A 42,995-nucleotide genomic window follows, 5' to 3' on the forward strand; every position below is an offset into this window, starting at 1 on the left:
CGGGCCCCCGACCCCCCCCCGGTGTACCCGTGGGGGGGGGGCGGCGCCCCCCCCGCCCCCCCCCCCCCCCCGGGGGGGGGGGGGGGGGCCCCCCCCCCCCCCCGCCTCGAGGTCGCTGAAGCCGTGGCAGGTGCTGCGTAGCAGGCGGACCGCGTCGGTGGCGTCCTGCCCGGTCAGCTCGTAGCCGCGCAGCAGGGCGAAGCAGGTGTCGATGATGCGTGTCACCCCGGTGGACGCGTCGAGCCGTTCGGGTGGGACGGGGTGGCGGGTGGCGGCGTAGCGGCCCGGATGGCCGGTCGCGAACGCCCGGTAGGCGTCCGCGAAGGCTCGCAGCGCCGTGTGCCCGGAGCGGCCGGCCACCGCACGCCCGAGGGTGTCGGCCCACTCGTCGTGGGCCAGGAGCGCGACGCTCTCCTTGAGGTCGGCCAGGCTCTTCACGTGCGTGTAGAGACTGGCGTCACGCACGCCGAACCGCTCGGCGAGGACCGCCAGAGACAGGCGGTCGAACCCGATCTCGTCGGCGACGTCGGCGGCGGCGGACACCAGGGTGTCCCGGGTGAGTCCCACACGCGGCATGATGATCCTAACCTTCCTAGGTTTTTTCCTACTCTGCCTTGGATCGGAGGCGGGGGCAACCGCCGGATGGCCGTCCCGGTCGGGCCGCGGGGTTACCATCGGGCCCGGGTCCGGGCGACGACAAGCCCGTGACCTGGGCTCTCATCGCTCTCTCATCCCCTTCGGCTGTGATGGACCGATCATGCAAGCCAAGATCCTCGTCGTCGACGACGAACCCAACATCCTCGACATGGTCGCGACCGTGCTGGAGTTCCACGGATTCGAGGTGCGGACCGCCGCCACGGCGGCCGAGGCGCACACCGCCGCCCACCTCTTCGGGCCGGACCTGGTCGTACTGGACGTCATGCTCCCCGACGGGGACGGGTTCGACGTGTGTCGCGCGCTGCGGCGCTCCCGGCCCGGCCTGGGCATCGTCTTCCTCACCGCGAAGGACGCCCACAGCGAGCGCGTCGCGGGTCTGACCTACGGCGGCGACGACTACGTCACCAAACCGTTCAACACCGACGAACTGGTGGCGCGGGTGCGGGCGGTCCTGCGTCGCACGCGCCCGGGGAACGCCCCCGACCCCGGCGACGGCGTCCTGCGCTTCGCGGACGTCGAACTGGACGAGCGCGCCTGCGTGGTGCGCAGGGCCGGTCACCCCGTGCCGCTCTCGCGCACCGAGTTCGACCTGCTCCGCTACCTGATGCTCAACAGCGGACGGGTGCTCTCGCGCCCGCAGATCATCGACGAGGTGTGGAGCGAGGGCTACACGGGCGGCTCCAACATCGTCGACACCTACGTCGGGTACCTGCGGCGCAAGCTCGGCGCCCACGGCCCGAACCTCATCCGCACCCAGCGGGGCTTCGGCTACGCGCTGCGCGAGGGCGATCCCGAGTGAGGGCCCCGTGGCGGACCCTGCGCGGCCGGATGGTGGTGGTCAACGCCGTCCTGATGCTGCTCGCGCTGAGCGTGGTGGCGGTGGCGAGCTCGACCTTCCTCGGCTCCTACCTGGTCGACCGGCTGGACGAGCGGATCGAGACCAGCGCGTCGTTCGTCCGCGCCAACCAGGACGAGATCTTCACCAAGAGCCCCGACCAGCTCGTCGAACAGATCCGCGCTCCCGGCGACTTCATCGCCGAGTTCGTCACCCGGGTGCCGGGCGACAGCCACCCCAAGGTGCACCGCCTCCAGGGTTCGGGGCCCACACTGGTCCGCGACATCGACACCGACAGCGCCCCCGAGGGCGTGTTCACGGTCGAACGGGAGGGGGACGAGTACCGGGTCAAGGTGCTGCGACTGCCCGAGCAGGACGCCGTCGTCCTGCTGGGCGAACCCCTGCGCCCGGTCATCGCCACCGTGCACCGGCTCGTCGCGATCCAGGTGGTGGTCGGTCTGGTCATGCTCGGGTTCGCGCTGGCCGCCGGGACCGCCGTCATCCGCAGGGGCCTGCGCCCGCTGGACGACGTCGTGGAGACGGCCGAGGCGATCGCCCGGGGCGACCTCGAACGCCGCGTCCCCGAGCCCGCCCCGGGGACGGCCGACGAGATCAGCCGCCTCACGCTGTCCATCAACCGTATGCTCGCGCGTCTGCGCGGCGCCCTCCACGCCCACGAGAGGTCCGAGGAGCGGCTGCGCCGGTTCGTCTCGGACGCCTCGCACGAACTGCGCACCCCGCTCACGTCGATCCGCGGCTACCTCCAGCTCGTGGCCCAGGGGGTGGTCGACGTCGCCCGGCGCCCGGACGTCATCACCCGCTCCCAGCAGGAGTCGGAGCGCATGGCCGCGATCGTGGACAACCTCCTCTACCTGGCCCGCCTCGACGAACGGCCCGCCCCCCGGTACGAGGTCGTCGCGCTGGGCCGCGTGGTGGCCGACAGCGTCTCCGACGCCCGCGCCGCCCAGCCCGAACGCGAGTGGCGCACCGACGTCACCGCGGACGGGCTCGTGGTCGGCGACGAACCGGAACTGCGCCAGGCCGTCTCCAACCTGCTGGCCAACGTGCGCGTGCACACCCCGGCCGACAGTCCGGCGACCGTCCGGCTGTACCGCACGGACGGACGCGTGGTCCTGGAGGTGGCCGACGAGGGCCCCGGGGTCCCCGAGGAGAACGCGGCGTTCGTGTTCGAGCGCTTCTACCGGGCCTCGGCGGCCACCGGACGCCCCGGCAGCGGGCTGGGACTGCCCATCGTCCGGGCCGTCATGCGGGCCCACGGGGGCGAGGCCGAGTTCTCCTCCACCGCGGCGGGGGGCACCACGGTCACCCTGCGCTTCCCGTCCCGTCCCGCCCCGGACGGCGGCGCGGACACCGGTCGACGTGACGACGATCTCACCGGCGGCGCGCCGTTCTCATCGAACTCTCATGGTTTTCGGCAGTTCGCCTCATCGGCGTCGTATGAGCTGGAACGGAAGCGTACGTCGGGGTTGAGGGGAATGAGTATGGCTGGGCTGCTCTATCGTCTGGGTGGGTTCGCCTACCGACGACGATGGCTGGTCGTGTTCTCGTGGTTGCTGGTCCTGGTGCTCGCGGGCGGTGCGGCGCTGGTGTTCCGCGCCCCGCTCAACGACGCGCTCAGCATCCCCGGCACCGAGTCGGAACAGGCCACCGACCTGATGGAGGCGCGGTTCTCCACCACGGGTGAGTCCGTCACCGCCGTGCTGCGCGCTCCCGACGGCTCCGACGTCATCGAGGACGACCGGTACGCCGACGCCGTGCGGGCCACCGCCGACGAACTGGCGCGGGTTCCGGGCGTCGACGAGGTCTTCAGCCCGCACGGGATTCTGGAGGACGCCCGGCAGCAGTACGACGACGGGATCGCCGAGGGCGAGGAGGAGGCCCTGGAGGCCGCCCGCGAACAGGTCGAGGGTCTGGTCCCGCCGGAGACGCCCGACCGCGACCAGGTCGTGGAGGACCTGATGGTCGAGGCCGAGGCCCAGGCGCTCGCCGCCGTCGCCGAGCAGGCACCCGACTTCGACGAGGAGCAGATCCTCGACCAGGTGCCGCAGCTCTCCGACACCCGCGACAGCGTGATGATCCAGGTCCAGCTGGAGTTCCGCAACGGCGAGGTCCCCTCCGAGACCGTCGAGGCCATCCTCGACACGGGTGACCAGGCCCGCGCCGCCGGGATGGACGTCGAGTTCAGCGGTCCCTCCATCACCCAGCAGGTGCCCGCCATCATGGGCCCGAGCGAGGTCGTCGGCCTGGTCGCCGCCCTCGTGGTCCTCATCATCAACTTCGGCGCCCTGGTCACCGCCGGTCTGCCCATCCTGCTCGCCCTGATCGGCGTGGGTGTGGGCATGCTGCTGCTCTACGCCTCGTCCAGCCTGATCGAACTCACCAGTACGGCCCCGATCCTGGCGCTCATGCTGGGCATCGCCGTGGGCATCGACTACTCGCTGTTCGTCCTCTCCCGCCACCGCAAGCAGGTGGCGCAGGGCTGGGACCCCGCTGAGTCGGCGGCCCGCGCCATCGGCACGGCCGGCAGCGCCGTGGTCTTCGCGGGGATCACGGTCGTGATCGCGCTGCTCGGGCTGTCGGTGGTCCAGATCCCGTTCCTGACCCTCATGGGCGTGGCCGCGATGGTCACGGTCGCGGTCGCGGTGCTCGTCGCGATCACGCTGCTCCCGGCCCTGCTCGGGTTCATCGGCCACCGGGTCACCGCCGGGCGCCTGCCGGTGCTGGGCCGCCGCGCCGAGCGGGCGATGGTCTCCGAGCGCACCATGAGCGCGCGGTGGATCGGCATGGTCATCAAGCGTCCCATCATCGCGATCGTGGGCGTGACCGCCGTCCTCGGGGCGCTCCTGCTCCCCCTGGGCAGTATGCACCTGGGCCTGCCCAGCGACGAGACCAGCTCGACCGACACCACGCAGCGCCAGGCCTTCGAGATCATCAGCGAGGAGTTCGGTCCCGGACACACCGCACAGCTCGCCGTGGTGGCCGACCTGACCGGGCTGCCGGACATGCCCGCCGCCGCCGACGAGGTGGCCGAGCGCATGGAGGAGGTCGACGGGGTCGCGGAGGTGTTCCCGCCCCAGCTCAGCGACGTGCGGGACACCGCGATCATCGTGGTCATCCCCGAGACCGGCCCCTCGGACACCGCCACCGAGGACGTGCTGCACGACGTGCGCGACCTGCGGGGCGAGATCGAGGACGAGACCGGCGCGAAGATCGTGGTGGCCGGTGCCGCGGCCATGGCCATCGACGTCTCCGAACGCCTCGCCGACGCCCTGCCGGTGTTCGCCGCCGTGGTGATCGGCCTGGCCCTGGTGCTCATGACGGTCGTGTTCCGCTCGATCCTGGTGCCGGTCAAGGCCGCGCTGGGGTTCGTGCTCAGCGCGGGCGCCTCCCTGGGCCTGACCGTGGTCGTCTTCCAGTGGGGGTACGGGGCCGGGCTGTTCGGTGTGGAGCCGGGGCCGCTCCTGGCGTTCATGCCGACCCTGATGATCGGCATCCTCTTCGGTCTGGCCATGGACTACGAGGTCTTCCTGGTCTCGCGTATGCGGGAGGACCACGTGCACGGCGCCGAGCCGATGGCGGCGATCTCCACCGGCTTCACGCAGGGGGCGCGTGTGGTCACGGCGGCCGCCGCGATCATGATCAGCGTGTTCGCGTCGTTCGTGTTCGGCCACGTGGAGATGCTCAAGCCGATCGCGTTCGTGCTGGCCGTGGGCATCCTCATCGACGCCTTCCTGATCCGGATGACGCTCGGCCCGGCGATCATGGCGCTCTTCGGACGGGCCACCTGGTGGCTGCCGCGCTGGCTGGACCGTCTGCTGCCGAACGTGGACATCGAGGGCGACCGGCTCGCCCCCGCCGCCCCGGTGCCCGGTGAGGGCACCCGCGATGGTGGGGAGACCGGCGGCCCCGAGAGCGGTACGGACGGCGGTGGGGCCCGCGAGGCCGATGCCCCGGCCGGTTCGCCCCGGTAACGACCGCTCCGATGAACGGCCCCGCTCCGGCGGGGCCGTTCCGCGTACCCGGGCCCGCCGGTGCCGCCCGCGACCGGCCGTGGCTAGTATGACCCGGATCACTCGACAGAAGCCGGGGAGTCCGCACGTGTCACCAGAGCCAGCCCAGTCGCGCCGCCTCCGTACCGCCGCCGCCGTCGCGTTGACGGTGTCCCTGACCGCCGCGTGCTCGGGGACCGACCCCGACGGCTCGGCGCACCCGGACGTCGCCGACGCGGGGGAGAGCAGGCTCGACACCGTCCTGGAGCGCGGCTCGCTCCAGGTGTGCACGACCGGCGACTACCGGCCCTTCACCTTCCTGGAGGCCGACCCGGACGAGTTCACCGGCATCGACGTCGACATGGCGCGCGACCTCGCCGAGGACCTCGGTGTGGAGATCGAGTGGACCCGCACCACCTGGGACGACCTGATGGAGGACTTCCTCGCCGGGTGCGACGTCGCGGTCGGCGGCATCTCGATCAGCACCGAGCGCGCACGGCAGGCGTACTTCTCCGCGCCGCTCATGGAGGACGGCAAGACGCCGATCACCCTGTGCGAGAACGTTGACGACTACCGCACCATCGAGCAGATCAACCAGCCCGGGGTGCGCTCGATCATGCCCAGCGGGGGCACCAACCAGGTGTTCGCCGAGGAGCACTACCCGGACGGCGAGCTCCTCACCCACGACAACAACACCATCTTCGACGAGATCGTCGCGGGCCGCGCCGACGTGATGACGACCGACGCCTCCGAGGTGCTGTGGGTGGCCAACGAGTACGAGGAGCTGTGCGCGGTCAACCCCGAGGAGCCGTTCGACTTCTTCGAGAAGGCGTTCATGCTGCCCCGGGGCGACGACGTGTTCAAGCAGTACGTGGACCACTGGCTGACCATGGCGCTGAACGACGGCACCTACGACCGGATCGTCGAGCCGTGGTTCGGTGAGGACGTGCGGCTCTGAGCCGGGCCCGGGCCCCGGGTGAAACCCCTGGGGCCCGGACGCTGTCGGGCGGTTCGCGTGGGCACCGCCCCGGCCGCGGTCAGCGGCCTCAGCGGCCGAGCTCCCGTTTGAGGACCTTGCCCATGTCGTTGCGGGGCAGCGCCTCCACCAGGCGCAGGCGGCGGGGGCGCTTGTGCGGCGCCAACCGCGCGCCGACCAGGTCCGCGAGCTCCGCCAGGGTCGGCGGGACCGGTCCGGCCACCACCACCCACGCGACCACGCGCTCGCCCAGGTCCGGGTCGGGCTCGCCGGTCACGGCCGCCTCGGCCACCCCGGGGTGCGTCAGCAGCGCGTTCTCGACCTCTCCGGCACCGATCTTGTATCCGCCGCTCTTGATGAGGTCGGTGCTGGCGCGGCCGACCAGCCGGACGCGTCCGCGCGTGTCGCGCACGGCCATGTCCCCGGTGCGGAACCAGTCGCCGTCCATCGCCTCGTTGGTGGCGTCGGGCCGGTTGAGGTACCCGCAGAACAGGTTCGGTCCGCGGACCTGGACCTCGCCGATCTCCTCCGAGCCGGGAGGTAGCTCCGCGCCCGTGTCGTCGACCAGACGCAGGTCCACGCCGTCCAGCGGCGGGCCCACGGTGCCGGTGCCGCCGGAGTCGTCCGGGCGGACGCTGGTGTTCATGAGGGTCTCGGTCATGCCGTAGCGCTCGATCACCCGGCGCCCGGTGGCGGCGGTCAGCCGTTCGTGGTCGGGCAGCGGTAGCGGGGCCGAGCCGGACACCAGCAGTCGGGCCCCGGCCAGCGCCGCGACCAGGGCGGGGTCGTCCTCGACGGCCGAGGCGAGCCGGTGGTACATGGTGGGGACGCCGAAGAGCATGGTCGCGCCCGCCTCCAGGGCCCGGATGAGCGCGCGGACCTCGAACCGGCCCAGGTGGACCAGGTGGGCGCCCAGGTACAGGGGCCCGAGGACGCCCAGGACGAGTCCGTGCACGTGGAACAGGGGCAGGGCGTGCACCAGGACGTCCTCGTCGGTCCACTCCCAGGTCGTGGCCAGGGAGTCCAGCGTGGCGGCCACGGCGCGCCGTGAGAGCAGCACGCCCTTGGGAGGGCCCGTGGTACCGGAGGTGTAGACGACCAGGGCGGTGGCCTCGGGGTCCACCTCGCGTGAGAACGGGGGCGCCTCCGGGGCGGGGGAGGCGTCCACGTCCAGACGGGGGAGCGCGCCCACGGCGGCGGGCAGGGCGTCGTCGGGCGCGCACAGCACGAGCACGGGGACGCTGTCGTCGAGTACGTGCCGCAGCTCCGCTTCGCCGGAACGCGGGTTGAGCGGGACGACCGCGACCCCGGCCAGGAGCGCGGCGGTGACCGCCACACAGGTTTCGAGTGTGGGGGTCGCCCACACCGCCACCCGCCCCTCGCGGGGGAGCGCGGCCGCCACCAGGGAGGCCGCGCCGGACAGCTCCGGGTAGGACAGCGTACGTTCGCCGAAGGTCAGGGCCGCGACGGCGTCGGGCTCGGTGACGTGGGGGAGCACGGGGGCTCCTTTCCGGGAGGTGGGGTCCGGGGCGCGGACACCGGTGGGCACGAGCCTACGCGCGAACCCCTCGCCGTCCTCCGGCCCCGGCCGCCGCGTGGCCGAGGTGAGGCCCGGATCGGCTCGCGGACCGGTACGGCCGACGGGGCGCCCGGGACTCCCGCGCACCCCGTCGACCGTACGGTGCTCAGCCCCGAGCCGAGGCGGCGAAGTGCGCCACCATCCGGTCGTGGTCCGGAACCAGCCCCGTGATCAGCTCCAACGCCTGGGCGGCCTGGAACACCGCCATGCCGCCGCCGTCCAGGGTGGCGCACCCGATCCTCTGGGCCTCGGCGAGCAGCGCGGTGCGCAACGGACGGTAGACCACGTCGGCCACCCACAGGTGGGGTCGCAGGATCTCCGGGGCCACCGGCGGGTCCGGGTGGTGGGCCATCCCCGCCGGGGTGGCGTTCACCAGCCCGTCGGCCCCGCCGAGGAGCCCGGGTACCTCCGGGGGAGGCACCGCCCGGCACCGACGCCCCGGAAAGCGGGCCGAGAGGTCACCGGTGAGGCCGCTCGCCCGGTCGTGGTCGGTGTCCACCACCGCCAGGTCCCGCACCCCGGCGGTCATCAGGGCGTGGGCGACCGCCGCGCCCGCTCCGCCCGCGCCCAGCAGGACCACGCTGTTCCGGGGCGCGGCGGGCAGTCCCAGGTCCAGGGAGCGCGCGAACGCCGACCAGTCCGTGTTGTGCCCGACCGAACGAGCGCCGTCGAACACCACCGTGTTCACCGCGCCGAGCGCCGCCGCGTCGGGGGTGAGCTCGTCCAGGTGGGGGAGGACGAGCTGCTTGCAGGGGTGGGTGATGTTCAGTCCGTCGAAACCGTAGCGGGGGGCCGAGCGGACCAGTTCACCGACCGACGACGCGGGCAGGTCCCAGGTGTCGAGGTCGATCCGGCGGTAGACCAGGCGGCGACCGAGCGCGGCGGCCTCCGTCTCGTGCATGGCCGGTGTCAGGGAGGGGCCGATCCCGGAACCGATCAGTCCCACGAGGAAGGAGGGGGAGTCGGAGGCGGGGGCCGGAGGCCGCGCGTCCCCGTCGTCACTCGTCGGGCCCCTCACGTGTGCTGCTCCGAACGGTGCCCGGCGCGGTGCGCCGCCATCCGCACCGGGGTGTTGGCCGCCCCGTACCCCTCGTAACCGTTCACGCGCTGCACGACCTCGAAGAACAGTCGGCCGCCCAGCAGGGGCGTGTAGAGGTGCCAGAACTCGCCCGCGCCGTCGCTGTCGTGGAGGATGCCCAGGTCGCGCATGAGGGCGATCCGGGCCGGGGACAGGTCCGTCCTCGCGGCGAGGTCGTCGTAGTGGTTGTCGGGGACCCGGATCGGGGGCTCTCCGGCGGCGACCATCGCGCGGGCGACGGCGACGATGTCGTCACAGGCCAGGGCGATGTGCTGGGACCCTCCTGCGGCGTCGGCCCGGGGGCCCCGTCCCAGGACGGACACGTTCAGCGCGATGCGCGGACCCGAGCCCGGGTCCGGCCGCGTCAGGACACGGCTCCGGACCAGCCCGTCGGGAGAGGAGAGGTCGGTGTTCTCCGACGGGGAGAGCTCGAACAGGGTCCGGTAGAACAGGGAGGCCTCGTCGAAGTGGTCGAAGGGCTGGTGCAGCCCGACGTGGTCGACACCGGTGACCGGGGTCGGGGCCCCGTCGGTCCGGTGGTCCACCGCAGGTGCCGAGAAGTCCCGCGTCCAGTCCGGCGCGTCGGGCCTCTCGGGGGCGCAGAGGAAAACGGCGGTGCCGTCGGGGGCGGCGACCGCGTGCATCCGTGCCTCCGAGGGGTCGCGGCGGCGGGACAGGGCCGGGGCCGAGAGCGCCTCCGCCCTGGCCGCGGCACGCGCCGGGTCGGAGACCTCGACACCCAGCGCGGTCACGGCCGCGTCCCCGGTCCAGGTGTGTCCCAGCCGGGGGTCGGCGGAGTTGAGCAGGACGCGGGTGCGTCCGTGCTCCCAGAGTTCGACGGGTTTGGACCGGTGGTCGCGGGTGTGCGCGAACCCCAGCGCCGACAGCACCGAGCGGGCGCGCCCCGCGACGGGGTCGGCGGCCGCGACCTCGACGAACGCCAGGTTCCGGGGTGGTACCGGGTCGGGAAGCCGGTTCAGGTGCACGGGGGCGTCCGTGCTCCGGTCCCGGGGGTGTCCCGCGTCCTCGGACTCCCGAGCCCGGGCGAGCGCGTCCTCCAGGGCGGTCAGCGAGCGCAGGGCGTCCGCCGCCGTCCGGTCCGGGTCGGAGGCGCGGAAGACGTCGTTGAACACCTCCAGGGACAGCGGCCCCCGGTACCCGGAGGCGATCACGTGACCGGTGAACTCCGTCAGGTCGAAGCCGCCCTGCCCGGGGAAGCAGCGGTGGTGGCGGCTCCACTGGAGCACGTCCATGTCCATGCGCGGAGCGTCGGCCAGCTGGAGGAAGAGGATCTTCTCGGCGGGGATGTCCCGGATGCCCGAGGGGTCGTCACCCCTGGAGAGGATGTGGAAGCTGTCCAGGCACAGGCCGAGCGAGGGGTGGTCGGCGGCTTCGACGATCCGCCAGGAGTGCGCGTAGGTCGAGACACGGCGTCCCCAGGCGAGTGCCTCGTAGGCGACGCGCACCCCGTAGGGCTCGGCGGTCTCGGCCAGGGAACGCAGCTGGGCCGCGGCCAGGGCGTCGTCGTCGAGGGCCGAGGCCGTCGCGTTGGAACAGACGAGCAGGGTGTCCACCCCGAGTTCGACCATGAGCGCGAACTTGGCCTCGGCCCGCCGCAGGTTGGCCGCCCACCGTGTGTCGTCCACGCCCTCGAAGTCGCGGAAGGGCTGGTAGAGGTCGATGGTCAGGCCGAGCTCCCCGGCCAGGGCGCGGATCTCGCGCGGGGCCAGGGGCGAGGAGAGGAGGTCGTTCTCGAAGATCTCCACGCCGTCGAAGCCGACCCGGGCGGCCGCGTTCAGTTTCTCTTCCAGGGTTCCGCTGAGGGAGACCGTGGCGATGGATCGCCGCATGTCCTTCAGGCTCCGTTTCCGTGCTCGGGGAGGGCGGGTTCACGCCGGACCGTTGCCGACCCGGTGGGGGATGCAAGGGGGCGGGGCCGGTGGTGTTCGGGTACCAACCGGCCCCGGGGTCAGGCGGACTCGCGGAAGGCCTCGTACAGCTCCAGTTCCTCGCCCTCCAGCGTGGACAGGAAGTGCTCGTGGGCCCGGGCGCGGAAGGCCTCCACGTCCACGTCGTCGACGACCTCCATGGCTCCGTCGGCCTCCCACGCGGAGAGGACCTCCGCCTCCGCCTCCTCGATGCAGGCGCGGTTCTCCTCACGCACCTGGCTGACCGCCTCCTGGAGCACCTCCTGCTGTGTTTCGGAGAGCCGTTCCCAGGTCTGTCCGGAGACCACGATCATCTGAGAGCCGATCTGGTGCCCGGAGAGGCTGAGGTGGGACTGCACCTCGGAGTAGTTGTCGGCGTCCACGGTCGCGATCGGGTTCTCCTGGCCGTCCACGGTCCCCTGCTGGAGCGCCATGTAGACCTCCTCGAAGGCGACCGTCGTGGGGGAGGCTCCCATGGCCTCGGCGTTGGCGAGGTAGATGGGGGAGTCGGGGAACCGCATCCGCAGGCCGGAGAGGTCGGCGGGCGTGCGGATCGGCTGGTTGGCGGTGAAGTGTCGGTCCCCGAAGTACCAGACGTCGAGGATCTTCGCCCCGGTGGCCTCCTCGAAACCCTGCTTCACGGCTTCGGCGGCCTCGGAGTCGAAGAAGGAGAACATGTGGTCGGCGTCGTCGAAGGCGTACGCGGCGTCGAAGACACCGATCGGCTGGTGGGCGGAGCCCAGGGCCGCCGAGCCCTGCACGTCCATGTCGATGTCGCCGGACATCACCGACGCGAAGGTCTCGGTGTTGTCCCCCAGCTGACTGCCGGGGAAGGTGTCCACACGGAACCCGGCGTCGGCCTCCTCGACGTGTGCTGCCACCAGGTCGATGCCGCATCGGGTGTGCGGGTGTTCGTCGGTGTAGCTGTTGGAGAAGGTGAGGACGGGGCCGTCGGTGTCGTCGCCGCCCGTGCCGCAGGCGGTGAGGAGCAGCGCGGCCGCTGGCAGGAGCGCGGCGGCGCGGAGACCGGTGTTCATGGTGGGGCCTTTCGGTGGGGCGAGGGGAGAGGGTGTGGTCGGGGGACGGGGGCGCCGTCCGGGGGACGGCGCCCTACAGGCCGAGTCGGCCGGGGAGGAACAGGACGAGCTCGGGCGCCACGGTGAGCAGGCCGAGGACCGCCAGGAGCGGGATCAGGAACGGCGCGGTGCCGCGGAACACCTCGTGCATGGGTGTCCGGGTGGCCGATCCCAGGACGAACAGCACGCCGCCGATGGGCGGGGTGAGCAGGCCGATCATCAGGTTCACGATGGCGATCACCCCGAAGTGGACCGGGTCGACGCCGAACTGCACGGCGATGGGCAGGAGCACGGGCACCGTGATGACCAGGGCCGCGATGGGCTCCAGGATGGTGCCGATGAGGATCAGCGCCACGTTCACCAGCAGCAGGAACACGACGGGGTTGTCGGTGAAACCGAGCAGGAACGCGGCGATCTCCTGCGGGACCCGCTCACGGGCCAGGACCCAGCCCAGCAGCCCCGAGGCGGCCAGGATGAGGGTGATGGACGCCGCCGTGGTGATGGTCTCCACCGCGATGCCCCACAGCGAGCGCAGGGTGAGGCGCCGGTAGCAGAACCCGAGGACGAGGACGTAGGCGACGCCGACGGCGGCCGCCTCGGTCGGGGTGAACAGGCCGCTGAGGATGCCGCCGAGGAGCAGGACCGGCGCCCCCAGGGGGCCGATGACGCGCAGGGCCGCGGAGCGGAACTCCCCGGGTGCCGAGCGCCGTCCGGCGAGCTGGGGCTGTCTGCGGCTCCAGACGAACACGTACAGCGCCAGTCCGCCCGCGATGAGCACCGCCGGGACGACCGCGGCGGCGAACAGGGCGGCGGTGGAGACCGCGGCCACCGAGGCGTAGACGATGGCGGGGATGCTCGGCGGCATCACCGGGCTGATGAGGCTGGAGGAGGCGGTCAGCCCCAGGGCGAAACGCCGGGGGTAGCCCCGGCTGGTCATGGCCGGGACGAGCATCTTGCCCATGCCCGCGACGTCGGCCAGGGCGGTGCCGCTGATCCACGAGAAGCCGACGCTGACGCCGATGTTCACGTAGCCCAGGCTGGCGCGCACCCGGCCGAACAGCACCTGGGCGAAGGCGAAGATGCGGTCCGCGATCCCCGTGTGGTTGGCGACCACCCCGAGTAGGACGAACAGGGGGACGGCGAGCAGCGGGAAGCTGTTGACCTCCTGGGCCGCGGTGCGCAGGCTCAGCCCGGTCGACTGGTCCGTGACGAGCATGTAGAGCAGGGTCGGACCGAGGATCGCGAAGGCCACGGGGACCCGGAGCAGCAGGAGGACGAGAATCCCGGTGACGATCAGTGCCGCGCTCATTCGACACGCTCCCCGGGGGAGGACTCCAGGGCGGGAGGCGCGGGGAGGAGGGTGTTGGCCAGTGCGCGCAGCGCGGCCAGGGAGAGTCCGATCATGGGGATGACGTAGGTCCAGGACAGGGGGATGTCGAGGGCGGGAGTGGACTGCGGCGAGCCGCCGAAGACCAGCGAGGCCGCTTCGAGCACGAACCCGAAGGAGACCGCCGCGACGACGACGTTGGCCAGGACCCACACCCCGCGCAGGACCCGACCGCGGGCGACGTGGTCGACGAGCTTCAGGGTGATGTGCTCGTCGCGGCCCACCAGGTATCCGACCAGGGAGAAGGTCAGCCACACCAGGCCGAACCGGGCGAGTTCGCCGGTCCAGACCCAGCCCGCGACCGGCAGGTGGCGCTGGGTCGCCTGGACCAGCATCAGGGCGAAGACGAGGGTGAGCAGCAGGGCGCCGACGGCGAGTTCGGCCCTTTCCAGGCAGCGGACCACCCTCCGTGCGGGACTCGGGGGCCCGGTGTCGTTCGGGTCGGGGGGTTGGGTCATCCCAGTCGCTCCAGTCGGGAGGACACGGCTTTGCGCAGATCAGCGAGCCGTGGACATGGTGGTTGTCACACTTTTGTGAACTCTAGGTTTCCGTTCACAGCAATGGCAAGCGATTGCCAAAAGTTGTCACAACCCGGTAGGAAGGGGGCGAGATGAACACTCCGAGGCGCACCACCATCTACGACGTCGCGGCCGAGGCGGGGGTGGCCCCCTCCACGGTCTCCCGGACCTTCGGCAACCCCCGCAGGGTGAACGCGACCACGCGCGAGCACGTCCTGCGGGTCGCCGAACGGCTCGGTTACCGGCCCAGCCCCCTGGCCACGGCCCTACAGTCCGGGCACAAGGCGACCATCGCGATGCTGGTCCCCGACATCACCAACCCGCACTTCTTCGGGACGATCCGCGGCGCGGAACGCCGCGCGAGCGAGGCTGGGGTCACCTTCATCCTCGGCAACACCGAGGAGTCGGCCGCCAACGAACGCAACCAGATCGAACGACTGGACCACTCGGTGGACGGCTTCGTGCTGGCGGCCAGCCGCATGAGCGACGAGACGACCGTGGGGATCGCCCAGAGCCACAACCTGGCGCTGGTCAACCGCGAGGTCGACGGCCTCCCCGGCGTGGTCGTCGACAGCGGCCCGGGCAGCTGGCAGATCGTCGAGCACCTGGCCTCGCTCGGGCACAGGTCCGTCGTCTACCTCTCCGGCCCGCACCAGTCCTGGCTCGCCAACGAGCGCTGGAAGGCGCTCAGGTCGGCCGCCGAACGGCGCGGGATCACCATCGCCCGCCTCGGCCCGTTCCCGCCCAAGGTCAGCGGTGGGGGCGCCGCGGCCGACGCCGCCCTCGTGTCCGGGGCGACCGCGCTGGTGGCCCACAACGACCTGCTCGCGATCGGTGTCCTGCGCCGCCTCGCCGAACGCGGCGTCGGGGTCCCCGGCCGGGTGAGCGTGGTCGGATACGACGACATCTTCGGTGCCGACCTCTGCGTACCCGCCCTGACCACCCTGGCGGGCCCCGAGGACGAGGCGGGCCGGGTGGCGGTCGAACTCCTGCTCCGGAAGGGCTCGCTCTCCACGGCGCACCCCGCCCCGCAGAGGGTGGTGCTGCCCGCGCATCTGGTGATCCGCGACTCCACGGGACCGGCGGCGCCCTGAGGCCCTGGCCGGAGGCTGGGGCCGACCGCCCCGTCCCGCACACGGAGGCGGGGGACGGGGAACGGCCCGGGCGCCCGCGCGTTCGCGCCTGGGCACCCGAGCCGTGGCCATCCGTCCGCCGGGCGGCGGAGCCGAACGATCGCTAGTGGGCGACGCCGCTCAGCTCGTTGGGGGCCTCGTCCAGCGTCACCGAGCCGGTGACCTCACCGGAGGCCAGGTCCACCGCGTGCACCTCGTTGGTGGACGGGTCGCTCACGTAGGCGGTGCCCCCGCGCACGAACAGCGCGGGCCGGGGGTCCTGCCACTCCACGGGCTCCTCCCAGGAGTCCATCAGCTCGATGCTGCGGGTGAGCTCGCCCGAGTCGGGGTCGATCTCGTGCAGCGCGCCGTCGGTGCCCAGCACCAGGGCCTCACCGGCCGGTCCCCGGCCCAGGGAACGGAAGGTGTAGCTGGAGGGCAGGTCGACCAGTTCCAGGTCGCCCCCGGCGGTGTCGACCAGGGCGACGCGCTCGGGGCGCTCCAGTTCGGCGTCGGGGTCGCTCTTGTAGTCGCCCAGGATGACCGGCGAGGCGTCCGAACCGGCCTGGTTGCCGATCCGCCCGTAGTCGTCCGGGCTCGTGACCTTGGTGAACGCGCCGTCCTGGTAGATCAGCGCGCCGTCCTGGCATCCGATGGCCACGGCTCCGCCCTGGGCCGCGCTCTCTCCGTGCACGCCCGGGCAGTCCTCGCTGCGGGCGATCTCCTCCCCGTCGGCGTCCAGGACCAGCGCGCCGACACGCTCCTCCTCGTTGCCGAGGGTGAGCAGCATCTCGCCGTTCTCCAGCTCGACCGCCACCCCGTGGTGCGCCTCCTCGGTGGTGTGGACGTCGGTCTCCTCGGGCAGGCCCGAGCCCAGTGCGTCGGTGTCGAAGGCGGTGACCTCTCCGGTGCCGTCGGCGAACAGGACGGTCCGGCCGCCGTGGCGCACCACGTGGCCGGGGGTGTCGGCCTCGAAGAGGGTGTCGGTGAGTTCGGCCCCGACGGCGTCCAGGACCTGGAAGCCCTCCGACGTGGAGACGAACACGTGCCGGTCGTCCCCGGCGGGATTGATCCGGTTGAAGCCCTCCAGGGGGAGGTCGGCGACCACCTCCAGGGTCTGGCCGTCCAGGACGTACAGGCCGCCGTCGTAGGTGGTGACGAGGGGCTCCGTGGCCACGGTCTCGGCTGTGGCCTCCTCCTCGTCGGCGCCCGCGGCGCCGTCGTCGGTTCCGGTTCCGCAGGCGGTCAGGAGGAGACCGGCGGAGAGCAGGGCGGGCAGGGCCGCCGCGCGGATGGTGCTGTTCGAACGCATGCTTCTTCTCTCTCAGGGATGGGTGGTGCGGGGGGCGGGGGGGCGGGATCGAAGGGGCGGGGCCCAGTGGGGCGGGACTCAGTCGTCCCGGAGCCCGGCGGTGATCGCCTCGGTGTTGGCGCGCATCATCTCCAGGTAGGTTTCGGCGCCGCCGCCCTCCGCGCTCAGGGACTCGGTGAAGAGCGGGACCACCTCGATCTCCACCCCGGCCTCCTCGGCCATCACGGTGGCCAGCCGGTCGGGCTGGGAGGAGTCCGCGAAGACGGCGGCGACGCCCGCCTCCGCGACGGCGTCGGAGAGGTCCTTGAGGTCGGAGGTGCTGGGCGAGGCCAGGGTGGTCCCGCTGGGGATCACGGCGCCGATCACCTCGAAGTCGTAGCGGTCGGCGAGGTAGCCGAAGACGTGGTGGTTGGTGACGAGCCTGCGGTTCTCGGCGGGCAGGGCGGCGAACTCCTCGCCCATCCACGCGTCGAGCTCGTCCAGCTCGGCCGCGTAGGTCTCGGCGTTGGCCCGCACGGTGTCCGCGTCGACCCCGTCGACCTCCTCGATGACCCGTTCGGTGATCAGGTCGACGGCCGTGAGGACCCGTGCCGGGTCGGTCCAAAAGTGTGGGTCGGGCTCGCCCTCGCTCTCGTCGGAGGTGTAGGGCAGCGGGTCGACGCCCGAGCCGACCTCCAGGGCGGGCACCCCCGCCTCCTCGGCGGCCGCCACGTTGCGGGCGACACCCTCCTCCAGGCCGAGGCCGTTGTGGACCACCAGGTCGGCGTTCTCCAGGGTCGCGGCCTCGCGGGCCGAGATCGCGAAGGAGTGCGGGTCGGTGTCGGGCGGCATCAGCACGGTGACCGGGACCTGGTCACCGACGATCCGCGCGGTGACGTCGCCGAGGATGTTGGTGGTCACCACGATCCCGGTACCGGCCTCCTCCGGGGAACAGGAGACCACCATGAGGGTGAGGGAGGCGGCGGCGAGTGCGGCGAGGGGGCGTCGGGGCAGCATGGCGGTCACCGTCCGGTCTGGATCATCAGGTGCGGCGCGATCCCCGGTTCGAGGGTGCGGGCCACACGGAGGTCGTCGGCGTAGTCGATCTCGTGGACGACCCCGGCGCCGGGGTCGCTGACGTAGGCGCGGGAGGTGTCGGCCGCGAGTGTGGGCGGGTGCTCGGGGTCCACCGTGTCCAGCAGGGCGGTGGCGGCCTCCTCCTCGCCGGTTCGCGGGTCGAGCGCGCGCAGGGTTCCGTCGTCGGCCAGGGCCAGGACCGGTCCCTCCTCGCCGGTCGTCGTCGCGGCGACGGTGCCGGGCTGGTCGTGGGCCCGCCACTCGGGGACGGCCAGGTCCAGGACCCACAGGGTGTCGTCGCCGGGAAGCGCGGCCAGGACGGCGGACCCGGAACGGTGGAGGAAGGGGCCGCCGCGTCCCTCACCCGGGTGGGGGAGGGTCGAGGCGGTCAGGTCGCCGTCCTCCTCGGTGACGTGGAGGGTGCCCTCCGAGCAGCCGACCACCAGGCCCCGGCGGGTGAGGGCGGCACCGTCGGGGTCGGTGCAGGTCGCGCCCGGGTCGGCCTGGGGTTCGCCGTCGCGGTCGAGCGCACGGACGGTCCCGTCGGTGTCCACGGCGACCAGCGCCCCCTGGTAGGGCAGGACGGTGGTCCCCTCGTCGACACGAACGCCCGCGGTGGCGACCGTCCCGTCCTCCAGCTCCGCCCTCTCCAGCAGCAGTGACGCGCCCCGGCCAGTGGTGACCGAGGTGAGCGCGGTGTCGGTGACCACGTGCGCGGGGTCGGACAGGTCCAGGGCCCCGACGTCTCCGGAGGCGGTCCGGTAGTAGTGGTTGTGGTCTCCGTGGTCCACGGTCCACACCCCGCTGTCGAAGACCTCGGTGGTCCCTTCGTGGGATGAGCTCAGGTAGGCGAAGCGGCCGTCGCCCATGACGCCGTCCACTCCCGGTACCTCGCCCAGCTCCGTGACCTCCTCGGTGATCAGGTCGAGGAGTCGCACCCGGCCGGTGTCGGTGTCGGCCACGACCAACCGGAGCTGTGGCTCGGCGGCCTCCTCGGCTCCCTCGACGTACCCGTGGGGCGTCTCCTCCTCCGCGGGCTCGGGTTCGGCGGCGGTGCCGCCGCCGGAGCAGCCTGCCAGCAGGGTGATCAGGGTGGCCGCTCCCAGGGCGGCGGTGCGGTGTCGGCGGGTCACGGTGTCACCGTTCCTTCCAGGGTGGTGGTCGGGGGCGCGTGGTCGGCGGGGCACGCGCCGGTCGGGGGGCGTCGTCCGGCGAACCCGCGCGAGCGCAGCCCGGAGGCCAGGGCCGAGACGAAGAAGCACGCCACGGCCGTGGCCGCGATGGTCGCCCCGGCAGCGGTCTCCCAGTGCCAGGAGACGAGCAGGCCGACGTAGGTGGCGGCGCCGCCCAGCAGGGCGGCGGTGAGCATGATCCCCGGGATGCTGCGGGCCCACAGCAGCGCCGCCGCGGGCGGGGCGATGAGCAGTCCGAACACCAGGAGCGTGCCGACCACGTGGAACGACGCGACGACGGCGAGGGTGACCAGGCCCAGCAGCGCGGCGTGTGCCACACGCGGCGCCAGCCCCAGGGTGTGCGCCTTGCGGGGGTCGAAGGCCAGGGCGACGAACGCCCGGTGCCCGACGGTCGCGACCACCAGCGCGGCCGCGAGGGAGAGCCCCAGGTGGAGCAGGTCGCGTTCGCGCACGGCGAGGACGTCACCGAAGAGGAAGGCGGTGAGGTCGACGGCGAAGGACGCCGAGTGCGACACCAGGATCACGCCCACCGAGAGCATGCCCACGAACAGCAGCCCGATGCTGGTGTCCTGCGACAGCCGGGGGGAGCGGCTCAGGGCCGTGACTCCGGCGGCCATGGCCCCGGCCGCCAGGGCGGCGCCCACGAACAGGCTCTGTCCGAACAGTGCGGCCAGGGCGACCCCGGGCAGCATGCCGTGCGACATCGCGTCCCCGAGGAAGGCCATGCCCCGCAGGACCACCCAGGTGCCGGCGATGGCGCAGACGGCCGAGACCAGCAGCCCCGCCCAGAGCGCACGCTGGACGAACGTGACCCCGAAGGGTTCGATCAGTGCTTCCATGATGGGACACTCTATAACGATAACCATTATCGTTTTCACATCGGGTCGGATCGTGCCGACCCGGACACCGGAACCGGGGGTCGGGCATGAGACTGGACAACCTGTACGCGGGCTACGGCGGGACGGACGTCCTGCGAGGCGTCACCGCCGAGGTTCCCGAGGGAGCCGTCACCGCCCTGGTGGGAGCCAACGGGGCGGGCAAGTCGACGTTGCTCGGGGTGCTGGCGGGCACGGTCCGGCCGCGGAGCGGAACGGTGACGCCCCGGGTGGGGCGGCCCGCGTTCGTCGTGCAGCGCAGCGCGGTGCCGGACGCGCTGCCGCTCACCGTGCGGGCCACCGTCGCCATGGGGCGGTGGGCGCACCGGGGCTGGTGGCGCCCGCTCACCCGCCGCGACCACGCGGTGGTCGACGCCTGCATGGAGCGCACCGGCGTGGCCGACCTGGCCCAACGGAGGCTGGGGGAGCTCTCGGGGGGTCAGCGCCAACGCGCCCTGATCGCCCAGGGGCTGGCGCAGGAGGCGGCGTCGCTGCTGCTGGACGAGCCCTCGGCGGGACTCGACCGGAGTTCCATGAAGCGGATGCGGGCGCTGGTCGCCGAGGTCGCGGCCGAGGGTGTCACGGTCGTGCACGCGACCCACGTCGCGGAGGAGGCCGAGGACGCCGACCACGTCATCGCTCTGGAGTCGGGCCGCGTGGTCGCGCCCGCCCCGTGACCGCCGGGTGTGCTCGCGAGCCAGGCCGGTCGCCGGTTCCCGTCTCCCGACCGTGCCGGGATTCCCGCGTGCGGCGGGCGCTGGACACGGGTGCGGAGGTCGAACCGGGCGCGTGACTCCCCCCGGCTCGGCGCGGGGCCGACTGCGCGCACGGTGTGGGTAAGGGCAGGCTCACCTTGGTTCATGGTGGTGTTCCGGCATAGCCTGTGCGACGTGGTCGAACAGGACAGGACGCGGCGCCGACGGGGCGTACGCTCGGGCGCGGCGGAGAACCGCAGCCTGCCCTCCTACGGGGCGGGCGAGATCGACGTCCCCTTCGTGGTGCGCGGTACCGGCGAGGTGATCGCCCGCGACACCTACTGGGAGGAGCACTCCCACCCCACGCACGAGCTGCTCTGGAACCGGAGGGGCGCGTCCACGGCCACGACCGGGGCGCGCGTGTGGACCATCACCCCGTCGGTCGGCCTGTGGATTCCGGCCGGCACCCCGCACTCGGGGTGGACGCCGGCGGGCACGTGGCACCACGCGGCGCAGTTCAGCGTGCGCGCGGTCCCGGCCCTGGCCGACACCACCGTCGCGGTCGAGGTCACGCCGCTGCTGCGCCTGCTGCTGGACCGGCTCGCCACCGAGGAACTGGACGGGGCCGCGCGTGCCCGCACCGAGGCGGTGGTCCTCGACCTGTTGGCCCCGTCCCCGGTCGAGCTGCTGCTGCGCGTTCCCGACGCCGCGCTCCTGGAGCCGATCGTCGCCGCCGTGCGCGAGGACCCCGCCGACGGCACGACCCTGGCCGCGTGGGCCGCCCGGCTCGGAGTGAGCCCCCGGACCGTCACCCGGGCCTTCCGCGCGCAGACCGGTCTGGGGTTCAGTCAGTGGGTGGCGGCCGCCCGGGTGCAGCACGCGATCGGGCTGCTGGCGGTGGGGGAGGAGATCGAGGAGGTCGCCGAGCGGGTCGGTTACCGCTCGGCGAGCGCCTTCGGCGCGGTCTTCCGGAGGGTGACGGGCACGAGTCCGGGTCGGTTCCGTCTCCAGTGACGAGCGGCGACCTGTCCGTTTCGCGAGATTCGTTGTCCCTTTTGCGCGATTGCGAACCAGGTGAGTGCACCCTAAATTCGGTTAGGCAAACCTAACTCCCGGTTTCCGGGGTTGGTCACCACCGGAAGGACACCATGACCCGCGCCCCACGGCTGGCCGCGATCGCCACCGCCGCCCTCATCCCCCTCACCCTCGCCGCCTGCTCCTCCACGCCCTCCGGTGGGAGCGGCACCGACTCGGGAGACTGGACCCCCGTCACCGTCGAGCACGCCCTCGGCACGACCACCATCGACTCCGAGCCGGAACGCGTCGCCACGGTCAACTGGGCCAACCACGAGGTCCCGCTCGCCCTGGGCGTCGTCCCGGTCGGCATGGCCGCCGCCACCTTCGGTGACGACGACGGCAACGGCGTGCTCCCGTGGGTCGAGGAGAAGCTCGAGGACCTGGACGCCGAGACACCCGTCCTCTTCGACGAGACCGACGGCATCGACTTCGAGGCCGTCGCCGACACCCGGCCCGACGTCATCCTCGCCGCCTACTCCGGTCTCACCCAGGAGGACTACGACACCCTGAGCGAGATCGCCCCCGTCGTCGCCTACCCGGAGACCGCCTGGGGCACCTCCTGGCGCGACACCATCGAGCTCAACAGCACCGCCATCGGCAAGGCCGACGAGGGCGCGGAGCTCATCGCCGACCTGGAGGCCGGGATCGACGCCGCGGTCGCCGAGTACCCGCAGATCGAGGGCGCGGCGGCGATGTTCATGACGCACGTGGACACCACCGACCTCAGCGAGGTCAGCTTCTACACCACCCACGACACCCGGGCGTTGTTCTTCGAGGACATCGGCATGGTCACCCCCGAGAGTGTCGCCACCGCCTCCGCGGAGACCGACCAGTTCTCCCTCACCCACAGCGCCGAGCGGGCCGACGCCTTCGACGACGTCGAGATCATCGTCACCTATGGCGGCGAGGAGCTGGTCGAGGCGCTGGAGGGCGACCCGCTGCTGTCGCAGATGCCCGCCGTCGAGAACGGGGCCGTGGTCAACCTGCCCGGCGACAGCCCGCTCGGCACCGCCGCCAACCCGACGCCGCTGTCGATCTCGTGGATTCTCGACGACTACCTGTCGCTCCTGGCCGAGGCCGCTGACGGAGCGAAGTGACCACCCGAACCGCAACCCCCGAGGCGGGGACCGCCACCGTGCGGTCCCCGCGCCGGGGCCGACCCCTCTGGCTCCTGTTGGTCCTGGCCGTCCTGTTGGCCCTGATGTTCCTCTCCGTGTCGGTCGGCTCCCGCGACGTCCAGTGGGCCGACATCGTGGCGGCCTTCGGCGGATCGGCCGAGGGCTTCGACGAGGCGGCCGTGGCCAAGCGCATCCCCCGGACCCTGCTCGCCGTGCTCGTGGGAGCGGCGCTCGGGGTCTCCGGCGCGGTCATGCAGGGCGTGACCCGCAACCCGCTGGCCGACCCCGGCATCCTGGGCGTCAACATGGGCGCCTCGCTGGCCGTCGTCATCGGCATGGCCCACCTCGGTCTGGCCACGGCCACCGGCTTCATCTGGGCCGGTATCATCGGCGCGGCCGTCACGGCCCTGTTCGTGCACGTCATCGGCTCCCTGGGCCGGGGCGGCGCGAGTCCGCTGAAGCTGGCCCTGGCCGGTGCCGCCACCTCCGCCGCGTTGTCCTCGTTCATCAGCGCCGTCGTGCTGCCCCGCAACGACATCGCCGACGGGGTCCGCTCCTGGCAGATCGGCGGTGTGGGCGGCGGCACGTTCGCGTCCATCTCCCACGTGCTGCCCTTCCTGGTGGCCGGGTTCGTCGTGTGCCTGCTATCCGCCCGGGGCCTCAACCTCCTGGCGCTGGGCGACGACCTCGCCGCGGGCCTGGGCGAGCGCGTCGCGATCTCGCGGGTCACCGCCTCGGTCGGCTCAGTCGTGCTGTGCGGCGCCAGCACCGCCGTCACCGGCCCGATCGGGTTCGTCGGTCTCGTGATCCCGCACGTGTGCCGCCTGCTCGTGGGCGTCGACCACCGCTGGCTGCTGCCGTTCTCGGCCCTGACCGGCGCCTCGCTGCTGACCGCCGCCGACGTGGTCGGCCGCGTGGTGGCCCGCCCGGGGCAGATCGATGTGGGGATCGTGACCGCACTGGTGGGCGCCCCCTTCTTCATCTACATCGTCCGACGTCAGAAGGTTCGTTCCCTGTGACCATCTCCACCGTCGCGACCGTCACGCGCGGTCGCGCGCGCCGGGCGCGCCGACGGAACGCCGTGATCGTCGTCCTCGCCCTCCTGCTCGTGGTCGGCTTCTCCGTCACGCTCATGGTGGGACAGACCTTCTACCCGCCGGGCGACGTCGTCCGGGTGGTCCTCGGCCAGGACGTCCCCGGCGCCTCCTTCACGGTCGGACGGCTCCGCCTGCCCCGCGCCGTGCTCGCGATCGCCGCCGGGGCGTGTTTCGGGCTCGCCGGAGTCACCTTCCAGACCATGCTGCGCAACCCCCTGGCCAGCCCGGACATCATCGGTATCAGTGCCGGGGCGAGCGCGGCGGCGACCTTCGCGATCGTGGTGCTCTCGCTGGACGGGGCCGGAGTGTCGGTCTTCGCGATCGTCGCCGGGCTCGGGGTGGCGCTGGTGATCTACCTGCTGTCGTACAAGGACGGAGTCTCGGGCACCCGGCTCATCCTCATCGGGATCGGCGTCGCGGCCATGCTCCACAGCATCACCTCCCACATTCTGGACCGCGCGGCCACCTGGGACCACCAGGAGGCGATGCGCTGGCTCACCGGCAGCCTCAACGGAGCCGGATGGAACCAGACGCTTCCGGTGGTGGCCGCCCTGGTCCTGATCACACCGCTGCTCCTGGCGCAGTCCGACAACCTGGCGGCGCTGCAACTGGGCGACGACACCGCCTCGGCCCTGGGGGTCCGGGTGGACCGCACCCGGCTCCTGGTGGTCGTCGGAGCGGTCGGGCTCATCGCCTTCGCCACCGCCGCGTCCGGGCCGATCGCGTTCGTGGCCTTCCTGGCCGGGCCGATCGCCGCCCGCCTGGTGGGTTCGGACGGTTCGCTGCTGGTGCCCTCCGCCCTGGTGGGCGCCCTCTTGGTCCTGGTCGCCGACTTCTGCGGCCAGTTCGCCTTCGGGACCCGCTTCCCGGTCGGGGTCGTCACCGGCGTGCTCGGCGCTCCCTACCTCGTCTACCTCATCATCCGCAGCAACCGCGTGGGAGGCTCCCTGTGACCACGGACCACTCGCTCCTCGTCGAGGACCTGACACTCGGGTACAAGGACCGCGACGTCATCGACTCCCTGGACCTGGCCGTGCCGCCGGGCCGGATCACCGCGATCGTCGGCGCCAACGCGTGCGGCAAGTCCACCCTGCTGCGCTCGATGTCGCGGCTGTTGGCGCCGCGCTCCGGCCGGGTCCTGCTGGACGGCGGGGAGGTGCACCTCATGCCGCCCAAGGAGGTCGCGCGGACCCTGGGCCTGCTCCCGCAGTCGCCGGTGGCCCCGGAGGGCATCACCGTGAGCGACCTCGTGGGTCGCGGACGCCACCCCCACCAGCGGTTGTTCACCCGCTGGAGCGGAAGGGACGACGAAGCGGTCGCCGAGGCCCTGGAGGCGACGCGGACGGTGGAGCTCGCCGACCGGCCCGTGGACGAGCTCTCCGGCGGGCAGCGCCAGAGGGTGTGGATCGCGATGGCGCTGGCCCAGCGCACTGACCTGCTCCTGTTGGACGAGCCGACCACGTTCCTGGACGTGAGCCACCAGGTGGAGGTCCTGGACCTGCTCACCGACCTCAACGCCGCGCGCGGGACCACGGTCGTGCTGGTCCTGCACGACCTCAACCTGGCGGCGCGCTACGCCGACCACCTGATCGCGCTCGCCGGGGGAGGGCTGCACGCGGCGGGCCCGCCGGAGCGGGTGCTCACCCCGGAGACGGTGCGGGCGGTGTTCGGCATGGAGAGCCAGGTCATCACCGACCCCACCTCGGGGAAGCCGCTGATGCTCCCTCTCGGCCGACACCACCGGGCGGTGCCGGTGGACTGAGCGGCCGATCGCTCCTGGAGACGGGCGTCCCGGAGGTCTCCTCGTGAATCCCGGGCCGGGGGCCGGTCCCCGGCCCGGCCGTGCGCCGGACCCGGGACGCCCCCGCCGCTCCCCGGCCCCGCCGTCAGCGGCCGACGAAGTCCGCCAGATGCTGGCCGGTGAGCGTGGAACGGTCGGCCACGAGCTGGGCCGGAGTGCCCTCGAAGACCACCCGGCCACCGTCCTGGCCCGCCCCCGGGCCGAGGTCGATGATCCAGTCGGCGTGCGCCATCACTGACTGGTGGTGCTCGATCACGATCACCGACTTCCCGGAGTCGACCAGACGGTCCAGCAGGCCCAACAGGTGTTCCACGTCGGCCAGGTGCAGGCCGGTGGTCGGCTCGTCCAGGACGTACACCCCGCCCTTCTCCCCCATGTGCACGGCGAGCTTGAGGCGCTGGCGCTCACCGCCCGACAGCGTGGTGAGCGGTTGACCCAGCCGCAGGTAGCCCAGCCCCACCTCGGACAGCCGCTCCAGGACGCGGTGCGCGGCCGGGGTCCGGGCCTCGCCCGCGCCGAAGAACAGGGCCGCCTCGGACACCGACATCGCGAGCACCTCGCTGATGTCGCGCCCGCCGAGCCGGTACTCCAACACCGAGGGGTCGAACCGCCGACCCTCGCACTCCTCGCAGGTGGAGGCGATGCTGGCCATGAACCCGAGGTCGGTGTAGACCACGCCCACGCCCTTGCAGACCGGGCAGGCGCCCTCGGAGTTGGCGCTGAACAGCGCGGGCTTGACCCCGTTGGCCTTCGCGAACGCCTTGCGGACCGGGTCGAGCAGTCCGGTGTAGGTCGCCGGGTTGCTGCGCCTCGAACCGCGGATCGGGCTCTGGTCGACGGACACCACCCCCGCGTCGGCGGCCGCCGCCCCCTCCACGAGCGACCCCTGCACGAGGGAGCTCTTGCCCGAACCGGCCACTCCGGTGACCACCGTGAGCACCCCCAGGGGGATGTCCACGTCCACGTCGCGCAGGTTGTGGGTGTTCGCGCCGCGGACCTCGAAGCGCCCGGCGGGTACGCGCACCTCCGCCTTGAGCGCGGCCCGGTCGTCGAGGTGGAGGCCGGTGGTGGTGCCGCTGCTCCGCAACCCCTCGACCGTGCCCTCGAAGCAGACGGTCCCGCCCTGCGAACCCGCGCCGGGGCCGAGGTCGACGACGTGGTCGGCGATCGCGATGGTGTCCGGTTCGTGCTCCACGACCAGCACCGTGTTGCCCTTGTCGCGCAGCCGCAGCAGCAGCCGGTTCATCCGTTCCACGTCGTGCGGGTGCAACCCGGCGGTGGGCTCGTCGAAGACGTACGTGGTGTCGGTGAGCGAGGACCCCAGGTGGCGGATCATCTTGGTGCGCTGGGCCTCGCCGCCCGAGAGCGTTCCCGCCGCGCGGTCGAGCGAGAGGTAGCCCAGCCCGATCTCCACGAAGGACTCCAGGGTCCGCCCCAGCGCCTCCAGCAGGGGCGCCGCCGACGGCTCGTTGAGGTCGCGCACCCACGCCGCCAGTTCGCTGATCTGCATCGCGCACACCTCGGCGATGTTCACCCCGCCGATCCGCGAGGAACGGGCCGCCTCGCTGAGCCGGGTCCCGTCGCACACGGGGCAGTCCGTGAAGGTCACCGCGCGTTCGACGAACGCCCGGATGTGCGGCTGCATGGCCTCTTTGTCCTTGGACAGGAACGACTTGCGCAGCTTGGGGATGAGGCCCTCGAAAGTCAGGTTCGACTTCTCGACCCTCACCTTCACCGGCTCGTGGTACAGGAAGTCCCGCGTCTCCTGCTCGGTGTACTCGCGGATCGGCTTGTCCGGGTCGAAGAAGCCCGACGCCTTGTACGTGCGCACCGTCCACCAGTCGTCCGACTTCCAGCCGGGGATGGTGAACGCCCCCTCCGAGAGCGACTTGGAGTCGTCGTAGAGTTCGCGCAGGTCGAAGTCGGTGACCTTGCCCCGGCCCTCGCAGTTGACGCACATGCCGCCGGTACGCGTGAAGGTCTGCCGCACCGTCTTCTGATCGCCGCGCTCCACCGTGATGGCGCCACTGGCCCGGACCGAGGCGACGTTGAAGGAGAACGCCTGCGGAGAGCCGATGTGCGGCTGGCCCAGGCGGCTGAACAGGATGCGCAGCATCGCGTTGGCGTCGGTCGCCGTCCCCACCGTGGAGCGCGGGTCGGCGCCCAGACGCTCCTGGTCGACGATGATCGCGGTGGTCAGCCCGTCGAGGACGTCCACGTCGGGGCGGGGCATCGACGGCATGAACCCCTGCGCGAAGCTGCTGTAGGTCTCGTTGACCATCCGCTGGGACTCGGCGGCGATCGTGCCGAACACCAGCGAGCTCTTGCCCGACCCGGAGACCCCGGTGAACACCGTCAGACGGCGTTTGGGCAGCTCGATGCTCACGTCCCGCAGGTTGTTCTCCCGCGCGCCGTGCACCCGGATCAGGTCGTGGACGTCCGCCGGATGCGGCGCGGTCGGCCCGACGGTCAACGGTCCTCCTTGATCCTGATCAGGTTCCCGGCCGGGTCGCGGAAGGCGCAGTCGCGGACGCCGTAGGGCTGGTCGGTGGGCTCCTGCACGACCTCGGCGCCCCGTGCCACGATCCGCTCGAAGGCCTCGTCCAGGTCCGGTGCGGCCAGGTTCAGGAAGGCGTAGGTGCCCTTGGCCATCATCTCGGTGATGACGCGGCGCTCCTCGTCGGTGACGCCCGGGTCGGACACGGGCGGCTCCAGGACCACGGAGGTGTCGGGCTGCCCCGCGGGGCCCACGGTGATCCAGCGCATTCCCTCGTACCCGACGTCGAGGCGGACCTCGAACCCGAGGACGTCCCGGTAGAAGGCCAGTGAGGCCTCCGGGTCGGTGTGCGGCAGGAAACTGGCGTTGATCTTGATGTCCATGCAGGTCACACTACGACCGGTCGGGCCGCCGCGCTTCTTGATTCCTGATCGGTCGGGCGACCTGTCGGACCACGCAGGAGGGGATGCCCTCCGCGTCGCCCACGGCCCGTTTCCGGTAGGCGCTGGGCGGCATCCCGACCAGTTCGGTGAAGCGGGTGCTGAAGGTGCCCAGGGAGGAACAGCCCACCTCGAAGCACACGTCGGTGACGCTGAGGTCGCCGCGCCGGAGCAGGGCCATGGCCCGCTCGATGCGCCGGGTCATGAGGTAGGAGTACGGGGAGTCGCCGTAGGCCCGGCGGAACGCGCGGCTGAGGTGCCCCGCCGACATGTGCACGTCCCTGGCCAGCTGCTCGACGTTGAGCGGGAGCGCGTACTCGCGGTCGATCCGGTCGCGGACCCGGCGCAGGCGGGCGAGGTCGCTCAGGTGCTCTTCGGGGGTGGGTCTCCTGGTCACGCGACACATCGTGCCACGCGGGCGGGGCGTACTCCAGCGACCGGACCGCGCGGACGCGCCGAACCCGCACCGGGGCGCGCCGCGACACGCTATCTTGCCATTCGTAGCCACCGAATCACGCATGGTCACGATCCAGGTGGGTCTGGCCCGGAAGGAGTCAACCGATGCGAGCGGCCCTGATGTACGGCGCCGGTGACGTACGTGTGGAGCACGTGCCCGACCCGGAGCTCGTCGATCCCGCCGACGCCCTGGTGCGCGTGGTGCGCACGTGCGTGTGCGGGAGCGACCTGCACGCCTACCGGGGCATGCCCTCCTCGGAGGAGGGCGTCCAGGTCGGACACGAGTTCGTCGGCGTGGTGGAGGAGACCGGGCCGGAGGTCACCTGGGTCCGGCCGGGCGACCTCGTCGTCTCCCCGTTCTCCTACGCCGACCACACGTGCGCGCTGTGCCGTGAGGGCCTGCACACCTCCTGTCCGAACGGCGGCCTGCTCAGCGCGGCCCAGGCGGAGGTGGTCCGCGTCCCCCAGGCCCAGGGCACCCTGGTTCGGCTCCCGGTCCGGGAGGAGTCGTCCCTGCTGCCGTCGTTGCTGACCCTGGCCGACGTCTACCCCACCGGACACCACGCGGCCCGGACCGCCGGAGTGGGGCCGGGCACCTCGGTCACCGTCGTCGGCGACGGGGCGGTGGGACTGATGGCGGTGCTCGCCGCGCGGAGCAGGGGCGCCGAGGAGATCATCCTCATGGGCCGTCACAAGGACCGCACGGACCTGGGCCGGGAGTACGGCGCGGTGGAGGTGGTCGACGAGCGCGGCGCCGAGGGGGTGGAACGGGTCCGCGAGCTCACCCGCGGCCAGGGGACCCACGCGGTGATCGAGGCGGTCGGCCACCTCGACGCCCTGGAGACCGCGCTGGGCGTGGTCCGCCCCGGCGGTACCGTCAGCCGGGTCGGCCTGCCCCAGTACGAACACGGGCCGCTGGGAGTCGGCGCGATGTTCGCCGCCAACGTCACCCTCACCGGCGGGCCCACCCCCGTGCGGTCCTACGTCGAGGAGCTGCTCCCCGGCATCCTGGAGGGCGCGGTCCACCCCGGGCTGGTCTTCGACCACGCCGTCGACCTCGACGGTGTCCCGGAGGGCTACCGCCTCATGGACCGGCGCGAGGTCCTGAAGGTTCTGGTCACGCCCTGATACCGGTCGGCCGAGGGCACCCGGCGGCGGAGGGGCCCGGAGGACGGCCGGGCCCCTCGGCGACCGGGTGCCCCCGGTGCCCGACTCACAGGTCCCAGGCGGTCCCGTACCGGTCGGTGAGCTCGCGCACCTGGTCGGGGGAGAGCACAGAGAACGGGCGTTCCCCGAGGGAGACCACCACGCGCGCGGCCTCCTCCAGCTCCACCGCCCCCTCCAGGGCCTCGGCCGGGTCCGCCCCCGCCACCAGGGAACCGTGGTGGGCCAGCAGGGCGGCACCGAACCGGCCCGGAAGCTTGGCCAGGTTCTCCGCCAGCTGGTGGCTCCCCGGCGCCGCGTACGGCACCAGGGGCGCCTGGCCCACCCGCATGACCAGGTACGGCGTGATCGGGGGCAGCGCCGAGGAGGCCGACCACGGCGGCAGGCAGGACGCCGCGGTGGAGTGCGGCGCGTGCAGGTGCACGACGGCGCGCGCTTCGGCGGACCTGCGGTACATCGCCAGGTGCAGCGGGAACTCCTTCGAGGGGTGCGGCCCCGAGACGTGTGCCCCGGCCGTGTCCAGAACGGACAGGGCGTCGGGCGTCAAGTCCCCCAGCGCCACCCCGGTCGGGCTCATGAGCACGGTGTCGCCGACGCGCACCGAGACGTTGCCCGAGGACCCCGGACTCAGCCCCAGGTCCACGGCCCGGCGTCCCGCCGCGCACAGCTCCTCGGCGGCCCTTCGCGTGCGCTCGTTCACGCGCCCGCCTCCCAGGCCCGCACGAACAGGTCCCGGGCACCGAAGTTGCCCGACTTCAGCATGAGGTGGAGGTCCCCTCCGTCGCGGCGGGCGCGCGTCCACGCCACACCCGGGTCGACCTCGGGCCCCAGGGCGAGGGAGCCCACGCCCAGACGCCGCACCACGGCCCCGCTGGTCTCGCCCCCCGCCACCAGGAGCGAGCGCACGCCCGCCGCCACCAACCGCTCGGCGATCTCGGCCAGCGCCTCCTCGATGATCGGTGCGTCAGCCGTGTCCACGACGTCCTCGGGCGAGGCGGTCGCGTACACGACGAACGGGGCCGCGGTGCCGCCCAGCGCCTCCGTGACGGCCCCCGACACCACCGCCCCGAAGTCCGCCCGCAGGTCGTCGGCGCGCAGCCGCAGCCCGGCCCCCGTGGCGAGCGCGTGCCGCACCTGACCCTGCGTGGCCCGCGAGGCGCTGCCGGACAGCACCACGCGCGGACCGTCGGGTGGGGCGAACCCCTCCCGGCCCTCGGTCCGGGGGCCGCTGAGCCCCTGGGCCAGGGCGCTGCCGCCGGTCAGCAGGCGCAGGTCGTCGGTCGCGGCGGCCAGGGTCCGCAGGTCGGAGTCGTCCAGGGCGTCCACGACCACGAACCGGGCGCCGTCCTCCCGGGCCCGGGCGACGGCCGCGCGCACCGCGTCGGCGCCCCGGGACACGACCGGCCAGGGCACCAGGGCCACGTCGTCGGCGCCCCTGGTGAGCTGTGGTTCGAGCAGTCTCAGCAGGTTCGAGTCGGTCATCGGGGTGAGCGGGTGGTGACGCATGGACGACTCGTCGAGAGGTTCGTCGCCGACGAACAGGTGGCCGCGGTACACGGTGCGCCCGTTGGCGGGGAAGGCCGGGGCGACCACCGTGACCTCCTCGCCCAGGGCCTCCAGGACCGCCTCGCTGACCGGGCCGATGTTCCCCTCGGGGGTGGAGTCGAATGTGGAGCAGTACTTGACGTAGAACCGCTCGCACCCGGCCCGGCGCAGCCACGCCAGCGCGTCCAGCGACACCGAGACGGCCTCGTCGACGGGCATGGTGCGTGACTTCAGGGCCACCACCACGGCGTCGGCGTCGTCGGCGGCCTCGGCGGTGCGCCGTTCGGCGTGCGGGTCGGCCCCCAGGACGACCGTGGTGCGAAAGCCCGCGGCGGTGAGGGTGAGAGCGAGGTCGGTGGCCCCGGTGAGATCGTCGGCGATCGCGCCGAGAGTCGCCATGGGTGCTCCTGTGGGTTCGAGGGTGGTGGACGGACGGAGGAGGTGTTTCGCGGAAGGGTCGCCCTCTGCGGAACACCCCCGGAACCGGTGGCGGGTCAGACGAGCCCGGTCGCGATGAGGACGTTGAGGACGGCGAACCCGGTCACACCGGAGATGACCGAGGCCACCCCGATGGAGCGGATGCCCTGCCCCACGGTCATGTTCGACAGGGTCGTGGTGACCCAGAAGCCCGACGAGTTGGCGTGCTTCATGATCTGCGCGCCGGTCGCGCAGGCCAGGTACACGACCAGCGGCGACAGGTCCAGGGCGGGCAGGAGCGGCTGCATGATGGCGGCCGAGGTCATGACGCCCAGGATGTTGGAACCGGTGATGGTGCACACGGCGGCGGCGATGAGGAACGGGATGATGACCGGGGAGAGCCCGGTGCTCTCGATGGTCCCCGCGACGTTCTCGGCCACCCCGGTCTCCCGGATGATCGTGGCCAGGGCGCCGCCGACGCCGGTCAGGGCCAGGGGCATCGCGGCGATGCGCAGACCGGCCTCGAACAGGTCGTTGAGGGTGGACTTGTCCCGCCAGCGGCCTCGGAACAGCGGCAGGGCGAGCAGGCACGCGAGGAACAGTGCCATGGTCGGCTCGCCGACGAACAGCACGGTCGCGGTGACCCATGAGCCCTCCGGCAGGGCCGGACCGGCAAGGGACGCGAACACGATGAGGACGATGGGCGCCAGGATCGGCAGCAGGGAGCCGAACAGTCCGACCCGGGGCGCGTCCGAGGCACCGGCGACGTCGTCCGCGGGGGCCCCGGCGGAACCGGTGGACCCCGGCGTCGCGCCCGTCCCGCCCGTCCCGCCCGTCCCGCCCGTGGCGGCGTCGGCCAGGTGCTCGACGAACTCGGGCTTGGGCGGGACGTGCGTCTTGGTCCGCGTGAGGTAGACGGTGGCGGCAAGGATGCCCGGCACACCCACGGCCAGACCGTAGACGATGGCCTCACCCATGCTCACGTCCAGCAGCGACGCCGAGGCGAGCGGACCGGGACCGGGCGGGATGACCGAGGTCATCACGTAGGCGCCGATGTAGAGGATGGGGCCCAGCTTCATCATCGAGATGCCCGTGCGGTAGGCCAGGGCCGAGACGATGGGGATGAGCATGACCACGGCGGTGTCCGCGATGAGCGGGATACCGAGGACGGTGGAGGCCAGGGCGATCGCCCACGGCACCTTGTTCTCGGAGAACAGCCGCAGGGCCGTCTCGGTGATCTTCATGGCGGCGCCGCTCAGTTCGAGCATCTTGCCGAGGACGCAGCCGAAGACGATCAGCAGGCCGACGTTGGCCAGGGTGTTGCCGAAACCGTCCTTGACCAGTTCGACGGTTCCGGTGCCGCCCATGCCCAGGACCAGGCCGAGGGCCACGACGACGATGAACAGCGTGGCGACGGGGTGGACCTTGAACCGGGCGATGAAGAGTACGAGGACGACGATGGCGCCCAGGAAAGCCAGGAGAGTGAGGGCGTCGGACACGTCACTGCCCTCCGGTGTTCAGGGGTGAGCGGGTGAGGGCCTGGTTCCAGGTGTCGAGGAGCGCGTCCTCGGGGTCGGCGAGGTCGCCCAGGAGCAGGAGCTCCCCGGCGGCCACGTCCCGGGCCAGGGTGGTGTGCGCCGCCAGGTAGAGCGGCGCGACGTCGCGGGGCGCGTCGGCGGAGTCCAGCAGGACGGGCGCCACGCCGGTCACGTCGTGGTGGTGCCCGCCCATGTCGAGCCGGGTTCCGGCGGGCAGGTCGGTGCGGGCGCGTCCGGCCAGGACCGCGTGCGGGGCCGGGGGCCTCGATCCGGAGCCCCGGTGGTGGTCGGCGGCGGCCAGGATGCTGAGCGGGGTTTCCACTCCCATGAGGTGGTACGGGAGGTAGAGGCAGGCGTAGCGCCCCGAACGCGAGACGACGTGCCCCTTCTGCGCCAGGAGTGCCCAGGAGGCGTCGTCGCCGGTGCGGACCACGGCGAACACGCCGCCCGCGAAGGAGGCCTCCTCCGGCAGGCGCAGCACGCTGAAGACGTCCACGGCGCCCGAACGGCGCAGGACGCCGCCGTCCTCGGCGAGCGCGTACACGTCGGCGAGCTCGGCGGTGCGGGCGACGGGGTAGTGCAGGGTCTCCACGTCCGGAACCAGGCCGGTGAGGTTGGCGACCACGCCCATCTCGCAGTAGTCGGCGGCGGCCGAACGCTGGATGTCGGCGACGGCCCGGGCCCGGGCGGCGAGGGTGGCGGGCACGTCCTCGCCCAGGGTGAGCAGGGAGGCGAGCTCGGGAGCGTCGACCTCCTGGTCGAGCTGGCGCACGCGTCCGGTGGCGGGGTCGAAGACGAGGTCGTACTCACCGGACTTGCCGATGGCGACGACGTCGAGCCCGAGCAGGCGGGTGCGTTCGTACCACTCGACGAGGTTGGCGGGCTGGTCGCCGAGGCCGGGCGTGTAGACCACGCCGTGCTCCTCGGCCAGCGCGGCCAGGGCGACACCGGAGACGGAGTCGACCTCCTTGGAGACCATCACCACGTGGCGGCCGGTCGTGAGGGCCAGCCGGGCCGCGCCGGTGCCCGCGCCGGGGCTGCCGGTGGCCTCGACGAGTACGTCGTAGGCGGCGTGCGCGAGCAGGGCGGTGTCGGTGATGACGGCGGTCTGGTCGTCGGAGAGCGCGGCCAGCTCCTCCGGGGTGGTACAGACCGTCAACGCGGCGGCCGGGTACCCGAGTTCGACGCACAGGGCGACGGTCCCCTCGGCGTCCAGGTCGCACAGGACCGAGGGACGCAGCCGGTCCGTGCGCGGAGTCTGGGCGAGGAGGGTGCGGGCGAACCCGCCCCGCGCTCCGGTGATCGCGTAGCGCACGGTCGGCGGGGGTGAGCCCGTGGTGCTGGTGGCGTGCATGGTTCTCCTTCTCTCACGTCACGGTGGACACGTTGTCCTCATCCGCAACGGCAACACGCCCTGTTTAACAGGAGAGGAACATCTGAGTCAATAATTATCACGCCTCGTATCATCTGGTAACACTCGATAGCATGGTTCTGTGAACGAACTTGAAGGAGGACGATGATCCCGGCGCAACGGCGCGAGCTGCTCCTGAGGGAACTGCGGGGCACGGGGGTGTTGAGCGTGAAGGAGCTCTGCGACATCCTCGGCGTCTCGCACATGACGGTCCGCCGCGACATCATGACCCTGGAGGAGGAGGGGCGGGTCCGGTCGGTGCCCGGAGGCGTCGAACTCGCCTCACAGGTCCGTTCCGAACCCTCCTACCTGGACAAGTCCCGCGTGGACCTGGACGAGAAGCGCGCGATGGCCCAGGCCGCGGCCGCCCTCGTGGAGGACGGTCACACCGTCTACCTCGACGCCGGGACCACGCTCGGCCACCTGGTGCCCGCCCTGTGGGGGACGGTCGGCCTCACGGTGATCACCAACGACCTCACCACGGCGGCGTCGCTGTCCGACCACCCCGACCTGTCGCTGTACTTCGTGGGCGGCCAGATCGACCGCGAGAACCGCTCGGCGGTCGGCGACATCGCCGCCCAGACCGTCTCCGAGTTCAACATCGACGTCGCGTTCGTGTCCACCAGCTCGTGGGACATCGGGCGCGGCTCCACCACGCCCTCGCGTTCCAAGGTCGCCGTCAAGCGCGCCGCCATGGCGGCCGCCTCCTCCTCGGTGCTGGTCGCCGGGGCCGACAAGTACGGGGCGTTCGGCACCTTCAAGGTCGCCGCGCTGGAGAGCTTCTCCACGGTCATCACCGACGACCGCCTGGCGGAGTCGTCGGCGCGCGCGGTCCGGGAGGTCGGCGTGGGTCTGGTGGTCGTGGCCCCCCAGAGCGGTCCCGAGGAGGCGGCGCGACTCGAACCCACCGTGTGAGCCCCCGGCGCGGGCCCCCGTCCCACGGCGCGGGGGTTCGGCCCCCGGGGGCGTTGAAGGGGGTCAGCTCGCCGTCACGCAGAAGGGGTTCCCCGCCGGGTCGAGCAGGACACGCCACCGGTCGCCGCCCGGCTGGTGCCCGGGGCGGGTCGCGCCCAGGGCGAGGAGCGCGGCCTCCGCGCGCTCGGGGTCCCGCGCCGCGAAGTCCAGGTGAAACCGCTGCGGGGCGTCGGAGCCCGGCCACCCGGGCGGCTGGTCGCGGGCTCTTGGGCGCGGGGTCAGGGGCGGCGGGTGCGGAAGTCGCGGGAGCCGGGGGCCAGTGCGGCCAGTGCCGGCGCCAGTACGCACAGGGCCGCGCAGGCCAGCAGCACGTTCTGCGCGCCGAAGGCCTGGGCGGCCGGGGCGATCAGGGCCAGGCCGACCGGGGCGAACCCGTAGGCGAACAGGAAGTCCAGCGACGACACCCGGGCCAGCTTGTCCGGGGCGACCTCGCGCTGGGCGGCGGTGAACCACGGCACGTTGAACAGCTCCACGCCCAGGCCCACCACCGCGTAGGCGGCGAACACCCAGACCCCTCCCACGGGGAACACCAGGCTCAGCGGGGCGAGCGCGTACAGGCCCAGCCCGAACAGCGCCCACCAGCCCTGCGCGCGCGGCTTCCACCGCGCGACCAGCAGCGCACCGACCAGGGCACCGGCGGTGTAGGCGGTCAGTGCACCGGCCAGCACGGCCTCGGTGCCGTAGTGGTCGCGGCTGGCCAGGGGGAGCAGCACGTTGGTGGCCGAGTAGCCCAGGGCGATGACCACGGTCAGCGCGCCCAGACCGGCGAGGAACCAGGTGTGGCGGCGCGCCTCGGTGAGCCCTTCGGCGAACTCCACGTGGAAGGGCGCCCGGGCGGGGCGCTCGGAGGGTGCGGGGCGGCCGCCCCGGGGGAGGAGGGCGGCGGCCAGCCACAGGGCCGCCGTGACCAGCAGGAGGACGCGGGGGCTGGTGACCGTGGCCAGCAGCGCGGTCAGGCCGGGAGCCAGGAAGGTCATCCCGCGTACGGAGAAGGTCAGGGCGGCGTTGGCCTGCTGGCGGTCCTCGGTGGCCACGACCTCGGCGGTGAGTGCCTGGAAGGCGGGCCGGCAGGCCCCCTGCCCCACGCCCACGACGGCGGCGGCCGCGGTCATCAGCGCCACCGAGGTGCCCAGTCCGGCGGCGAGCACGGGGCTGGCCGCGGCGGCCGCGAGGCCGGACCACAGGACCACCGCGCGGCGCGAGTGGCGGTCGGCGAAGAGCCCGCCGAGGGGGACCGCCACGAGGAACCCGGCGGTGCGGGCGGCGAGTACCAGGCCGAGGCCGACCGCGCTGAGCGATCCGTGCAGGACCGCCAGTCCCAGGACGAACGGCATGGCCCAGGTGGCCAGGCCGGACGCGGTGGTCGCGCACCACAGGCGGACGAAGGTCGGCCTGAGGAGCGGGGAGGCCCGGCGTTCCTGGGGGAGGGTCGGGTTCGGCGTCGTGGACACGAGGAGTACTCATCTCGGTTCGGAGTGTGTGTAGAGTCGCACTCTATTGAAAACGATAATCAGTCGCGCTGTTCTTGGTGAAACTGAGACCCGTGGGGGCCGTGGGGCTCGGATGTCCGCTGGGGGAGTGAATGTCCGCTTCTGCGGGGGTTGGCTCCGACGTGTGGGGGCAGCGACTTCGTGGGGTGGCGGGATTCGAGTGACAACGATAATCGTTTTCGCTAGGGTCGTCGACACCGGAACCGCCCGACGGCCACCGAACGGCACCCCCGCCCTCCCCGCTTGACCGGACCGACACCGAAAGGCCCCGCGTGGACCCCTCACGGATCGCCCAGCTGCCCCCGCCCCTGCCCCCCGAACGCATCATCGGCCTCAACCAGCCCAAGGCCGACCTGCACACCCACCGCTCCTATACCTGGAACGGATGGGAGTTCGACGTCCCGCCCGAGGTCTTCGTCCCCGGCGCGACCAGCCGCATGATCCACCAGCGCATCCTCGACGACGACATCGACGTGCGCGGCCGCGTCTACGCCGCCATGGGAGCCGGGCTCGGGGTCGAGGCCGCCGTGGCCGGACTGCGCGGCGCCGCCCGCGTCCTCGCACTCGACGTCCACCCCGCCAGCGCGCGGGCCACCGAGCACCACTACCGGCGGCTCGTCGGCACGCCCGAGGACGGCGCCCCGCCGTTCACGTCCGAGGTCAGCGACCTGTTCGGCGCGGTCCCGGACGGAACACGGCTCGACGTGGTCACCTTCAACCCGCCCGCCGTGAGCCAACCTGTCAGCGACGACCCCCACATCGTCCGCAACGTCTGCGCGGGCCGACCCGTCACCGACGCGTTCTTCACCCAGCTCGCCGAACGCGACCTCCTCGCCCCCGGCGGCCAGGTGTTCTTCGTCGCCTCCAACACCGCCGACCTGCGCGGCATCGTCGGCCACGCCGCCGACCAGGGGTTCACCGCCCACGTCCACCACCTGCACGACTGGGACGACGGAGTCCTGACCTACCTGTTCCGCCTCACCCGGGAGAACGTCAAGTGAGCCAGCGCACCCCCGACCTCGGCATCTCCGACCTCGGCACCCCCGACCTCCGCATCCCCGACCTCGGCACCCTCCACCAGCGGGTTCTCGACACCCCCGACCTCCCCGTCGCCACCAGCGTCTTCTGGGTCCACCACGGCACCCGCCTGGCCGGGGGCGACGTCACCTACCTCAACCAGTACGTCCTCGTACGCGTCGGTCGGGCCTTCGGCGCCTGCTCCTTCGAACCCGGCCAGCTCGACCCCGACGTGTGCGCCGACCTGTCCGGCAGACCCCTGGCCGACCTCCTGAGAGGCCCGGCCCCGGTACGGCTCGCCGCGTTGGACGCCTACCTGGGCCAGGACCGACCCCACTCCGAAGACCCCCGAGCCGAACCGGTCACCCTTCCCCACGGCACCCCCGAGGAGCGCGCCGTCGCCCGCGACCGCGCCATCGCCGGACTCCTCCCCGACCCCCAGGGGCGCCGGATCGCCTTGATCGGCGTGGTCAACCCCCTCGTCGCCGCGATCCGCGAACGCGGCGGCCAGTGCCTGCCCTGCGACCTCAACCTGCGCAGCACCCAGTGGGGCGACCCGGTCAACCCCGACATGGAGGAGGTCCTGGCCGAGGCCGACGCGGTCGTGGCCACCGGGATGACCCTCGGCAACGGCACCTTCGACCGCATCCTGGAGCGCTGCCGGGAACGCGGCCTGCCGCTGGTCCTGTACGCCCAGAGCGGCAGCGCCGTCGCCCGCGCCTTCCTCGGCTCGGGCGTCACCGCCGTCTCCGCCGAACCCTTCCCGTTCTCCCAGTTCAGCGCGGAACCGACCACCCTCTACCGCTACCGACAAGGAACACGAGAGTGACCCCAGGAACAGGACAGGCGACCTGCCACCACGGCGAGATCCTCCAGGGGGTGTTCCTCGACGAGCGGGGACGCCCCACCCGTGGTCTGGTCACCCTGCCGATGGCCGAGCCCCGCACCCGCGCGGTGTTCACCCCCTTCTCCGCTCGGGTGCCCCGACACGTCGTCGTCGACCCGCCCGAACGCGCCAAGGCGGCCCGCGCCGCCGAACTGGCCGTGGAGGAGTGCGCGCGCGTGGGCGGGGTGACGCCGGTGGGCGGCTACCTCAGCGTCCGGGGCGGGGCCTGGCCCGGGCTGGGCATGGGCTCCTCCACGAGCGACGTGACGGCCGCCGTGCGCGCCGTCGCGGCGGGGCTCGGCGTGGAGCTGCCACCGGAGTCGGTGGCCAGGGTGGCGGTCGCCGCCGAGGGGGCCAGTGACCCGATCATGTTCGGCGACCGGCCCCTGCTGTTCGCCCAGCGTGAGGGCCGGGTGCTGGAGGAACTGGGCCCGGCCCTGCCACCGATGGCGGTGGTGGGCTGTCTGACCGGAAGTGGCCAACCGGTCGACACCCTCGCGTTGAGGGGGAAGGCACGACGGGGGGACATCGCCGTCTACGAGAGGTTGCGTGCCGCCCTGCGTACCGCGATCGCCGAGGGGGACGTATCCGGTGTCGGGCACGTCAGTACCGAGAGCGCGATCCTCAACCAGCGTGTGCTGCCCAAGGACGAGCTGGGCACGCTGCGCGGGGTGGCACGTGCCTGCGGTGCGGTCGGCCTCCAGGTGGCCCACAGCGGCAACGTCGCCGGTGTGCTGTTCGACGCGGCCGCGCCCAGCCTCGCCGACCGGTTGGAGGAGGCCGCCCGCAGGCTGGACCGCGCGGGGCTCACCCCGCACCGCGTGTTCGCCACGTCCGACCGGACGGGTACGCCGACCACTCCGGCGGCGGGCGTCGGGGCACGGCCCGTCCTCACCGCGGTCGCGTCGGCCCCGGGCGCCGCGACCGCGCTCTCTCCACTCCCGACCCCTCCACCCCCTGACTCAGCGGAGCCGACTTGGACGAGCACGTTTCCGAATCCATCGCCAGACCCGACCTGATCGACCTGGGCGGAGGCCTGCTGTGCCTGCGCTTCGAGTCCATGAAGGTGGCCTCCGCGCTCGCTGCCGTGCGCCACCTGCTCGACACCGGGGTGGTCCGCCCCGGTGACACCCTCATGGACAGTTCCAGCGGCATCTACGCCTACGGGCTGGCGCTGGCCGCCCACCGGTACGGTCTGCGCTGCCACATCATCGGGTCCACCACCATCGACCAGCCGTTGCGGCTCCAGCTGGCGGTGCTGGGCGCGACCCTGGAGCAGATGCCGCCCTCCGACGACCTCAGACTGGACCAGCACCGCCGGGTCCGCCGGGTGCGGCAGGTGCTGCGGGAACACCCGGACTACCACTGGATGCGCCAGTACCACGACGTCGTGCACGGACTGGGCTACCGCGCGGTGGCCGACCACATCCGCAAGGAGACCGGCGACGGCCCGCTGACCCTGGTGGGCGGCGTCGGATCGGGGGCCTCCACCGGGGCGCTCGCCCGCTACCTGCGGGAGAGCGACCCGGAAACCCCGCTCGTGGGGGTCCAGCCGTTCGGCAGCGTGACCTTCGGCAGCGACCACGTCACCGACCCGCAGATCATCATCGCGGGCATCGGCAGTTCCATCCCGTTCGGCAACGTCGACCACACCCTGTACGACACCGTGCACTGGACCGCTTTCGACGCCGCCCTGGCCGGGAGCACCGACCTGCTCCGCCGCCACGCGGTCTTCGCCGGGCTCTCCTCGGGCGCCGCCTACCTCGTGGCCCGCTGGGAGGCGGCGGCCGCACCGGACCGGCGGGTGGTGTTCGTGGCCGCCGACACCGGGCACCGGTACGTGGACACGGTCTTCGCGCGGCACGAGGAGGCCGCCGACGTCGCCGACCTCGCCCCTCGCGAGGTCGGCGAACTCAAGGAGCTCTCCCCGCCCTGGTGCCGGATGGCCTGGGGGCGTCGAAACGCCCCCGAACAGGCCGTGCACCAGGACTGACCCGGGGATCGCCGAGTGGTTGTCCCGCGCGGTGCGGTCACGAACGGTCCGGGGCCGGGTGGTGCGAGGACGAAGCTCCGCCCGGCCCGCGCGGTCCGCCCGGCCCGAGTCCGCGAGACTTCTTCTCCGGTGCTCCTCCTAGGGCGCGACCCCCGCTCGGAACTGGCCCCCGATATCCGTCGCCGAACGTACGCCCGTGCACCGGCCCGGGTACGCGCGGGGCGTCCAGCGCACACTTCCGGGGAGTAGGAGGTCCATTCCCCGTGGAGGGCATCGAGGATCGCCCAGGTCGTTGTTCCCGGGTCGTCGAGGTTGGGACCGCCAAGCGCAGAGAACGTCCATGAGAGTCGGTGATCGGAAGGTGGACCGAGTCCGCGTAGGAATCGTGAATGCTCGTCGGCTCCGGACGAAATCACGCAAACGAGGAGAGGGGGGAGAGGGCGACATCTCCCTGTTTCTCCAAGAATGGAGTCATGGTCATCGGTATTCGGTCACGTCAGGCGGAACTCGGCGTGGGGGACAGCACGTTTCCACGCTGATCCGAACGCCTGAACACACAGATTCACCACGTCTGGTTCGGTACTGATCTCGTTGCCCACCCAGCCGCCGTCTCCCGTGAAATGGTTGAACAGCACTTTCGCTCCGTCGAAGATCCAGCAGTCGTTTCCCGGGAGAGCCAGGCCGGAGGCGCGTTGGCGCGGCAACCACCGAATGTCCTCTCCGGCCCCGAGGTTCTGGGGAGTGCCCTCGTGCTCGAAACGGATGTACTCGCTCACTGGTTCGGACACGATGCGAACCCGACGCAGGCACACGTTCCGCGCGGCGGTGGCCCGCATCAGTTCGAGCCAGTCGGCCTTGCTCCGCGCGTCCTGTTCCGGCCCCCAGTCGCCGACGCGCCACCTCTCGACATCGGCCTGCTCCTCGGCGACCGCGTAGAGGTCGCGCATCTCCAGGTGGTAGGCGGATTCCCGACACTCCTGGAAGATTCGTGTCCAACCCTTGTCGTCAAGAGACTCCACTCGTGCCGTCCTTCGGTAGGAAGTCGAACGGACCGGCCGGGACCCGGGTCCCCGTTTCGCCGATGGGAATCCTCATCTGCTCCACATCGCTCGGATCGCTGATGACGTATCCCTGAGCGAAGAAATCGCCGCTTTCCTCATATCGGCGCGACCGAGGTGATCCACGCTGTCTTGTGGCGCCACCGACGATCTCGATTCTCATGGAGCCTCGCATATCTCACGTCGCTTGGGGGAATGCTCGATCGATTGCAGGGATAGTAGCAGTCGGAGCGGCCGTGAAGACATGTCTGGTAGCCCTCTCTCTCCATGGTCATAATGGGGTATATGGTGATCATATGGGAGAAATGGGATGAAAAGTCTGTGGCTGTCGGTCTTGGTAGTCAGGGCGGGTCCGCCTGGCGGTTCCGGAGGAGACGAACAGGCGCGGATGTAGTCGGCCGCTTCCTTCGGGCCTTGTGCGTGCCTGGATCGCATCCCCGCAGGGGAGGAACCCCGAGCCGACCTGCTTCGTTCCGGACGGCGGACCAGCGCGTGCTCATCGTCCTGGACGACGCCGCGGGAGCCGGGGACGTCAGAACTCGCTCGTTTGCGTGCCGGGTTCCCACTGGCACCGAGAATCGTGGCCGAGCGGGCCGCCGCACGACCGCGACCGGTTCCACGACCTGCTGCGTGCCTAAGAGCTCATCTCAAAAGCCATCGGCATGCTTGGCCAGGTGCTTGTAGCAGATGAGGATGCAGGCGATGCCGAGCATGGCCAGGAAGGTGGA

Annotated in this window: 37 protein-coding genes; 16 read left to right on the plus strand and 21 right to left on the minus strand. The window is 72.2% G+C overall.

Annotated features, from left to right (window positions below; genetic code table 11):
• A partial coding sequence (locus tag ABZ635_RS21080; RefSeq protein ID WP_357767811.1) for a WHG domain-containing protein occupies positions 1 to 576 on the minus strand: 576 nt, incomplete at its 3' end.
• A gap of 181 nt (positions 577 to 757) precedes the next feature.
• On the opposite strand from ABZ635_RS21080, the gene ABZ635_RS21085 reads away from it, so the two are divergent.
• The 3 genes from ABZ635_RS21085 to ABZ635_RS21095 all read left to right on the plus strand — a co-directional run bounded on the left by ABZ635_RS21085 (position 758) and on the right by ABZ635_RS21095 (position 6,460).
• The gene (locus ABZ635_RS21085) at positions 758 to 1,456 is read left to right on the plus strand and encodes a response regulator transcription factor (protein ID WP_357767814.1); all 699 of its coding nucleotides are present in this window, start codon (positions 758 to 760) and stop codon (positions 1,454 to 1,456) included.
• The gene (locus ABZ635_RS21090; RefSeq protein ID WP_357767817.1) at positions 1,453 to 5,484 is read left to right on the plus strand and encodes an MMPL family transporter; all 4,032 of its coding nucleotides are present in this window, start codon (positions 1,453 to 1,455) and stop codon (positions 5,482 to 5,484) included. Before ABZ635_RS21085 ends, ABZ635_RS21090 begins: the two co-directional genes overlap by 4 nt.
• Before the next feature lie 127 nt (positions 5,485 to 5,611).
• A complete protein-coding gene (locus ABZ635_RS21095; protein ID WP_357767820.1) occupies positions 5,612 to 6,460 on the plus strand; it encodes a transporter substrate-binding domain-containing protein in 849 nt (282 codons plus the stop codon).
• Positions 6,461 to 6,548: 88 nt separating this feature from the next.
• On the opposite strand, the gene ABZ635_RS21100 is transcribed toward ABZ635_RS21095, so the two are convergent.
• From ABZ635_RS21100 to ABZ635_RS21125, 6 genes are all read right to left on the minus strand, one after another.
• On the minus strand, positions 6,549 to 7,976 hold the full coding sequence (locus ABZ635_RS21100) for an acyl-CoA synthetase (RefSeq protein ID WP_357767823.1): 1,428 nt from the start codon (positions 7,974 to 7,976) through the stop codon (positions 6,549 to 6,551).
• A gap of 187 nt (positions 7,977 to 8,163) precedes the next feature.
• A complete protein-coding gene (locus ABZ635_RS21105; protein WP_357767825.1) occupies positions 8,164 to 9,075 on the minus strand; it encodes a shikimate dehydrogenase in 912 nt (303 codons plus the stop codon).
• Positions 9,072 to 10,985, minus strand: coding sequence for a TIM barrel protein (locus ABZ635_RS21110; RefSeq protein ID WP_357767828.1), 1,914 nt, complete (start codon positions 10,983 to 10,985; stop codon positions 9,072 to 9,074). The genes ABZ635_RS21105 and ABZ635_RS21110 overlap by 4 nt, the downstream gene beginning before the upstream one ends.
• Positions 10,986 to 11,104: 119 nt before the next feature.
• Entirely contained in the window at positions 11,105 to 12,100 is a 996-nt protein-coding gene (locus tag ABZ635_RS21115; RefSeq protein ID WP_357767831.1) for a DctP family TRAP transporter solute-binding subunit, read from the minus strand.
• 73 nt (positions 12,101 to 12,173) lie between these two features.
• The gene (locus ABZ635_RS21120) at positions 12,174 to 13,448 is read right to left on the minus strand and encodes a TRAP transporter large permease (protein WP_357767833.1); all 1,275 of its coding nucleotides are present in this window, start codon (positions 13,446 to 13,448) and stop codon (positions 12,174 to 12,176) included.
• Positions 13,445 to 13,984 (minus strand): TRAP transporter small permease subunit, encoded by a 540-nt coding sequence (locus ABZ635_RS21125; RefSeq protein WP_357767835.1) that lies wholly within the window; start codon positions 13,982 to 13,984, stop codon positions 13,445 to 13,447. The genes ABZ635_RS21120 and ABZ635_RS21125 overlap by 4 nt, the downstream gene beginning before the upstream one ends.
• 152 nt (positions 13,985 to 14,136) lie before the next feature.
• Here ABZ635_RS21125 and ABZ635_RS21130 point away from each other — a divergent pair, with 152 nt between their 5' ends.
• Complete coding sequence (locus tag ABZ635_RS21130; RefSeq protein WP_357767839.1) at positions 14,137 to 15,138, plus strand: LacI family DNA-binding transcriptional regulator; 1,002 nt, start codon at positions 14,137 to 14,139, stop codon at positions 15,136 to 15,138.
• A gap of 142 nt (positions 15,139 to 15,280) precedes the next feature.
• Here ABZ635_RS21130 and aztD read toward each other — a convergent pair whose 3' ends face one another.
• The 4 genes from aztD to aztB all read right to left on the minus strand — a co-directional run bounded on the left by aztD (position 15,281) and on the right by aztB (position 19,556).
• On the minus strand, positions 15,281 to 16,468 hold the full coding sequence (aztD, locus tag ABZ635_RS21135; protein ID WP_357767842.1) for a zinc metallochaperone AztD: 1,188 nt from the start codon (positions 16,466 to 16,468) through the stop codon (positions 15,281 to 15,283).
• Between the two features lie 78 nt (positions 16,469 to 16,546).
• Positions 16,547 to 17,464, minus strand: coding sequence for a zinc ABC transporter substrate-binding protein AztC (gene aztC, locus ABZ635_RS21140; RefSeq protein WP_357767844.1), 918 nt, complete (start codon positions 17,462 to 17,464; stop codon positions 16,547 to 16,549).
• Between the two features lie 5 nt (positions 17,465 to 17,469).
• Complete coding sequence (locus tag ABZ635_RS21145) at positions 17,470 to 18,657, minus strand: ABC transporter (RefSeq protein WP_357767847.1); 1,188 nt, start codon at positions 18,655 to 18,657, stop codon at positions 17,470 to 17,472.
• Complete coding sequence (gene aztB, locus ABZ635_RS21150; protein WP_357767850.1) at positions 18,654 to 19,556, minus strand: zinc ABC transporter permease AztB; 903 nt, start codon at positions 19,554 to 19,556, stop codon at positions 18,654 to 18,656. The genes ABZ635_RS21145 and aztB overlap by 4 nt, the downstream gene beginning before the upstream one ends.
• An 86-nt stretch (positions 19,557 to 19,642) precedes the next feature.
• Here aztB and aztA point away from each other — a divergent pair, with 86 nt between their 5' ends.
• The 6 genes from aztA (at position 19,643) to ABZ635_RS21180 (ending at position 25,341) form a co-directional block, all read left to right on the plus strand.
• Positions 19,643 to 20,269: a zinc ABC transporter ATP-binding protein AztA gene (gene aztA, locus ABZ635_RS21155; RefSeq protein ID WP_357767852.1), complete on the plus strand. Its 627-nt coding sequence runs from the start codon at positions 19,643 to 19,645 to the stop codon at positions 20,267 to 20,269.
• A gap of 213 nt (positions 20,270 to 20,482) precedes the next feature.
• Positions 20,483 to 21,301, plus strand: coding sequence for an AraC family transcriptional regulator (locus ABZ635_RS21160; RefSeq protein ID WP_357767855.1), 819 nt, complete (start codon positions 20,483 to 20,485; stop codon positions 21,299 to 21,301).
• A gap of 134 nt (positions 21,302 to 21,435) precedes the next feature.
• The gene (locus ABZ635_RS21165) at positions 21,436 to 22,461 is read left to right on the plus strand and encodes an iron-siderophore ABC transporter substrate-binding protein (protein ID WP_357767858.1); all 1,026 of its coding nucleotides are present in this window, start codon (positions 21,436 to 21,438) and stop codon (positions 22,459 to 22,461) included.
• Positions 22,458 to 23,501, plus strand: a complete 1,044-nt coding sequence (locus tag ABZ635_RS21170) for an iron ABC transporter permease (RefSeq protein ID WP_357767861.1) — start codon at positions 22,458 to 22,460, stop codon at positions 23,499 to 23,501. The genes ABZ635_RS21165 and ABZ635_RS21170 overlap by 4 nt, the downstream gene beginning before the upstream one ends.
• Positions 23,498 to 24,532, plus strand: coding sequence for an iron chelate uptake ABC transporter family permease subunit (locus ABZ635_RS21175; protein ID WP_357767864.1), 1,035 nt, complete (start codon positions 23,498 to 23,500; stop codon positions 24,530 to 24,532). Before ABZ635_RS21170 ends, ABZ635_RS21175 begins: the two co-directional genes overlap by 4 nt.
• Entirely contained in the window at positions 24,529 to 25,341 is an 813-nt protein-coding gene (locus tag ABZ635_RS21180) for an ABC transporter ATP-binding protein (protein ID WP_357767867.1), read from the plus strand. The genes ABZ635_RS21175 and ABZ635_RS21180 overlap by 4 nt, the downstream gene beginning before the upstream one ends.
• Positions 25,342 to 25,465: 124 nt before the next feature.
• Here the strand turns inward: ABZ635_RS21180 and ABZ635_RS21185 are convergent, their stop codons facing one another.
• The 3 genes from ABZ635_RS21185 to ABZ635_RS21195 are packed head-to-tail and all read right to left on the minus strand — an operon-like array spanning position 25,466 to position 28,723.
• Entirely contained in the window at positions 25,466 to 27,853 is a 2,388-nt protein-coding gene (locus tag ABZ635_RS21185; protein WP_357767869.1) for an excinuclease ABC subunit UvrA, read from the minus strand.
• Positions 27,850 to 28,260: a VOC family protein gene (locus tag ABZ635_RS21190; RefSeq protein WP_357767872.1), complete on the minus strand. Its 411-nt coding sequence runs from the start codon at positions 28,258 to 28,260 to the stop codon at positions 27,850 to 27,852. The genes ABZ635_RS21185 and ABZ635_RS21190 overlap by 4 nt, the downstream gene beginning before the upstream one ends.
• Positions 28,261 to 28,270: 10 nt before the next feature.
• Positions 28,271 to 28,723 carry a helix-turn-helix transcriptional regulator gene (locus ABZ635_RS21195; protein ID WP_357767874.1) on the minus strand — a complete coding sequence of 151 codons (453 nt, stop codon included), beginning with the start codon at positions 28,721 to 28,723 and terminating at the stop codon, positions 28,271 to 28,273.
• 155 nt (positions 28,724 to 28,878) lie between these two features.
• On the opposite strand from ABZ635_RS21195, the gene ABZ635_RS21200 reads away from it, so the two are divergent.
• The gene (locus ABZ635_RS21200; RefSeq protein ID WP_357767877.1) at positions 28,879 to 29,901 is read left to right on the plus strand and encodes an alcohol dehydrogenase catalytic domain-containing protein; all 1,023 of its coding nucleotides are present in this window, start codon (positions 28,879 to 28,881) and stop codon (positions 29,899 to 29,901) included.
• Between the two features lie 85 nt (positions 29,902 to 29,986).
• On the opposite strand, the gene ABZ635_RS21205 is transcribed toward ABZ635_RS21200, so the two are convergent.
• From ABZ635_RS21205 to ABZ635_RS21220, 4 genes are all read right to left on the minus strand, one after another.
• Positions 29,987 to 30,637 carry a class II aldolase/adducin family protein gene (locus ABZ635_RS21205; RefSeq protein ID WP_357767880.1) on the minus strand — a complete coding sequence of 217 codons (651 nt, stop codon included), beginning with the start codon at positions 30,635 to 30,637 and terminating at the stop codon, positions 29,987 to 29,989.
• Positions 30,634 to 31,881, minus strand: coding sequence for a 3-oxo-tetronate kinase (gene otnK / locus ABZ635_RS21210; RefSeq protein ID WP_357767883.1), 1,248 nt, complete (start codon positions 31,879 to 31,881; stop codon positions 30,634 to 30,636). Before otnK ends, ABZ635_RS21205 begins: the two co-directional genes overlap by 4 nt.
• A 95-nt stretch (positions 31,882 to 31,976) precedes the next feature.
• Positions 31,977 to 33,398: an SLC13 family permease gene (locus ABZ635_RS21215; RefSeq protein ID WP_357767886.1), complete on the minus strand. Its 1,422-nt coding sequence runs from the start codon at positions 33,396 to 33,398 to the stop codon at positions 31,977 to 31,979.
• 1 nt (position 33,399) lies between these two features.
• Complete coding sequence (locus ABZ635_RS21220; protein ID WP_357767889.1) at positions 33,400 to 34,791, minus strand: homoserine dehydrogenase; 1,392 nt, start codon at positions 34,789 to 34,791, stop codon at positions 33,400 to 33,402.
• A gap of 162 nt (positions 34,792 to 34,953) precedes the next feature.
• Here ABZ635_RS21220 and ABZ635_RS21225 point away from each other — a divergent pair, with 162 nt between their 5' ends.
• Positions 34,954 to 35,763 carry a DeoR/GlpR family DNA-binding transcription regulator gene (locus ABZ635_RS21225; RefSeq protein WP_357767891.1) on the plus strand — a complete coding sequence of 270 codons (810 nt, stop codon included), beginning with the start codon at positions 34,954 to 34,956 and terminating at the stop codon, positions 35,761 to 35,763.
• A gap of 63 nt (positions 35,764 to 35,826) precedes the next feature.
• Here the strand turns inward: ABZ635_RS21225 and ABZ635_RS21230 are convergent, their stop codons facing one another.
• Together ABZ635_RS21230 and ABZ635_RS21235 are read right to left on the minus strand one after the other, a co-directional pair.
• Positions 35,827 to 36,111, minus strand: coding sequence for a VOC family protein (locus ABZ635_RS21230; protein ID WP_357767894.1), 285 nt, complete (start codon positions 36,109 to 36,111; stop codon positions 35,827 to 35,829).
• The gene (locus ABZ635_RS21235; protein ID WP_357767897.1) at positions 36,042 to 37,274 is read right to left on the minus strand and encodes an MFS transporter; all 1,233 of its coding nucleotides are present in this window, start codon (positions 37,272 to 37,274) and stop codon (positions 36,042 to 36,044) included. Before ABZ635_RS21235 ends, ABZ635_RS21230 begins: the two co-directional genes overlap by 70 nt.
• A 311-nt stretch (positions 37,275 to 37,585) precedes the next feature.
• On the opposite strand from ABZ635_RS21235, the gene ABZ635_RS21240 reads away from it, so the two are divergent.
• Genes ABZ635_RS21240 through ABZ635_RS21255 form a run of 4 tightly spaced genes read left to right on the plus strand, consistent with a single transcriptional unit; the run spans position 37,586 to position 41,209 of the window.
• The gene (locus tag ABZ635_RS21240) at positions 37,586 to 38,314 is read left to right on the plus strand and encodes a methyltransferase (protein WP_357767899.1); all 729 of its coding nucleotides are present in this window, start codon (positions 37,586 to 37,588) and stop codon (positions 38,312 to 38,314) included.
• A 53-nt stretch (positions 38,315 to 38,367) separates the two neighbouring features.
• A complete protein-coding gene (locus ABZ635_RS21245) occupies positions 38,368 to 39,159 on the plus strand; it encodes a DUF364 domain-containing protein (protein WP_357767910.1) in 792 nt (263 codons plus the stop codon).
• The gene (locus ABZ635_RS21250) at positions 39,156 to 40,235 is read left to right on the plus strand and encodes a GHMP kinase (RefSeq protein WP_357767902.1); all 1,080 of its coding nucleotides are present in this window, start codon (positions 39,156 to 39,158) and stop codon (positions 40,233 to 40,235) included. The genes ABZ635_RS21245 and ABZ635_RS21250 overlap by 4 nt, the downstream gene beginning before the upstream one ends.
• A complete protein-coding gene (locus ABZ635_RS21255) occupies positions 40,193 to 41,209 on the plus strand; it encodes a pyridoxal-phosphate dependent enzyme (protein ID WP_357767905.1) in 1,017 nt (338 codons plus the stop codon). The genes ABZ635_RS21250 and ABZ635_RS21255 overlap by 43 nt, the downstream gene beginning before the upstream one ends.
• A 491-nt stretch (positions 41,210 to 41,700) precedes the next feature.
• Here the strand turns inward: ABZ635_RS21255 and ABZ635_RS21260 are convergent, their stop codons facing one another.
• Positions 41,701 to 42,228 carry a DUF6879 family protein gene (locus tag ABZ635_RS21260; protein ID WP_357767907.1) on the minus strand — a complete coding sequence of 176 codons (528 nt, stop codon included), beginning with the start codon at positions 42,226 to 42,228 and terminating at the stop codon, positions 41,701 to 41,703.
• Between the last annotated feature and the right edge of the window lie 767 nt (positions 42,229 to 42,995).

The organism is Nocardiopsis sp. NPDC007018 (assembly GCF_040635075.1).
In the GTDB taxonomy this organism is placed as follows: domain Bacteria; phylum Actinomycetota; class Actinomycetes; order Streptosporangiales; family Streptosporangiaceae; genus Nocardiopsis.

Coding starts and splice junctions, on each gene's coding strand:
- ABZ635_RS21085 (WP_357767814.1), top strand. CDS start 758: ATGCAAGCCAAGATCCTCGTCGTCGACGACGAACCCAACATCCTCGAC.
- ABZ635_RS21110 (WP_357767828.1), bottom strand. CDS start 10,985: ATGCGGCGATCCATCGCCACGGTCTCCCTCAGCGGAACCCTGGAAGAG.
- ABZ635_RS21115 (WP_357767831.1), bottom strand. CDS start 12,100: ATGAACACCGGTCTCCGCGCCGCCGCGCTCCTGCCAGCGGCCGCGCTG.
- ABZ635_RS21120 (WP_357767833.1), bottom strand. CDS start 13,448: ATGAGCGCGGCACTGATCGTCACCGGGATTCTCGTCCTCCTGCTGCTC.
- ABZ635_RS21125 (WP_357767835.1), bottom strand. CDS start 13,984: ATGACCCAACCCCCCGACCCGAACGACACCGGGCCCCCGAGTCCCGCA.
- ABZ635_RS21130 (WP_357767839.1), top strand. CDS start 14,137: ATGAACACTCCGAGGCGCACCACCATCTACGACGTCGCGGCCGAGGCG.
- aztD (WP_357767842.1), bottom strand. CDS start 16,468: ATGCGTTCGAACAGCACCATCCGCGCGGCGGCCCTGCCCGCCCTGCTC.
- aztC (WP_357767844.1), bottom strand. CDS start 17,464: ATGCTGCCCCGACGCCCCCTCGCCGCACTCGCCGCCGCCTCCCTCACC.
- aztB (WP_357767850.1), bottom strand. CDS start 19,556: ATGGAAGCACTGATCGAACCCTTCGGGGTCACGTTCGTCCAGCGTGCG.
- aztA (WP_357767852.1), top strand. CDS start 19,643: ATGAGACTGGACAACCTGTACGCGGGCTACGGCGGGACGGACGTCCTG.
- ABZ635_RS21165 (WP_357767858.1), top strand. CDS start 21,436: ATGACCCGCGCCCCACGGCTGGCCGCGATCGCCACCGCCGCCCTCATC.
- ABZ635_RS21190 (WP_357767872.1), bottom strand. CDS start 28,260: ATGGACATCAAGATCAACGCCAGTTTCCTGCCGCACACCGACCCGGAG.
- ABZ635_RS21195 (WP_357767874.1), bottom strand. CDS start 28,723: ATGTGTCGCGTGACCAGGAGACCCACCCCCGAAGAGCACCTGAGCGAC.
- ABZ635_RS21200 (WP_357767877.1), top strand. CDS start 28,879: ATGCGAGCGGCCCTGATGTACGGCGCCGGTGACGTACGTGTGGAGCAC.
- otnK (WP_357767883.1), bottom strand. CDS start 31,881: ATGGCGACTCTCGGCGCGATCGCCGACGATCTCACCGGGGCCACCGAC.
- ABZ635_RS21220 (WP_357767889.1), bottom strand. CDS start 34,791: ATGCACGCCACCAGCACCACGGGCTCACCCCCGCCGACCGTGCGCTAC.
- ABZ635_RS21225 (WP_357767891.1), top strand. CDS start 34,954: ATGATCCCGGCGCAACGGCGCGAGCTGCTCCTGAGGGAACTGCGGGGC.